The sequence below is a fragment of the Mesorhizobium sp. LSJC280B00 genome, from assembly GCF_000502835.1.
In the GTDB taxonomy this organism is placed as follows: Bacteria; Pseudomonadota; Alphaproteobacteria; order Rhizobiales; family Rhizobiaceae; genus Mesorhizobium.
In genome coordinates, this window is record NZ_AYVL01000002.1 from 334502 (window position 1) to 389104 (window position 54603).

Genomic DNA, 54603 nt, shown 5'->3' on the forward strand with positions numbered 1-54603 from the left:
GCGCAACGGCGTGCTGCGCGGCTCGCGCATCGGCACCACCTTCCAGGGCACGCTCTACGACCAGAACAACAATATGGACATGACCGGCACGTTCATGCCGGCCTACGGCGTAAACCGCATCTTCGGCGAACTGCCGCTGATCGGCGCACTGCTCGGCAACGGCCGCGACCGCGGCCTGATCGGCGTCACCTACAGGCTCAAGGGCAACGCCAACAAGCCGAACCTGGAGGTCAATCCGCTATCGGTGATAGCGCCCGGGATTTTCCGGTCGATCTTCGAGTATCGCTGAGGTCAAAACCCAATTACCTCGAGCGACCGAGTTTTGATCTTAAGCGGCCGCTCGTCCGCCCCGCGAATTCACGCCCATGATCCAAAGGCGACTGACGTCCGCCCGGGCCTAAATGGCCGCTTTGCGCCTAATGTCGGCCGTTAAAGTTAGTTGTGCCACCGCCTTACAGCGGACATCACCGGCGACCGCGCTTGAGGGCGTAGTTGCGCCAGGAGCGGTCATTCGATGTTCTGCCGTTGAACGGCTTCATTCGCCAGTTTAGCGGAAATTGGGCGACAGCATGGTTGCCTCAACAGGGAAGTTCGAAACCCTCTTGGTCCGCGAATCCCGCTGATTGCACGCTGCGGTGCGATATTCTGCAAGATAGCCACCCAACCAACGCCGATAGCCGCATTGCTCTCGACAAGAGCACTCCTGCCGCAGACCACCTAGCTGGCAGACACTTGGCTGATCCCGGCATCGACCCAGGCACGCGTCTGCTCAAGCACTTCATCCGAGAGCGCGGGATCGTCGATCGCCCGGGCGAGGATTACTGCCCCCACCATCGCTGCCCAGCTTCCGATCGCCGCGCGGCGTCTGTCTGCCGGATCCAACTCCGGGAGCGCCTTGCCGATACGGTCGATCTGCGATCGTAGGCCTTCCGTCATGGCCGAGCGTGCAGCCGGGGTCTGATGGCGGATGGCTGCGGCAAGGCCCGCCGTCGGGCAACCGCCGGCGCAGTTGTCGCGATGCCGGGGCGAAAGATAGGAACCTACATAAGCGCGAAGATCGCCCCCTCCGCCTGAGTCCGCGGCGAGGACGTGGGCAAGGGTCTGCGCGATCAGGTCGTCCTTCGAACTGAAATGGCCATAGAAGCCGCCATGGGTGAGCCCGGCGGCCTTCATCACTTCCGCCACGCTGACCGCGTCGAACCCCTTCTCGCGAAACAGCCGGCTGGCCGCATCCAATATCCGGTGACGGTTCTCCGCCATCTGCTCTCGACTGACCTTCATTTCAAAATTCTCCGTCGGCCCCGTTGACATTTACATGATGCCCATCATATTTAGCCGCAATCATGATGATCGTCATGAATATAGGTTCCATCAGAGAAAAGAGCAATGCCATGACCACCATTCCATCAGTCCTCATAACCGGCGCCTCCACGGGCATCGGAGCTTCCTATGCCGAACGGTTCGCCCGCCGCGGACACGACCTCGTGCTGGTTGCCCGTGACGTGGCACGAATGGAGGCACTGGGAGCCCGGCTCCGTCAGGAAACTGGCGTTGCGATCGACATCATCCAGGCTGATCTTACGCAGCCTGCCGAGCTTGCAACGGTAGAGACGAGGCTGCGTGATGACGCCCGCATCGGGATTCTAGTCAACAATGCCGGAACAGCCATCGGCGGAAGCTTCATCGAGCAGAGTACCGATGACGTCGCCCGGCTGGTTGCGCTCAACACGACCGCACTTCTGCGGCTTGCCAGCGCCATGGCCCCGCGTCTTGCGAAAGCTGGCGAAGGGTCGATCGTCAACATCGGCTCCGTGGTCGGGCTGGCGCCGGAGTTCGGCATGACGGTCTACGGCGCAACCAAAGCCTTCGTGCTGTTTCTGTCGCAGGGGCTCAGCCTCGAGCTTGAGCCGAAGGGCGTCTACGTCCAAGCCGTGCTGCCCGCCACGACGCGAACCGAGATCTGGGGCCACGTCGGCGCCGACATCAACACGCTCTCCAACGTGATGGAGGTGGACGATCTGGTTGACGCGGCGCTGGTCGGCTTCGACCGCCGCGAACCGGTGACCATCCCGCCACTCCCCGATGCCGGTCAGTGGGACGCGCTTCAGGCCGCGCGCCAGGCCATGCTTCCGAACTATCGGAACGAACATCCCGCCGAGCGGTACCGCAAGGTCGCCTGAGCACCAACGAATCCATTTGATAACGACCTCGTCGCGGCGGGGACAAACAAGGTGACCTATGACCAACAAAGCACTTTTTGAGCCTTATTCTCTCGGCTCGCTGACGCTCTCCAATCGTATCGTCATGGCGCCCCTCACGCGCAATCGCGCTGGCCCGGGCTTCGTTCCGGGTGATCTTGCCGCCGAGTATTACGGCCAGCGGGCCTCCGCCGGCCTGCTGATCTCCGAGGCCACGCAGATCTCGCGGCAGGGACAAGGTTACCAGGACACGCCCGGCATCTATTCTCAGGCTCAGATCGACGGCTGGCGAAAGGTCACGACCGCGGTGCACGCCAAGGACGCGCGGATTTTCCTGCAGCTCTGGCACGTCGGCCGCGTCTCGCACGTCGATCTGCAGGAGAACGGCGCCGCGCCCGTCGCGCCCTCGGCAATCCGGGCCGCGACCAAGACGTTCGTGAACAACGGCTTTGTCGAGGTTTCGGAGCCCCGCGCGCTGGCGCTCGACGAGCTTGCGGGGATCGTCAACGATTTCCGGCAAGCAGCGGCGAACGCCATTGAGGCCGGCTTCGATGGCGTCGAGATTCATGGCGCCAACGGCTATCTGCTGGACCAGTTCGCCAAGGACGGTGCCAATGTCCGCACGGATGCTTATGGCGGATCGGTCGAGAACCGCGCCCGGCTGATGCTGGAGGTTGCGACTGCGGTGGTCGAGGAGATCGGCGCAGAGCGCACCGGCATTCGGATTTCGCCCGTCTCGCCCGCCAACGGCGTCTCGAGCAGCGCCCCCCAGGCGCAGTTCGACTATATCGTCGATCAACTCGATGCTTTGGGCATCGTCTATATCCATGTCGTCGAGGGCGCCACGGGCGGATCGCGCGATGTCGCGCCGTTCGACTTCGGATCGCTCCGCCGGCGCTTCAACAATACCTATATCGCCAATAACGGCTATGACCTCGAACTCGCGGCGTCGCGGCTCGCCGAGGGCAAGGCGGACCTCTTCGCCTTCGGGCGCCCGTTCATCGCCAATCCCGACCTTGTGGAACGGCTGAAGACGCGCACGCCGCTGACGGAGTTCAACTCGGCGACGCTCTATGGCGGCGGCTCCGCTGGCTATACCGACTATCCCGCGATCGCCGCCTCAAGCCGCCCATGAGCTATCGGAGGGCGGCGCCTGCGAGGCAGCCATCCCACGTGACAGCAGCGCCTCAGGGCATCTCTCTGGCGCTCCGCTCGAACTGGTGTCCAAACCCAGGGATTCAGGAGGGCCATGGAGGGCTATAGCATAGACGTTAGCTCCTCTGGTCCGCCCAGGACCAGCCAGGCGAGATTCGTAGCACGTCGTACGTTCGCTTTACAGGCGCAAGCGGACCCGTTCACCGTGATTTCGACTGTCGTGAATGGGTCAGATCGCGTCGATGCATGGGGGCGCCTGAACGTCCGCTTCTCACATTCCAAGCCGCCAAGCCGCAAGTCCGCTTCCGGCCCCGAACAAGACGTTCATCGAAGCGCCGCAGAACGTCCGCTATTTGCGCTACCTGCTCGTTCCGATCGATGAGACGAATGGCATCTCGGCCATTCTCGGGAGCTAGCTGATTAACCTCGGCGGTGATTCCGAACCGAAGGTCAGCGCCGCAAGATGAAACCGGTTTCGGAAAAGATCTAACAGGAAGTGCCGGGCCCTGGTCAGACCGGCCGCACCAGAACGTGTTTCTTCTTGCCGAGCGACAGTTTCGCGACGTTTTCCGGGCCAAGGTCCTGCAGCGTCACCATCCTGCGATCGTCGGAAACTGGCTGGTCGTTGAGGCGCACGGCGCCGCCCTGGATATGCCGCCGTGCCTCGCCGTTGGACCCAGCCAGCCCGGCGGTGACGAACAGCGACAATAGGCCGACGCCGGCTTCAAGGTCGGCCCTGCCCACCTCGACGGTTGGCAGTGTTTCGGCGAGCGCCCCTTCTTCGAACGTCTTACGCGCCGTTTCGCTGGCCTCCTCTGCCGCCTCGCGGCCATGCAGCATGGCGGTGATTTCGGTGGCGAGGATCTTCTTGGCTTCGTTGATCTCCGAGCCGCCGAGCCGTTCGAGGCGTGCGACCTCGGCGAGTGGCAGGGTCGTGTAGAGCTTCAGGAAACGGCCGACATCGGCATCCTCGGTGTTGCGCCAGTATTGCCAGAAGTCGTACGGGCTCAGCATCTCCGCATCGAGCCAGACCGCGCCCGAGGCCGACTTGCCCATCTTGGCGCCGGAGGAGGTGGTGAGCAGCGGCGTCGTCAGCGCATAAAGCTGCGCGCCTTCCATGCGATGGCCGAGATCGATGCCGTTGACGATGTTGCCCCACTGGTCGGAGCCGCCCATCTGCAGCCGGCAGCCGAGACGCTTGTAGAGCTCGACGAAGTCATAGGCCTGCAGGATCATGTAGTTGAATTCGAGGAACGACAGCGACTGCTCGCGGTCCAGCCGGAGCTTGACTGAATCGAAGGCCAGCATTCGGTTGACCGAAAAATGCCGGCCGACATCGCGCAGGAAATTGACGTAGTTGATGTCCATCAGCCAGTCGGCATTGTTGATCATGACGGCGTCGTTCGGGCCGCTGCCGAATTTGAGGTAGGGCGTGAAGTTGCGGCGGATGCCGGCGAGATTGTCCTCGATGTCCTGCGGCGTCAAAAGCTTGCGCGCCTCGTCCTTGAACGACGGATCGCCGATCATCGAGGTGCCGCCGCCCATCAGCGCGATTGGCCGGTGGCCGGTCTGCTGCAGCCAGTAAAGCATCATGATCTGGATCAGCGACCCGGCATGCAGGCTCCTGGCGGTGGCGTCGAAGCCGATATAGGCGCTCACCGTTTCCGTGGCGAAAAGCTGGTCGAGGCCGGCATCGTCCGAGGTCTGGTGGATGAAACCGCGCTCGCTCATCGTGCGCAGGAAATCGGATTTGAAGGCGGACATTTTCTTTCCCGAAAAGCTTCCGGCCGAACGCGGTTCGGCTATGCATGAAGGCGGGCGTTTAGCACTCAAGCGCGATCAGCAAAAGTGGAATCCGGTTTTGCGACACCCTCTTGCCTTCTCCCCTTGTGGGAGAAGGTGGATTGGCGCGCAGCGCCAAGACGGTTGAGGGGTGTTGGACGGAGTGCCGTCGTTGCCAAGCTGGAACACCCCTCATCCGACCGCGCTTCGCGCGGCCACCTTCTCCCACAAGAAGGGGAGAAGGGAGAACCCCAAGCGTGCGGCCTGCTTGCGTCATCGTTTCGGCTGGCGTAATGAGGCGCCGCCAACGGGTCTCATCCGCTGGACCGCACGGCATCGATCGAATGCCATATCCTATGACAGAGTCGAGATGCCGGAGATATCCATCGTCATTCCTTGCCGGAACGAGGCGGCGAACCTGCCGCTTCTGCTCGACGAGATCGGCGCCGCGATGGCCGGGCGCGACTTCGAGGTCATCGTCGTCGACGATGGCTCGACCGACGACACGCCTTCGGTGCTTGCCGCACAAGCAGCGCTTCGCCGGTTTCCGCTGCGCCATCTCAGGCATCAGAAATCCGCTGGCCAGTCGCTCTCGGTGCGTTCGGGCGCCTGGGCGGCGCGCGGCGATATCGTCGCCACCATCGACGGCGACGGCCAGAACGACCCCGGTTATATCCCAGTGTTGATAGACGCGCTGCGGCAGGCTGGTCCCGATGTCGGGGCCGCGCAGGGACAGCGTCTGAAGCGCCGCGACAGCAAGATCAAGCAGCTGGCGTCGCGTTTCGCCAACGGGCTGAGAAAGGCCATCCTGCACGACGAGACGCGGGATACCGGCTGCGGCCTCAAGGCGATCCATACCGACATTTTGAGGAAATTGCCGTTCTTCGACGGCACCCACCGCTTTGTTCCGGCGCTGGTCATCCAGGAGGGCTACCGCGTCGTCCATTGCGACGTCGTCGATCGCTCCCGCCGTCACGGCAAATCGAATTACGGCATCTTCGATCGCGGCCTGCAGGGCGTGCTTGATCTTGCCGGCGTCTGGTGGCTGCGCCGCAGGCGCCGCAGAATGCCCAAAGTAGAGGAAATCAGGCATGGGTAACGTGCTTCAGGAATTGGCGACCTGGCTTCACGATGTTTTCGTCAAGCAATTCGATGCCTGGGTTCTGCTCGGCTTCGTCGCCCAGTTCTTCTTCACCATGCGCTTTCTGGTGCAGTGGGTGGCGTCGGAAAAGGCCAAGCGCAGCGTCGTGCCGATCGCCTTCTGGTTCTTTTCGCTGTTCGGCGGCGGCCTGCTGCTGATCTACGCCATCCAGCGTCAGGATCCGGTGTTCATCGCCGGCCAGGCCATGGGCCTGTTGATCTATATCCGCAATCTCTGGCTGATCGCCAACGAGCGCAAGGCGGCGATGACGAAGGTCGATTGAGCCCTCGACCGGCCTGAAACCGGTCGAGCAAGCAATCCAGATTACTGGCCGTCCAGCCCGCCGTAGGACCTTACCAGCCGGACCATATCGGCCGAATCGGCAGTCTCGCTCTCGAGCCCCTCGGCGACACCGACGCGGTCGGCGGCCGGGCGGTTCTGGCTGACTTTCCATTTGCCGCTGATTTCGGTGATTTCGATCTCTAGGCCGACGATGCCTTTGATCTGCGACTGGATGAAGGGTGCCGGCGCGTCGGTCACCGCCCACGGCGCCGAGCGGCTGCCCTCCTGCGACATCGTCAGATCGGAAATCTGCTCGGCCAGCCAATCCTGGTCTTCGATCACCGTGACGATGCCGCGCACCTGGACGATGGCGTAGTTCCAGGTCGGTACCACCTTGCCGGTTTCACGCTTGGTCTCGTACCAGGACGGCGTCACATAGGCATCGGCGCCCTGGAAGACGACCAGCACCCGCGCCAGGGGATTGTCGGCCAAAAGCCGCCATTGCGGATTGGCCTTGGCCAAATGGGCGCGGAGCCTGCCGTTCGGTGGCACATCCGCGTCTAGAAGAAAGGGAATCGCGTTGGCGACCGGCCCCTCGACGCCGTTCGACACCAGCAGGCCAAGCGGATGCGCCCGGATCAGCCCGTGCAGGACGTCCTGCCGTGTTTCCTGGAAGTGAGGCGGTTGGTACATCGCCGATTATCTCAGCCGCTTCGGCCGTGGGTCGGACAATTCCCCGGCCAGCCGGCGATCGAGGTAGTCGGCGCATTCCTCGATCAGAAGCTCCGCATGGTTGGCAAAGAAATGGTTGGCGCCGGGCAAGGTCTTCTGGGTGATGGTAATGCCCTTTTGCGTGTGCAGCTTGTCGACCAGCCCCTGCACGTCCTTGGGCGGCGCGACCTTGTCGGCGTCGCCGTGGATGATCAGGCCGGACGACGGGCATGGCGCCAGGAACGAGAAATCATAGGTATTGGGCTGCGGCGCGACCGAGATGAAGCCCTCGATCTCCGGCCGGCGCATCAGAAGCTGCATGCCGATCCACGAGCCGAACGAATAGCCGGCAACCCAGCAGCTCTTGGAATCCGGATGCAGCGACTGCACCCAGTCGAGCGCCGCGGCGGCGTCGGACAATTCGCCGGTGCCGTGGTCGAACTCGCCCTGGCTGCGGCCGATGCCGCGGAAATTGAAGCGCAGCGTGGTGAAATTGCGCTTCTGGAACATGTAGAAGAGGTCGTAGACGATCTTGTTGTTCATCGTCCCGCCGAACTGGGGGTGCGGGTGCAGGACGATGGCAATCGGCGCGCTCTTTTCCTTCGAGGGCTGATAGCGACCCTCCAGACGGCCGGCCGGACCGGTGAAAATGACCTCAGGCATGAAATACTCCACTTGGTATAAATTTGCGCGGCGCCCGGAACAACTCTTCCTCTGGCCCCAGTCTTCCTCTGGCCCCAGTCTTCCCTAGGCCCCAGTCTTCCCTAGGCCTTGACGCAGGGCGAGGGTCTTTCTAGAAGCTAGTTTAGAATTGTTCAAAACTGGGCGGCCAAAAATTGTGTCTCGGCCACCCGCGCCGCAAGCCGCGTAAATAGGACGTCTTGCCTTGCAATTTCAAGGAAATAACGCGCTATCTTCGCGGAACGGCTTTTGAAGGGACCAGTTGGACGGAAATGGCCGGAGCACGCGCCTATCTCGACTACAACGCCAGCGTGCCGCTGCTTGCCTCGGCGCGCGCGGCCGTGGTCGCTGCGCTCGACGTCGCCGCCAACCCATCCTCGGTCCATGCCGAGGGCCGCGCTGCACGGCGGCTGATCGAGGACGCCAGGCGCGACGTGGCTCGACTGGTCAGCGCCAAAGCCGAGCATGTCGTATTCACCTCCGGCGCGACGGAAGCGGCCTCGACGCTGCTGACGCCGGACTGGCAGATGGGGCGCGGTGCTGTCCGTATGAGCCGGCTCTATGTGTCCGAGGCCGATCATCCTTGCCTGCTGAACGGCGGGCGCTTCCCAGCAGCGCAGGTGACACGGATCGGCGTCGACGCCGACGGCGTCGTCAGGCTCGACGTTTTGGCCGAGGCTCTCGTCCAGCATGACAAGGCCGAAGGCTTGCCGCTGGTGGCCATCCACGCTGCCAACAATGAAACCGGCGTGATCCAGCCGGTCGGCCGCATTGCCGAAATCGTCAAGGCGGCGGGTGGCATCCTGGTGGTCGATGCCGTGCAGGCGACCGGCCGCATTCCGCTCGATATGTCAGCGGGTTACGCAGACTATCTGATCCTCTCCTCACACAAGATCGGCGGACCCAAGGGCGTCGGCGCCATTGTCGCGGCGTCGGACCTGATGATGCCAAAACCGCTGGTCAGCGGCGGCGGCCAGGAAAAGGGCCATCGCGGCGGCACCGAAAACCTGGCGGCGATTGCCGGGTTTGGCGTGGCGGCGCGTGAGGCGCTTGCCGGCTTGCAAACGATCGAAGCGGTGCGGCAGCGTCGCGACGAAATCGAGGCGATCGTGAAAACGCTGGTTCCGGACGCGGAAATCTTCGGGACCGGCGCGCTAAGGCTTGCCAATACGACATTCTTCGCTATTGCCGACATCAAGGCCGAGACAGCGCAGATTGCCTTCGACCTGGCCGGTGTGGCGCTGTCGGCTGGATCGGCCTGTTCGTCGGGCAAAGTAGGGCCGAGTCACGTGCTGAAAGCCATGGGTTATGGTGACGGCCTCGGCGCGTTGCGCGTGTCCGTCGGCCACGCGACCAGCGCTGAAGATATCGAGCTGTTCCGTTCGGCGCTGGCGACGATCGTCGCGCGCCAAGCCGGTAAGGAAAAGGCAAGCAGGGAACGAGCCGCCTGAGCGCGGCAGACGAAATTTAGGGCCTTGCGGCCTGGTAGAGCCGTGCGTTCGCATTTGGCCGGGTGAATTTCCGGCATGAACGCACTATATGAAACTTACGCCGCCTCCGGTGCCTGATGGGTGCTCGTTTGCGGTGCCATAGTTTGAAAACTGCCGGGCCTTGACCCCGGCGTGGATGGAGAACGCTGATGCCTGCTGTGCAGGAGACGATCGATCGAGTTCGAAAGATCGATGTCGACCAGTATAAATACGGATTCCAGACCGAAATCGCGATGGACAAGGCCCCCAAGGGCCTGAGCGAAGACATTATCCGCTTCATTTCGGCGAAGAAGGACGAGCCGTCCTGGATGCTGGAATGGCGCCTGGAAGCCTATCGCCGCTGGCTGACGCTGGACGAGCCGAAATGGGCGCGCGTCCACTATCCCAAAATCGATTTCCAGGACCTCCACTATTACGCCGCGCCCAAGAGCACGCCGGGGCCGACTTCGCTCAGCGAGGTCGATCCCGAACTGCTGAAGGTCTATGAGAAGCTCGGCATTCCGCTCAGGGAACAGGAAATCCTCGCCGGCGTGCAGAAGACCGATGCGTCGGAGCTCGAGGAAGCCAGCGACAACGTCTACAAGTCGGGCCGCGTCGCCGTCGATGCGGTGTTCGATTCCGTCTCCGTCGTCACCACTTTCAAGAAGGAACTGGCGCAGGCCGGCGTCATCTTCTGCTCGATCTCGGAAGCCATCCGCGAGCATCCGGAGCTGGTGAAGAAGTATCTCGGCTCGGTCGTGCCGACCTCCGACAATTTCTACGCGACGCTGAATTCGGCGGTGTTCACCGACGGTTCGTTCGTCTTCGTGCCCAAGGGCGTGCGCTGCCCGATGGAATTGTCGACCTATTTCCGCATGAACGAGAAGAACACCGGCCAGTTCGAGCGCACGCTGATCATCGCCGAGGAGGGGGCTTACGTCTCCTATCTCGAAGGCTGCACGGCGCCGCAGCGCGACGAGAACCAGCTTCATGCCGCGGTGGTCGAGCTGATCGCGCTCGATGATGCCGAGATCAAATATTCGACAGTGCAGAACTGGTATCCCGGCGACGCCGAAGGCAAGGGCGGCATCTATAATTTCGTCACCAAGCGCGGCGACTGCCGCGGCCATCGCTCGAAGATTTCGTGGACACAGGTCGAGACCGGCTCGGCCATCACCTGGAAATATCCGAGCTGCATCCTGCGCGGCGACGATTCCAGCGGCGAGTTCTATTCGATTGCCGTGTCGAATGGTTATCAGCAGGTCGACAGCGGCACCAAGATGATCCATCTCGGCAAGAACACGTCGAGCCGCATCATCTCCAAGGGCATTGCCGCCGGCTTCTCGCAGAACACCTATCGCGGCCAGGTCTCGGCGCACCGCAAGGCGACCAACGCCCGCAACTTCACCAATTGCGACTCGCTGCTGATCGGCGACCAGTGCGGCGCACACACCGTGCCCTACATGGAAGCCAAGAATTCGACGGCGCAGTTCGAGCATGAGGCAACCACCTCGAAAATTTCCGAGGACCAGAAGTTCTACGTCATGCAGCGCGGCATCCCCGAGGAAGAGGCGATTGCGCTGATCGTCAACGGCTTCGTCAAGGACGTCATCCAGCAACTGCCGATGGAATTCGCGGTCGAAGCGCAGAAGCTGATCGGGATTAGCCTTGAGGGGAGTGTTGGGTGAGTGACGATGAGGCAGAGGACGGTCCGCCGTTGGTCGCACGCGTTCACCAGTTTGACAGGCATTCTGGTGAGCTAGCCGACAACTATCGGGCCGACCTCGATGAGCAGATTTGCGGAGAATTGGCAACGTCGCTCGGGAACTACCTTCGAAGCTTTGCTGCCGAAAGGAAAGTTGTCGTCAGGATCGAAGTCGAAGCCAACCGAATTAGCGCTGGGCGCGAAGACGGCACGGAGTTGATGATCACCGTCTACGGCCCTGAGATTTTTGAAATCACCAGGTGGCCGAATCCCGCCGACGCCGTCGAGGACGGAAGTATGCGATTTGACTTGGCACCTGAACTTGAAAGCGACGTCGCCGTTGCCCTAGCTCGGCGATATGTAGTTAACGGAACGATAGAGCAAGAGAATGCTTGAAATCAGAAACCTGCATGCCCGCATCGTCGATGACGGCACCGAGATCATTCGCGGCCTGAACCTGACGGTCAGGGCTGGCGAGGTCGCCGCCATCATGGGGCCAAACGGCTCGGGGAAATCGACGCTGTCCTATATCCTCGCCGGCCGCGAGGACTATGAGGTCACCGAGGGCGACATCCTCTACAACGGCCAGTCGATCCTTGAAATGGATCCGGCCGAGCGCGCTACCGCCGGCATCTTTCTCGCCTTCCAGTATCCGATGGAGATACCGGGCGTGGCGACGATGGAATTCCTGAAAGTGGCGATGAACGAGCAGCGCAAGGCGCGTGGCCAGGAGCCGCTGAAAATCCCGGAATTCCTCAAGCGCGTGAAGGAAGCGGCCGCCTCGCTCAACATGGACATGGCGATGCTGAAGCGGCCGCTCAATGTCGGCTTCTCCGGCGGCGAGAAGAAGCGTGCCGAGATCCTGCAGATGAAGCTGCTCGAGCCAAAGCTCTGCGTGCTCGACGAGACCGATTCCGGCCTCGACATCGACGCGCTGAAGATCGTCGCGGACGGCGTCAACACGCTGCGCTCGCCGGACCGGGCCATCGTCGTCATCACCCATTACCAGCGCCTGCTCCAATACATCGTGCCGGATACGGTGCACGTGCTCTACAGGGGTCAGGTGATCAAGTCGGGCGACAAGTCGCTGGCGCTCGACCTCGAGGCCAATGGCTATGCCGGCGTGATCGGGCAAGCCGCGTGAGATGCCGGAAGGCAGGACGAAACTGATGAATATGCACACGACACCCCAGCGAACATTAGCCGAAACGGCGCTGATCGACGCCTTCGGCGAGCGGCTGTCGCTGCTGCCCGGCGACGGCGCGGTGATGCTGAAGCGCGACGACGCCATCGAGGCGATCAAGGGCGGCCTGCCGACGCGGCGCATCGAATCCTGGCACTATACGGACCTGCGCCGGCTGCTGACCTCGGTGCCGGACTTCGATCCGGCAGCGGTCGCGAAAGCCATTGCGCCGATCGTCGAAGGCTCCTCGGTTTTGCCGGTACTGAACGGCGTTTCGAGCGCGAAATGGGCTGCTGTCGAGGGCGTCACGGTACAGCGTCTATCGGAGAAGCTGACCGACGGCAGCATCGCCCCGGGGCTGGATTCCTATGGCAGCGACGATGCCATCGGCGCGCTCAACACCGCCTTTGTCGCCGACGGCTATTTCGTCGACATCGCCGACGGTGCCCAACTGGACAAGCCGCTCGAATTGCAGAATTTGCAGGCCGGTGGACAGACGCATGTACGCCTGGCCGTCCGTGTCGGTGCCGGCGCCAACGCTGTCATCGTCGAACGCCAGGCAGGCGAGGGGGCGGCGCTGGTCAGCTCGGTCAGCCAGCTTTTGCTTGGCGAGGGCGCCGAAGTGACATGGCTGGTCGTGCAGGAGCAGCCGGATACGGCAACGCATCTTGCCCAGTTCAAGGCGCATCTCGGCAAGAATTCGAAGCTGACGCTGTTCATCATGAATGCCGGCGGCAAGCTTGTCCGGCAGGAGGTCGTTGTGAAGACGACCGGCGAGGGCGCCGAATTCACCTTGCGCGGCATCAATCTGCTCGCCGGCGATACCCATACCGATGTCACTATGGTGCTCGACCACGCCGTACCGCACACAGCCTCGACCGAAGTCATCCGAAACGTGGTGACCGGCAAGGCGCGCGGCGTCTTCCAGGGCCGCATCAACGTCCACCAATATGCGCAGAAGACCAACGCCAAGATGGCCTGCAACACGCTGCTTCTGTCGGATGACGGCGAGTTCTCGACCAAGCCGGAGCTCGAAATCTTCGCCGACGACGTCGTCTGCGGCCATGGCGCGACCGTCACCGAGATCGACCACAGCCATCTGTTCTACCTGATGGCGCGCGGCATCGACGAGAAGACCGCGCGCGGCCTGCTGGTCAAGGCCTTCGTCGCCGAGGTGATCGAGGAACTGGACGACGAGGCCATCGTCGAGGCGCTGGAAGCGAGACTCGACAACTGGTTCGTGGCGCACGGGTAAAGGGGAAGGAACGCGGCAGCGCGGCAAGGACTTCGAGATGGACCAGAAAGTCGAAAACATCCCCTACGACGTCGAGGCGATCCGCCGCGACTTCCCGATCCTGTCGCGGCAAGTCTACGGCAAACCGCTGGTCTATCTCGACAATGGCGCCTCGGCGCAGAAGCCACAGGCGGTGCTCGACGCTATCCAGCACGCCTATTCCCAGGAATATGCCAACGTCCATCGTGGCCTGCATTTCCTGTCGAATGCCGCGACCGACGCCTATGAGAAGGCTCGCGAGACGGTGCGCCGTTTCCTCAATGCGCCGAGCACCGACAACATCGTCTTCACCTCGAACACCACGGCGGCGATCAACACGGTCGCCTATGGTTTCGGGATGCCGAATATCGGCGAAGGCGACGAGATCGTGCTGTCGATCATGGAGCACCATTCCAACATCGTGCCGTGGCATTTCATCCGCGAGCGGCAGGGCGCGAAGCTGGTCTGGGTACCGGTCGACGATCTCGGCGTCTTCCACATCGAGGAATTCGAAATGCGGCTGACCGACCGGACAAAACTGGTCGCCATAACCCACATGTCGAATGCGCTGGGCACGGTGACGCCGATCAAGGAGATTGTGCGCATCGCGCATGCCCGCGGCATTCCGGTGCTGGTCGACGGCAGCCAGAGCGCCGTGCACATGCCGATCGACGTGCAGGACCTCGACTGCGATTTCTTCGTCTTCACCGGCCACAAGGTCTATGGCCCGTCGGGCATCGGCGTGCTCTATGGCAAGAAGGATATTCTGGAGCGCATGCGCCCGTTCATGGGCGGCGGCGAGATGATCGAGGAGGTGACGCAGGACATCGTCACCTACAACGACCCGCCGCACCGTTTCGAGGCCGGCACGCCGCCGATCGTGCAGGCAATCGGGCTTGGTGCCGCGCTGGAATACATGGAAAAGATCGGCCGCGAGCGCATCGCCGCGCACGAGGCCGATCTGAAGGATTATGCGCATCAAAAACTGCGCGCCATCAACTCGCTGCGCATCTTCGGCGATGCGCCCGGCAAGGGCGCCATCATCTCGTTCGAGCTGCAGGGCATCCACGCCCATGACGTGTCGATGGTCATCGACCGGCAGGGCGTGGCGGTGCGCGCCGGCACGCATTGCGCCCAGCCGCTGTTGAAACGCTTCGGCGTAACATCCACATGCAGGGCGTCGTTCGGCATGTATAATACCAGGGCCGAAGTCGATGCTTTGGCCGATGCGCTGGAAAAAGCGCGCAAGTTCTTCGGGTGACGATCATGGATGATGCCGGCCATACCGCCGAGACCACTTCCGAAACGGCCACCAATGCGGTGGTCTCCGGATCGGCCATTCCGGCCGAAGAATTGGCGCGGCTGACCGACGACATCGTCTCGGCGCTGAAAACGGTCTACGACCCGGAAATCCCGGCCGACATCTACGAGCTCGGCCTGGTCTACAAGATCGACATCGAGGACGACCGCTCGGTCAAGATCGATATGACGCTGACCGCGCCTGGCTGCCCGGTGGCCGGCGAAATGCCCGGTTGGGTGGAGAATGCCGTCGGCGCCGTCGAAGGCGTCTCCGGCGTCGAGGTCAACATGACCTTCGACCCGCCCTGGTCGCCCGACCGAATGTCGGAAGAGGCGCAGGTGGCGGTTGGGTGGTACTAGCATCCGACCAGCCAGAGGCTGGCGCACTTGCGCCGGGTACAAAACTTCACCATTTTAGGTGAGGAATCATTCGGCAGGCCTTGAACCTGCGCGCAATGGAGAAGGAAAACATGGGACGCTTCGCCGTCATCACGATGACCGAAAAGGCTGCCGACCGGGTGCGCGAGATCGTCGCGACCCGTGAGAACGCGCATGGCATTCGCCTTGGCATCAAGAAGGGCGGCTGCGCCGGCATGGAATATACGGTCGATCTGGTGACCGAGCCGAACACCAAGGACGATCATATCGAGCGCGATGGCGCCCATGTCTATGTCGCGCCGGAGGCGGCACTTTTCCTGTTCGGCACCGAGATGGACTTCGAGCGGACGACGCTGCGCACCGGCTTCACCTTCCGCAACCCGAACCAGAGCTCGGCCTGCGGCTGCGGCGAATCGGTCGAATTGAAGCCGGCCGATCTGAAGGCACTGGCCGAAGCACGCGCTTCGGCCTGAGGCTTTCCTTCTCCCCGTCACTATACGGGGAGAAGGTGGCCCGAAGGGCCGGATGAGGGGNGCGCTTCGGCCTGAGGCTTTCCTTCTCCCCGTCACTATACGGGGAGAAGGTGGCCCGAAGGGCCGGATGAGGGGCAGAGCCGGCTCTCGCAAGTTCGCGCCGCCCCTCATCTGCCTGCCGGCATCTTCTCCCCGTATAGCGACGGGGAGAAGAACGCTAATCCACCCACATCCCCGTCCGCTTGTGCCAGTCGGCGATCGACTCTTCCGGGTAGACGTCGAAGACCTTGTCGCCCTTGCCGATATCGGGCTCGACCCAGTTCGCCTTGTATTTCAGCATCAGATGCACCTTCTCCGGCGGTTTCGGCAGGTCTGTGTCGACAGCCGAGGCGAACGGATGCACCAGCTCCGGCCAGGTCGGATCGTAGAGCCAGAGTGCCGTCCCGCATTTCGTGCAGAAGTTCCGCTCGCCCGTCGAGGTCTCGCGTTGCGGGTGCTCGTCGTCCTCGATCTCGGCGCGGTAGACGCCGAGATGGCGCTTGCCCTGGATTTTCAGCGTCTCGTAATCGGCGCCGAGATTGATGGCAAAACCGCCACCGCCCTGCTGCTTGCGGCAGATCGAGCAGTAGCACAGCATGAACGGCACCGGCGTGTGGCTTTCCACCTCGAAACGCACGGCATTGCACCGGCAGGACCCTTTGAGCAGAAGCGGCATGAAAAACTCCGACGAAATTGATTCTGAACTTGTCAGGATGGTGCCGGTTGCGTCGATGACAAGGGGAAATCCGGGTGACATGATCGCCGCATGGACAACGAGCGCATAGAAGAGCTTTTCGAAGGCCTCGGCCCGGTCAGCATCCGCAAGCTGTTCGGCGGCAAGGGCATCTATTTCGACGGCGTCATCGTCGCCATCGTCATCGGTGGCGAATTGATGCTGAAGGCCGACGCCGAAAGCGCCCCGGATTTCGAAGCGGCCGGCTGCCGGCAATGGACCTATACCGGCTCGCGCCACGGCAAGCTCGTGTCGATGCCCTATTGGAGCGTTCCCGACAGCGCCTTCGACGATCCCGACGAGATGGCGATCTGGGCACGCCGCGCCTACGAGGCAGGACGGCGCGCCGGCAAATAGGCTGCGTCATGCTTCGGCAATTCCGGGCCGTACTTCATGCCAGGTCCCGCGCCTCGGGCACGAGCGCCAGCGCTTCGGCAAAGCCAGCGCTGGTGAAGGCGGCGCGCTCGACGGCGAGCATAGCTGCGGCAATGCCTTCGCGCAGTGCCGCGCGTAGCGTCAGGCCGCGCAGCAGGGCAACGATCGTGGCGCCTGCCAATGCGTCGCCGGCGCCGGCAGTATCGGTCCGCTTTTGTAGCGGCGGTGGCGAGATCGAGAACGCGCTCAATTCGTCAAAACCGAGCACTGGTTCGTCGCCGGCGGTGATCACGCCGCTTTTCAGCCCGGCGCGTCTTAGGCCGTCGACGATGCCTTGATCGTCAGCATCGATGCCGACGCCGGCGAGCACGCCGGCCTCCTGCCGGTTCATGAAGGCCAGCGCCAGACGGTCGAGCACCGGCATCAGCCGCGCCGCCTTATTGGGCGAGACCGCAAGCGCAAACACCGGCTTGTCGGCGGCGAGTGCCGCCAGCCGCCCCAGCGCGGTCGACGGCAGGTTGGCGTCGCACAGCACCGCGTCGGCCGAACCGATCGCTTCCCGCACCTTGGCGCGGCGGATCTGCTTGGGAAGCGCCAGCTCGTAGAGCACCATGTCGGCAAGGCCGGCGATCAGCCCGCCGTCGCTATCGATCAGCATCGTATGGCTTGGCGTTGCTCGGTCGAGGAACACCGCCGACAGGTCGGCAATGCCGGCCTCGGTGACGGCGCGTAAAACCGTGTCGCCAAGGGCATCGCCGCCGCGCACCGAAAGCAGCGAGGCCGAGGCGCCGCGTCGCACCGCACAGCGCAAGGCGTTGAAGACGGCACCGCCGACATGCTCGCGCATCGTGCCGGGGTTGGAAGCGGCCGGCACGAAGGCGCCGGCAACCCGGCCACGCCGCTCGATATAGGCGCCGCCCACGGCCAGGATCGTCGGGGAGTTCATCATGCCGGCAAAAATGCCCTTTGCTGTTGCCCGGGAGGAGACTAGGTGGCCGGGCGGAACCCTGCAATCGCGGGTGCGATTCGGCTGGTGACGGCAACGGCGCCGCATGCGAGGCGAGACACATCGGAAGCAATAATTGCGAAACAAAAATAGAACAAATAGGGATATGCGTTGTTTTTCAAACCCTTGATGCTCATTGACAAATGAGAACAAATGAGGTACATTCTTTTAAGGATTGCGGGATTGTCCGGCCTCCATTGACGACCACGGGGTGATGTATCATGGCTCAGAATTCTTTGCGGCTTGTAGAGGACAAAGCGGTGGACAAATCAAAGGCTCTGGATGCGGCGCTGTCGCAAATTGAGCGTGCCTTCGGCAAGGGCTCGATCATGCGGCTCGGCGCGAACGAGCAGGTCGTCGAGATCGAAACGGTGCCGACCGGCTCGCTTGGGCTGGACATCGCGCTTGGCGTCGGCGGCCTGCCGCGCGGCCGCATCGTCGAGATCTACGGACCGGAAAGCTCGGGCAAGACGACGCTGGCGCTGCACACGGTGGCCGAAGCCCAGAAGAAGGGCGGCATCTGCGCCTTCGTCGATGCCGAGCACGCGCTCGACCCGGTCTATGCCCGCAAGCTCGGCGTCGATCTCGAAAACCTGCTGATCTCGCAGCCCGATACCGGCGAGCAGGCGCTGGAGATCTGCGACACGCTGGTGCGCTCTGGCGCCATCGACGTGCTGGTGGTCGATTCGGTGGCGGCGTTGACGCCGCGAGCGGAAATCGAAGGCGAGATGGGCGATTCGCTGCCCGGCCTGCAGGCCCGCCTGATGAGCCAGGCGCTGCGCAAGCTGACCGCCTCGATCTCGCGCTCCAACACCATGGTCATCTTCATCAACCAGATCCGTATGAAGATCGGCGTCATGTTCGGTTCGCCCGAGACGACGACCGGCGGCAATGCGCTGAAATTCTATGCCTCGGTCCGCCTCGACATCCGCCGCATCGGCTCGGTCAAGGATCGCGACGAGGTCGTCGGCAACCAGACCCGCGTCAAGGTCGTCAAGAACAAGCTGGCGCCGCCCTTCAAGGTGGTCGAGTTCGACATCATGTATGGCGAGGGCGTCTCCAAGACCGGCGAGCTGGTCGATCTCGGCGTCAAGGCGGGCGTGGTCGAAAAGTCGGGCGCCTGGTTCTCCTATAATTCGCAGCGTCTTGGCCAGGGCCGCGAAAACGCAAAGCTGTTCCTGCGCGACAATCCCGACACGGCGCGCGAGATCGAGCTGGCGCTGCGGCAGAATGCCGGGCTGATCGCCGAAAAATTCCTTGAGAACGGCGGCTCCGAAAGCAGCGATGACGGTTTCGAGGACGACGCCGGGGTGATGTAGGGCAAGCGACGCCTCGCGGAGCGTCAACCAGGTTTTGGATTTGATGTTTTGATTTTGAGTTTGCGTAATCGATGCGTTTCGAACCGCCGGCCCCGTGCCGGCGGTTCCCGTTTGATGGCGAGGCAGACGCGTTTCAAAGCGCTGATGAAAGCCGGGATTTTAGCCCATTTGGTGTTTCTGGACAGGCTGCGGTGCGACCGCTAAAAGGCCATGTCTATTTTCCGCCGACAGCCGGCGGTTCTCTCGAAAAGGCAGTATTCATGAGTGGCGTCAACGAGATCCGGTCGGCATTTCTCGACTATTTTCGCAAGGAAGGTCACGAGGTCGTCGCGTCAAGCCCGCTGGTGCCGCGCAACGACCCGACGCTGATGTTCACCAATGCCGGCATGGTGCAGTTCAAGAACGTTTTCACCGGTCTGGAGAAGCGGCCCTATTCGCGCGCCACGACTGCCCAGAAGAGTGTTCGCGCCGGCGGCAAGCACAACGACCTCGACAATGTCGGCTACACCGCGCGCCACCTGACCTTCTTCGAGATGCTCGGCAATTTCTCCTTCGGCGACTATTTCAAGGAGCGGGCCATAGAGCTTGCCTGGAACCTGATCACCAGGGAGTTCGGGCTGAAGAAGGACAAGGTGCTGGTCACCGTCTACCACACCGACGACGAGGCGGCCTCGTACTGGAAGAAGATCGCCGGCCTTTCGGACGATCGCATCATCCGTATCGCGACTTCGGACAATTTCTGGGCAATGGGCGACACTGGGCCTTGCGGGCCCTGTTCGGAGATTTTCATCGACCGCGGTGAGCATATCTGGGGCGGCCCTCCCGGCAGCCCCGAGGAGGATGGCGACCGTTTCCTCGAATTCTGGAACTTGGTGTTCATGCAATACGAACAGGTGACGAAGGACGAGCGCGTCGACCTGCCGCGTCCGTCGATCGACACAGGCATGGGCCTCGAGCGCATGGCATCCATCCTGCAAGGGGTTGAAAGCGTCTTCGAAACCGACCTGTTCCGCCACCTGATCGACGCTGCGTCGTCGGCGCTTGGCAAAGGTCCGGATGCGGGCACCGTCGCATCGTTCCGTGTCATCGCCGACCATTTGCGTTCGTCCTGCTTCCTGGTCGCCGACGGCGTGCTGCCGTCCAACGAAGGACGCGGCTACGTGCTTCGTCGCATCATGCGCCGCGCCATGCGCCACGCGCAGTTGCTCGGTGCCCGCGATCCTCTGATGTGGCGCCTGGTGCCGGCGCTGGTCCGCGAGATGGGCCAAGCCTACCCGGAACTGGTGCGCGGCGAACAGATGATCACCGAAACGCTGAAGCTTGAGGAAACTCGTTTCCGCAAGACGCTGGTGCGCGGCTTGGGCTTGCTTTCGGAGGCGACGGAAAAGCTGGCCTCCGGCGACATGCTGGATGGCGAGACAGCGTTCAAGCTCTACGACACCTATGGCTTTCCGCTCGATCTGACGCAGGATGCGCTGCGCCAGCGCAACATCTCGGTCAACCTTGCCGGCTTCACCGAGGCGATGGAACGGCAGAAGGCGGAGGCGCGCAAAAGCTGGGCCGGCTCCGGCGACGTGGCGACCGAGACGGTATGGTTTCCGGTGCGCGAGAACGCCGGCGCCACCGAGTTCCTCGGCTATGAGACCGAGCAGGCGGAAGGCCTCATCCAGGCGCTGGTCAGGGACGGCAAGACCGTCGACAGCGCCGGCAAGGGCGACGCCGTTGCCGTGGTTGTCAACCAGACGCCGTTCTATGGCGAGTCCGGTGGCCAGATGGGCGATACCGGCGTCATTTCGGGCGACGGGTTCTCGATCGAAATATCCGATACCCAGAAGAAGGCCGATGGGCTTTTCGTCCATCTTGGCAAGGTGGCCACCGGCACGGTCAAGACGGGTGCGACCGTCGAGCTGAAGGTGGACCACGCGCGTCGCTCCAGGCTGCGCGCGAACCATTCCGCCACGCATCTGATCCATGAGGCGCTGCGCGAGGTGCTGGGTACCCATGTCGCGCAGAAGGGCTCGCTGGTCGCGCCCGAGCGTCTGCGCTTCGACATTTCGCACAACAAGCCGATCTCGCCTGACGAGCTCGAAGAGGTCGAGCGCATGGCAAACGAGATCGTCGTTCAGAACGGCCCTGTAACCACGCGGCTGATGTCTGTCGACGACGCCATTGCCGAAGGCGCCATGGCGCTGTTTGGCGAGAAATATGGCGATGAAGTGCGCGTCGTTTCGATGGGCACGGGCTTGCATGGCGCCAAGGCCAACCGGCCCTATTCGGTCGAGCTATGCGGCGGCACGCACGTCAGGGCGACCGGCGATATCGGCCTGGTGCGCATCGTGTCCGACAGTGCGGTCGCTGCCGGCGTGCGCCGCATCGAGGCGTTGACCGGCGAGGCGGCCAGAAAGCATCTCGACGAACAGGACAAGCGGTTGAAGGCGGCCGCCGCCGCGTTGAAGATTTCGCCGGCCGATGTGCCGGCCCGCGTCGAGGCGCTGCTGGACGAACGCAAGAAGCTCGAAAAGGAGCTGATCGAGGCGCGCAAGAAGCTGGCGCTGGGCGATCGCTCGCCAGCCGGTGTGCCTGCGGAAAACGAAACCATTGCCGGTGTCGGTTTTCTCGGCAAGGCGGTATCGGGCGTCTCGCCAAAGGATCTTAAGCCGTTGGCCGATGCCGGCAAGAAGTCGCTCGGCTCCGGCATCGTCGTCTTTGTCGGCGCCGGCGAGGACAACAAGGCGAGCGTCGTCGTCGCCGTCACCGATGATCTGACCGGCCGCTTCAACGCCATCGATCTGGTGCGCGTCGCGTCCGCGGCATTGGGCGGGCAAGGCGGCGGCGGGCGACCCGATATGGCCCAGGCCGGCGGCCCGGACGGCTCGAAGGCCGAAGACGCGATCGCTGCGGTGAAAGCGGCTCTCGAAGCGGCGTGAACCTGCACCGGGGGCGGCACGGCCGAAATGGCGCGCCGCCCAGCGGATATCTTTGAGGGCCGATATGCCGACGCTGACGATGTATCAGGTCGATGCCTTTGCCGAACGGGCCTTCCAGGGTAACCCTGCCGCCGTTCTCCTTTTAGAGGAATGGCTGTCGGAGCAGGTAATGCAGGCCATCGCCAACGAAAACAATCTTGCTGAAACCGCGTTTGTGCGGCCGAATGGCAAAGGTTGGGATTTGCGCTGGTTCACGCCGGTCCACGAAGTCGACTTCTGCGGCCACGCCACTCTTGCGGCCGCCCATGTGCTGGCTACGGAATACAATGGTCAGGGCGAAATGGCCTTCGCCACCCGGGTCGGCGAGCTGCGGGTTTCCCGGTGGGCAGGGGGCTATCAGCTCGATCTGCCTTGTTTTCCGCCGCAGCCCGTCGAGGAGGAGCTGAACTCGGCGCTGCAAGCGATATTGCCTCAGCGGCCGGTTGCGAGCTTCCGCAATTTCGAGAACCTGTTTGTCGAGCTTGCCGACGAGACAACCGTGCGATCTTTCGTTCCCGATCTGCTCAGGATCGGACGTTTTCATCCTCTCGGCCTGGTTATTACCGCGCCTGGGCGAGCCCACGATTTCGTCTCCCGTTACTTTGTGCCCGGGGCGGGCATTCCCGAGGATCCGGTAACCGGCTCCATTCATGCTACGCTGGTGCCTTATTGGTCTGAAAAACTCGGCAAGACGCATCTGTCGGCATTCCAATGCTCGCAGCGCGGCGGGCATTTGCTCTGCAAACTGGCCGGAGATCGCGTGCTGATCACAGGCCGTGCGAAGACCTTCATGAAGGCGGAGATCTACCTTCCCGATTGAGCGGCTTGCGAGGCGGAGAAGGCAAGGATCTGGGAGAATTTGTCGCCAGCCTCGGCGGGACAGTACCCCATAGGCGCTAACTTAGATGTGGACTGGTGGAATCGAGATGTGATTCCTCGGCCAGATGGGAACGAATGATTCGATCGAAACCGACTGGCAGGCTCTGATATCGAGGCTGTCGCAATCGCTTGACCTTGAGGCGACGGCGCGGGCGACGGGAGCGCTGGTGCGTCGTCGCAATGTTGCGGACGCAGCGACATTGCTGCGCCTGGCGTTGGCTTATGGCCCCGGCGCGATGAGCCTGCGCTCGGCTGCCGCCTGGGCCGGGGTGAATGACGTTGCGAGCCTTTCGGATGTTGCTCTTTTGAAGCGCTTGCGCGGAGCGGCCGATTGGCTTGGCGACATTGCCGGCGCCTTGCTCCAAAACGCTTGCGCCAAAAGCGCCGCGCCGACGGGGCGTCGGCTGCGCGTTGTCGACGGCAGTTCGATCTCGCGCCCCGGCAGTGCCGGCACGGACTGGCGGCTGCATGCCACCTACGAACCCGCGCTCGCGCGCTTCACGCATCTGGAGATCAGCGACGTGCGCGGCGGTGAAAGCTTCTTGCGTGTTCCGCTACGCCAAGGCGACATTGTTGTTGGCGATCGCGCCTACGCCCGTGCCCCGTCCCTTGAAAAGGTGGCAGCGGCGGGTGCCGACTTTATTGTGCGCACGGGCTGGACCAGTGTTCGGCTGACCACGCCCGACGGGCAACGGGTCGACTGGAACGCCATCTATGAGCCTATGCAGCCCGGTGAGGTTTGCGAGATGAACGTGCTCGTGGAGCATTCGGGTCGCAAGGGCCGAGGCAAGCCGCCCTTGCCGACAAGGCTCATCGTCAAGCGCAAGGATGAGAAGGCCACGCAAAAGGCCCAGAAGGCGGCAAAGCGGGGCAATCAGCGCCGCTGCAGCAACAGGCTGCAGCCGATGACCCTCATTGCCGCAGGCTTCGTCATGCTGCTGACCTCGGTCCCGGCCGATGAATTGACGGCCGACGAGGTTCTGCAGACCTATCGGCTGCGCTGGCAGGTCGAACTCGCCTTCAAGCGGCTCAAGAGCGGAATGGGCATCCATAAGCTTCCCGCGCGAGATGAGCGGCTCGCCCGAAGCTGGCTGACGGCCCACCTGATCCTGGCCCTGATGATCGACGAGGCCGTCACCGACGTTCTCGACTCTCCCCCCTGTGAAGACCAAACCACGCACGGCGCAATCGCTGTCCCTTTGGAGGCTGCATAGTCTCCTGCGTTCTGAAATCCTCAACGCCATACTGAGGGTGATGCGGCCGGGAAAAATCCTCACCCGCGTCACCGAAATCATTCGTCACGTCTGCGACCCACCAAGACGGCGCAAAAACCAATCCGCCGCAGCAAGGATAGCTGCCATGCCCTAAGTTAGCGCTTATGGGACAGTACCCCCCTCTGTCCTGCCGGACATCTCCCCCTCAAGGGGGGAGATTGGATGTCACGATTGCCTTCGCCACTTGTCAATGATTGAAGAAAAGCGGGGCAATGAACCTGCCAATCTCCCCCCTTGAGGGGGAGATGTCCGGCAGGACAGAGGGGGGTGCTGTCCCTCGGCCTCTCGTATCTTTGTCACCCTGCCTTTTCGGTTTTCGCAAAACTCGCGCGTTGAGTGATGCGCGCATACCAATCCCGAATCTCGGCAAACTCGGCCAGCAGGGCTTGTCCCTCGGCGACCTTGACGAAATAGCCGATGATCGGTGCGGCGTGCAGGTCGGCCAGCGTCAGGTCCGTCCCCAACAGCCAAGGCCCTTCGGCTTTCAGCGAAGAGAGCGCCTGCAATGCCGTTCTCGCCTGCCGCAACCCGTTGGCGATCACGGCTTCGTCGGGCGGCGTTTTTTCCAGCCGCTCGACAGCGACATCCCAGACCATGGTCCTGTAGGCGTAGGCGTCGAGCAGGCCGGTGATCTGGTTCAGGCGTGCTCGAGGCCGGGCTTCGACCGGTTGCAGCGCCGGGCCGTCAAAGGCTTCGTCGACATAACGGGCAATCGCGCCAGTCTCGTAGAGGCGAAAGCCGTCATGCTCGAAGGTCGGGATGCGGCCGAACGGCTGGTGCTCGAAGTACCAGCCGGGAATGCCGTCCGCGGCAAAGACGTCGACGGGCACGAGCTCGTAGCCGACACCCTTTTCCTCCAGCACCAGCCGCACGATGCGCACATAGACGCTGTAATCCGCGCCGTAGACGACGGGCTTGCCCATGCCGGTTGGGCTCAGGCCATCGCTTTCTGCAAATTCTCGTCGATCTTGTCGAGGAAGCCGGTGGTCGAAAGCCATGGCTGGTCGGGGCCGATCAGCAGCGACAGGTCCTTGGTCATGAAGCCGGACTCGACCGTCTGGATGCAGACCCTTTCCAGGGTCTCGGCAAAGCGCTTCAGTTCGGCATTGTCGTCGAGCTTGGCGCGGTGCGCGAGGCCGCGCGTCCAGGCAAAGATCGAGGCGATCGAATTGGTCGAGGTCTCCTCGCCCTTCTGGTGCTGGCGATAGTGGCGGGTGACGGTGCCGTGCGCGGCTTCCGCCTCGACGGTCTTGCCGTCCGGCGTCATCAGCACCGAGGTCATCAGGCCGAGCGAGCCGAAGCCTTGCGCCACCGTGTCGGACTGCACGTCGCCGTCATAATTCTTGCAGGCCCAGACATAGCCACCCGACCATTTCAGGCTCGAGGCCACCATGTCGTCGATCAGCCGGTGCTCGTACCAGAGTTTCTTCGCTTTGAATTCTGCTTCGAACTCCGCCTCGTAGACCTCCTGGAAGATGTCCTTGAAGCGGCCGTCATAGGCTTTGAGGATCGTGTTCTTGGTCGAGAGGTAGACGGGGTAATTACGCAGCAGGCCGTAGTTCAGGGAGGCGCGGGCGAATTCGCGGATCGATTCGTCGAGATTGTACATGGCCATGGCGACGCCGGCACCGGGTGCGTCGAAGACGTCGTGCTCGATCATCTGGCCGTCCTCGCCGACGAATTTGATCGTCAGCTTGCCCTTGCCGGGGAAGCGGAAGTCGGTGGCGCGGTACTGGTCGCCGAAGGCGTGGCGGCCGACGATGATCGGCTTGGTCCAGCCGGGCACCAGCCGCGGCACGTTCTTCATGATGATCGGCTCGCGAAAGATGGTGCCGCCGAGGATGTTGCGGATGGTGCCGTTCGGCGACTTCCACATCTTCTTCAGCTTGAATTCCTCGACGCGCTGCTCGTCGGGCGTGATCGTCGCGCATTTCACGCCGACGCCGTATTTCTTGATGGCGTTGGCGGAATCGATGGTCACCTGGTCGTTGGTGGCGTCGCGGTGCTCGATGCCGAGGTCGTAATATTCGAGCTTGAGGTCGAGATAAGGGTGGATCAGCTTGTCCTTGATGAACTGCCAGATGATGCGGGTCATCTCGTCGCCGTCGAGTTCGACGACCGGGTTCGCCACCTTGATCTTCGCCATGGAAAGAATGCCTCGCTTTTGGGGAACGGAACGGCCTTGCCCGCACGGCTGCCGGCCCTGGGATGCGGCCCGTATATCAAAGGCTTTTTGGCCGCGCAAACGGCGAACCGCGCCGTAGTGTCGGCATTCCTTGCGAAAGCTTCATTTTCGCCGCCAAATGTGGCAGGGGACTGCGAAATGCCGCAAACAGCAGTTCACTGACAACCATGGCCGCTACCCAGGATCCCGCCACCCCTCTTGCCTCCGGAACTCCAGCGTCCGGACCGGCGATCATCCTGGTCGAGCCGCAGCTCGGCGAGAATATCGGCATGGTTGCGCGCGCCATGGCCAATTTCGGCCTTACCGAGCTGCGGCTCGTCAATCCGCGCGACGGCTGGCCGAGCGAGAAGGCGCGTGCCGCCGCAAGCCGCGCCGACCACGTCATCGATGCCGTCACGGTGTTCGATGACCTCGCCTCGGCAGTCGCCGATCTGAACTTCGTCTTCGCCACCACGGCGCGCGCGCGCGACAATTTCAAGCCGGTGCGCGGTCCGGTCGAGGCGGGCAGGGCGCTGCGCGCGCGGCAGCGGGCCGGCCAGCGCACCGGCATCCTGTTCGGCCGCGAGCGCTTCGGCCTCTATAATGACGAGGTCGGCCTTGCCGACGAGATCGTCACCTTCCCCGTCGATCCAGCCTTCTCCTCGCTCAACATCGCCCAGGCGGCCCTGCTGATGTCCTATGAATGGATGAAGTCCGGCCTGGAAGACGAGACCAGGACCAACTTCTCCGGCCCCGAAATGCCACCGGCTGCCAAGGAAGAATTGCACGGCCTGTTTGCGTATCTGGAAGGTGCACTGGAGGCGCGCGGCTATTTCCGCCCGGCAGCGAAGAAACCGAAGATGGTCGACAATTTGCGTGCAGTGCTGACTCGCGCCGGCTTTGCCGAGCCGGAGCTCAAGGTGCTGCGCGGCATAATATCATCGCTGGACAGGTTCTCGCCGGCCATGCCGCGCGGCGACGGATCGCCCGGCGACGATCCAAGGCGGCTCCCGGCGGCCGCGGCACGCGCTGCGAGGGCGAAAGACAAAGACTAGCCTCGGAACTGCCCATACCTCACCAGTAACCGAATGTTATTTGGTGTGATCCATTGTCTGGAAAACGATGGGTCCTTTCGATGTTCAATTCAAATATCGGGCGTCTTCGCTTTTTCTTCTATTCCGCGGCCTTGCTGGTTGCGGAAATCGTGACCTTTGTGCTGTGCGTCGTGGGGACCGTCGGCTTCGAGGGTTTGGCCAATTCGAAACCCGGTCCTTCCAGGGAAGGGCTGGCCGCGGCTGTTCTCGTTACCTCGCTGGTGATCGTTCTGTTCCGCGCGAATTTCGCCTGGCGTCGAAGCCGCGACGCGCAAGGGTCGGGTTGGATCCTTTGGTCGTATATCGTGTTCTCGACGCTGTTCGCGATCCTGCAGGCCGGCACTGTTCTTGTCGTGAAATTCGACGGCGAAGCTTCGCATTCCGGCCTTAACCTGTTGGGATTAGCTCTTGTCGGGCTGTGGGCCGTCATCTTGGCGGGCAAGCCGGCGGGCGGTGGCTCTGCGGATATGGCGTCATCCCTGAGTTTCGACGATTTCGACCCGCCCGGGCCGCTGCGCGGCGCCGCCGCGCTCCATTCAGCGTCAGCCGCCGGCGCGACGGCCCTGGCTCCAGCCTACGCCACGCGGGCCGCGCCGGTGCCGTCGAACCACCCTGCATCTCAACCTGCATCTCCGGCGAACGGCCGGCCGCGGCCCGGCAGCTTCGGCAAGCGCGGCCTTGTGTGACCGTCTCGCCGCATCAAGGCCATGATGGTTCCAGATAGAAGCGGCCGGGATAAACCATCATTGGCCGAAGCAGAAAGCATGGGCCGGGCCTTCCCTCGTGATCTCGTTTGTGATTCCCAGCCCTTAGTGACTCCCAGCCCTTAGTGACTCAATGACAATGACCGATCCATCGAGCGCCCGTCCGATCCTGATGTTCGATTCCGGCATTGGCGGCCTCACCGTGCTGCGTGAGGCGCGCGTGCTGATGCCTGACCGCCGCTTCGTCTATGTCGCCGACGACGCGGGGTTCCCCTTCGGCGGCTGGGAGGAGCCGGCGCTGAGAACACATATCCTGGAGTTGTTCGCCAGGCTGCTCGACCGGTTTTCGCCGGCCATTTCGGTCATCGCCTGCAACACCGCCTCGACACTGGTCATCGATGCCTTGCGCGAGAGGTTTCCCGGCCGCCCTTTCGTCGGCACCGTGCCGGCCATCAAGCCGGCGGCGGAACGCACGCGCTCAGGTCTGGTTTCGGTGCTGGCGACGCCCGGCACCGTCAAGCGCCAGTACACGCGCGATCTGATCAGCAAATGGGCGCAGAAATGCCATGTCCGCCTGGTCGGCAGCGACAGGCTGGCGGGATTGGCCGAAGCCTATATGCGCGATGGTTTTGTCGACGAGGACGCCGTGCGCGCAGAGATCGCGCCGTGCTTCGTCGAGCATGACGGGCTGCGCACCGACATCGTCGTGCTTGCCTGCACCCATTATCCTTTTTTGGCCAACCGCATGCGCAAGACAGCACCTTGGCCGGTCGACTGGCTCGACCCGGCCGAGGCGATCGCACGCCGCGCGCTGTCGCTGCTTGCCGATACCGAGGCCGCTTATCGCAGAGAGGCACTGCCGGAAGGCGCCGACCTCGCGTTCTTCACCTCGAACAGCGCCGATTTTCCGACGCGCCGGCTGATGCAGGGATTTGGCCTGACGATATCCTGACCGCAAGCAATTTTCGCTTTGGGAACATCACACCAGACAATGCGTTTTCCTCTCATCGGAAACGGGAGAAACCATCATGCCAGCCACCTCAAAAGCCCAGCAGAAAGCGGCCGGCGCGGCATTGTCAGCCAAGCGCGGCGAGACCAAGAAGGGCGCGCTCAAAGGCGCGTCGAAGGGAATGTATAAATCCATGAGCGAAAAACAGCTCGAGGAATTCGCCGAGACCAAGCGCAAGGGCCTGCCGGAAAAGAAGTCGAAACACTGATCGACTGGCCATTCTGACGGCGGATGCCGGTCAATAAAAGGCCCGCGGCTGAACCGCGGGCCATGAAGTCTCAGCGGGCGAGGGCGAAAATTACCAGTTCCAGCCCCACCCGCAGCGCCGCACTTTGTAGCGGATCACCTTGCGATGACCGTGGCGCCACACCACCTTCTTCTTGACCACGATGCGGCAGACCTGGTGATGCCTATGCCCGTGCCAATGCCGGGCCTGCGCCGGCTCGGGCGCGACCGCCATCGTGCCGGCCATCACCGCGGCGCCTACCAACGTAAGGAAGAACTTCTTCATGCGAATTCCAGCTCCTCTGAGTTCAGTCCCTTCCTGATGCCGCTGGCGCAACCTCCCGCCACATCCGGCACGTTCTACAACCGTAACACTATCCGGTTCGGCGATTCGCGCCAGCCAGAAGCTTGACAGCGGTTAAATCTCCGTTTAACCAGCCCACCAACACCGGGCCGCAATGCCCGGTGGTTTTCTTTATGTGTGCAAGACGTTTGGGAAGCCGGTTTTACTTTCCCTATGTCTTGTTTGAAATGACGTGTCCCGTGGGTTTTCCGTCGCGTTGCGTGGAAAACCCTGTCAGGTCTCGAAAACGGAGGCCAGAGGAGGGCGCGTTTCCTTCACGCGGACCATGAGGTCCCGGGTGTGTTGTTTTGAAAGGGAATGCGATGAGCAAGCGCGAATCCGCGAAGTACAAGATCGACCGCCGTCTTGGCGAAAACATCTGGGGCCGCCCGAAGTCCCCGGTCAACAAGCGTGAATACGGCCCCGGCCAGCATGGCCAGCGCCGCAAGGGCAAGCTTTCCGATTTCGGCCTGCAGCTGCGCGCCAAGCAGAAGCTGAAGGGCCACTATGGCGACGTTTCGGAAAAGCAGTTCCGCAAGGTCTATGAAGAGGCGGACCGCCGCAAGGGCGACACCTCGGAGAACCTGATCGGCCTGCTCGAATCGCGCCTCGACGCGGTCGTCTACCGCGCCAAATTCGTGCCGACCATCTTTGCGGCGCGCCAGTTCGTCAATCACGGCCACATCAACGTCAACGGCAAGCGCGTCAACATCGGCTCGTACCGCTGCAAGCCGGGCGATGTCATCGAAGTGCGCGAGAAGTCGAAGCAGCTGGTCATCGTGCTGGAATCGGTGGGCCTGGCCGAGCGCGACGTGCCCGATTATATCGAGGCCGATCACAACAAGATGACCGCGGCTTTCACGCGCATCCCCGGCCTGGCGGACGTTCCGTTTGCCGTGCAGATGGAACCGAACCTGGTTGTCGAGTTCTATTCGCGCTGATCGGCGCGTTCGTCACGACACAACCGAAGGCCGCCCGTCCAGGCGGCCTTTTCTTTCTTCGTCCTTTTCCGGGACGTGATTCGGAAATCGATTTCGATTTTCGATCCGATGCGCTACTGCGGGCGGCAACAGGACTTTAGGGCCGACGCGCCGTGAACATGCAGCCAGACGCCAAAACGCTTGACCCGATCGCCGACGCCGAAGGCGGCTTTCATCCTCTGTTTGCCGATGTGCCGTCCTCCGTCGAGTTCAACAAGCTGCGCAAGCGGCTGTTGCGGCTTGCCCGCCAGGCGATCGACGATTTCGCCATGGTGAGACCCGGCGACCGTTGGCTGATCGCTCTGTCGGGCGGCAAGGATTCCTACGGCCTGCTCGCCGTGCTGCTTGATCTCAAATGGCGCGGGCTGCTGCCGGTCGAGCTGTTGGCCTGCAATCTCGACCAGGGCCAGCCGAACTTTCCCAAGCACATATTGCCCGATTATCTCGACAGCTATGCCATTCCGCATCGCATCGAATATCAGGACACTTATTCGGTGGTCACCGACAAGCTGGCCGAGGGCAGCACCTATTGCTCGCTGTGCTCGCGGCTGCGGCGCGGCCATCTCTATCGCATTGCCCGCGAGGAGGGCTGCTCGGCGCTGGTGCTCGGCCACCACCGCGAGGACATACTGGAAACCTTCTTCATGAACCTGTTCCATGGCGGGCGCTTGGCCGCCATGCCGCCGAAGCTGCTCAATGACGAAGGCGATGTCATGGTGCTGCGGCCGCTCGCCTATTGTGCGGAAGCCGATCTCGAGAAATTCGCTGGCGCCATGAAATTCCCGATCATTCCGTGTGATCTGTGCGGTAGCCAGGAAGGCCTGCAGCGCAACGCCATGAAGGCGATGCTCGACGACATCGAGAAGCGCATGCCCGGCCGCAAGGACACGATGATCCGCGCCATGACCAATGTGCGGCGTTCGCATCTGCTCGACAGGAAACTGTTCGATTTCGCCGCCCTCAATGAAACCCTCACCACCAGGCGTCCCGATGACATTTGACGACAGCGCGATCGACTGGCTTGCCGACCTTCTGTCGGAAGCCGCCGTCGCCGAGATCATGCCGCGCTTTCGCCGGTTGAGCGAGGGCGACGTCCGTCGCAAGACCTCGGCCGCCGATCTCGTCACCGAGGCCGACGTCAATGCCGAACGGCTCATCACCGCCAGGCTGCGCCAGCGTTATCCCCACGCAATGATCGTCGGCGAGTGCTCAGACGACCCGACGCTGCTCGACGGTCTCGGCGACGCCGAACTCGCCTTCGTCATCGACCCGGTCGACGGCACCTTCAACTTCGCCTCCGGCGTGCCGCTGTTCGGCGTCATGCTTGGCGTCGTGATCAAGGGCGAGACGGTCGCCGGCATCATTCACGATCCCGTCGGCAAGGATTGGCTGATCGGCGTTAGTGGCGCCGGCAGCCATATCCGCCATGCCCATGGCAATCTGGAAAAGGTCCATGTCGCCAAACCGGCGCCGATGTCGGAAATGACCGGTGCGGTCTCATGGCACTATGTGCCCGAGCCGGACCGCTCACGTTTGGCGCGCAACCAGACCAAGTCGCTATCGCAGTTCAACTATCGCTGCGCCGCCCACGAATACCGCCTGCTGGCCAGCGGCCACGGCCATTTCGTCGTCTACAACAAGCTGATGCCTTGGGACCACCTGGCCGGCGTGCTGATCCATGCGGAGGCGGGCGGCCATGCCGCGCGCTTCGACGGCAGCGCCTATCTGCCGTCGCATGTCGGAGGTGGCCTGCTGGTCGCGCCGGACCGGGAGAGCTGGCGGGAGCTGCGCCGCGAGCTCTGGGCGGAATAACTCTTCGCTGCCAAAGTTGTCCAATCTTGTGCGAAACCGGAGATCTCGAATGAAACCTCGGTCCGCAATTGTTGCAACGGCCTTTGCCCTTGCCTTGGTTGCCGGTGTCAATGAAGCAAGAGCTGGGGAACGCGCATGTCGCAGTCCCGACTCCGTCGACACCATAGACGAGATGTTCTCCGCGATCTTCGCCTGTTGGAAGCCGCCGCGCGGAAGCGCGGGCATGACCCTGACGCTGCAGTTCTCAATTCGCCGAAACGGCACGCTTATTGGCAAGCCGCGCGCCACTTTCTCCCATCTAGGGGACGATGGTCCGCTCAACCGGGCCTTCGTGGCTTCCGTCCTCGAGGCGCTCGACAAGGCTCTTCCACTGCCCGTTTCGGACAGCATGGGTGGAGCAATCGCAGGACGTACGCTGTTCCCTCGCTTCACCGCGGTCAGTGAGGGTGCATCCTAGGCGCACGCGCAATGGGCATTAGACCGGCGGGTTATGCGGCTGGAACAGTCTGCCGCGCTCGGCCAGCAGGATCATCAGCAGCGCCGCCACCGACACGCTGCAGAACCCGGCGGCCAGCGGCGTCACCGTGCCGTTGAAGGCTTGGCCGATCAGCGTGCCGAGAATGCCGCCAAGAAATGTCTGCATGAACCCAAGGATCGACGACGCAGTGCCGGCCAGGTGCCCCAGCGGCTCCATAGCGAGCGCGTTGAAGTTCGCGCCGAGCGCGCCGAACGGGACCATGGCGCAGGCAAAGAAGGTAATGAAGAGCCAGAGCGGCATCTTCATTTCGATGGAAACGACCAGCCAGGCAAGGCTGATTGCCAGAAACAGCAGCAGCGCGCTTTGCGACAGGCGGCGCATGCCGATACGGCCGACGAGGCACGAGTTGAGGTAGTTCGAAAAAGCAAGCACGCCGGCAACCCCCGCGAAGATGACGGGGAACATCTCGCCGACATTGAACACGCTGACATAGATCTGCTGGGCTGAGGCGATGAAGCCGAACATGGCGCCGAAGATGAAGGTGCTGGCGAAGGCGTAGCAGAGCGCGATGCGGTTGGTGAGAACGATGCGGAAGCCGCCGATGATGGAGGACAGCGTCAGCGGCCGGCGATATTCGGGGTGTAGTGTCTCGGGCAGGCGCAGCAGCGACCAGGCGGACACGATCAGCGCGCCGGCTGCCATGGTGACGAAGATCACATGCCAGGTCGCAAACAGCATGATGAACTGGCCGATACCGGGCGCCACCACCGGAATGGCCATGAACACCATGAAGATCAAGGACATGACTTCGGCCATGCGCCTTCCGTCGAACGTATCGCGCACGATCGAGACGGCAATGACGCGCGTCGCCGCCGCACCGATGCCTTGCACGGCCCGGCATAGCAGAAGCGTGGTGAATGACGGGGCGATTGCCGCAGCGCCGGCCGCCAGGACGTAGATCACCAGCCCTGCGACAAGCGGCGCGCGGCGCCCGAAGCGGTCCGAGATCGGCCCGAAGAACAGCTGTCCGCCGCCAAAGCCAAGGATATAGGCGGTGACAACATATTGCCGGTGGTTTTCATTTTCGATGCCAAGCGAAGCGCCGATCTGCTGCAGCGCCGGCAAAATAATGTCGATGGCCAGCGAATTGAGCGCCATCAGCGCCGCGCACAGCGCAATGAATTCCCAGCGCGGAATAGGCAAGGTGCTTGCCTTTTGCTGCGCTTGTGCTTGCTGATCCACGGCCAGTCCGATCCTCAAACGAAAATGCGCCGGCTGGCCGACGCATCCATTCGTTGATTGCCCGATAATGGGCAGAACTTTTTGCCAAGGTGGGGGCTGCCCCGGCGCTTAGCGCATGACCCCCGAAAATCGCAGGCGGAAGGTCATACGCAGAAACAGAAGTCAGGCGGCGCCTTTGACGCTGACGCCCTTTTCGACGAGGAAGGTCTGCAATTCGCCCGCCTGGAACATCTCGCGGATGATGTCGCAGCCGCCGACGAACTCGCCCTTGACGTAGAGCTGCGGGATGGTCGGCCAGTTTGAATAGTCCTTGATGCCTTGCCGCAGTTCGGCCGACGTCAGCACGTCGACGCCCTTATAGTCGGCGCCGATATAGTCGAGGATCTGCACGACCTGGCCGGAAAATCCGCATTGCGGGAAGCCGGGCGTGCCCTTCATGAAGAGAACGACGTCGTTGCCCTTCACTTCATTGTCGATGTAGTCGTTGATGCCGCTCATGGAATACCCTTTCATGCCTGTGGGAGTCAGGCTCGAACATTACCCTTCAAATAAACCCATGGGTTGCGCGAAACAAGATGTTTGCCGCCTTGCCATGCAAATGGCGCAAAGGAACGTCTGATCTTGTGCCAAGCCGTTGGCCACCATCTTTCCCGAGGCGCGATGAAAAGACGATATCTCGCCGGGTTCCTCCTCGCCGTTCTGCTCGCCGCACTGGCCTTGATCTGGTGGGCCAGGTCGCCGAGACAACTACCCCTCGTCGTCGGCGGTGAATTGCCAGCGCCGTGCCGCGACGCGAGCTTCGAGGCGGTCGCGTATGTCGTCTGCGAGATCGATCTGCGCCACTATGACATCGGTGTGTTCCACGCAGGCCTTGACGGCAAGGCTTTCGGTTCACTGGACAAATTCGACAAGGCGATGGCGGATCAGGGCCGGCCGGTGCTGCTCGCGATGAATGCCGGCATGTATCACCAAGACCTGACCCCAGTCGGCCTTCTCGTCGAAGACGGCCGGGAGAAGGCGCCGATCAACGTCGCCGACAGCGAAGGCAATTTCTTCCTGAAACCGAACGGCGTCTTCCTGGTCCGCAAGGACGGCAAGGCGGCGGTCATGGAGACAAGCGCCTATGCTGCGACCAGACTGGACGTGATGTTTGCCACGCAATCCGGCCCGATGCTGGTGATCGACGGCCGGCTTCATCCCCGCTTCGAGCAGAACGGCACATCGCGCTATATCCGCAACGGCGTCGGCGTGCGTGACGAAAACACTGTCGTGCTGGCGATCTCGCGCTCTGAGGTCAGCCTCGGCAGCTTCGCGCGGCTATTCCGGGATGCGCTCGATTGTCCCAACGCGCTTTTCTTCGACGGGGTCGTTTCGGCGCTGTCGAACGGCGAGCGGATGATTGTGGGTGGAAAGTATCCGGCGGGGCCGATCATTGCCGTGACCGGTAAGAAGCTTGCGAGCCGGTAACTGCAAGAGAGCTCAGTCCGGCACGCTGGTCTGCAGGGCAAGCGCGTGCAGTACGCCGCCCATGTTGCCCTTCAGCGCGTCATAGACCATCTGGTGCTGCTGGACGCGGCTTTTGCCGCGAAAGCTTTCGGCCACAACCTCAGCCGCATAATGGTCGCCGTCGCCGGCCAGGTCGCGAATCGTCACCTTGGCGTCCGGAATGCCTTCCTTGATCAGCCGTTCGATGTCGTGGGCGTCCATTGCCATGTGAGGATTCCTTGTTCAGGTCGTGATCTCATAGATATGGTCGAAATGGCGGATGAACCACAGGGAAAGGGGCCCACTCGATCACATCACGGGTCCACGACCTCATTTGCCATGAAGCGAGGGAACCAGGATTCGTGGGCGGCGGTCAATTCGCTGACCGGTATCGCACGCGCCTCGCCCAGCTTCAGTTCGCTGCCGCCGGTCGAGCCGATCCACGGCGCAAAAACGCCGAGCTTGTTTTGCTGTTCGCGAATGGCGTCCCATTGCTCGCTCTGCGGGTCGATCGACAGCGTCAGCAGATAACGGCCCTGGTCCTCGCCGAACCAGACCGGGATCGGATCTGCACCGATCAGGCCGGGAATGGTCGCGCCGATGCCGGAGGCCATCGCCATCTCGGCCAGCGCCACCGCGATGCCGCCATCGGAAACGTCATGCGCCGCGGTAACAACACCGGAGGCGATCAGTGCCCGCACATGGTCGCCGACCCGCTTCTCGTGGCCGAGATCGACCGGCGGCGGCGGGCCGTCGGCGCGGCCAAAGATGTCGCGCATATAGACCGACTGGCCAAGATGCGAGCCCCATATCGTCGGGGCGCCGACCAGCACGATCATCTGGTCTTCGGCGGCAAAGCCGATGCGCACCATTTTCGACCAGTCGGCAATCAGACCGACGCCGCCGATGGTTGGTGTCGGCAGGATGCCCTGTCCGTTGGTCTCATTATAGAGGGAGACGTTGCCGGAGACGATCGGAAAGCCAAGCGCCCGGCAGGCATCGCCGATGCCTTTCACAGCACCAACCAGCTGGCCCATGATCTCGGGCCGTTCCGGATTGCCGAAATTGAGATTGTCGGTGGCCGCGAGCGGCAGAGCGCCGGTGGCGGTAAGATTGCGCCAGCATTCGGCAACCGCCTGCTTGCCGCCCTCGTAAGGGTCGGCCTCGCAATAGCGCGGCGTCACGTCGGAGGAGAAGGCGAGCGCCTTGGTCGGATGACCGTCGACGCGCACGACACCGGCGTCGCCGCCGGGAAGCTGCAGGGAATTGCCCTGGATCAGCGTGTCGTACTGCTCCCACACCCAGCGGCGCGAGGAAAGGTCCGGTCCGCCCAGCAGCTTGAGCAGTGCGTCGGCCACATCGGTTCGCGGTGCATCGCCGGCCAGCGGCGCCGGCTTCTTCGGCTCGACCCAGGGACGGTCATATTCCGGCGCCTGGTCGCCGAGATCCTTGATCGGCAGATTGGCAACCTCGTCGCCCTGATGCAGCACGCGAAAGCGCAGATCGTCGGTGGTCTTGCCGACGATGGCAAAGTCGAGGCCCCATTTGTGGAAGATCGCCTCGGCCTGTTTTTCCTTTTCGGGGCGCAGCACCATCAGCATGCGCTCCTGGCTCTCCGACAGCATCATCTCATAGGCGCTCATGCGCTCTTCGCGCACCGGCACCTTGTCGAGGTCGAGCTCGATGCCGAGGTCGCCCTTGGCGCCCATCTCGACCGCCGAGCAGGTGAGGCCAGCGGCACCCATGTCCTGGATGGCGATAACGGCGCCGGACGCCATCAGTTCGAGGCAGGCTTCGAGCAGGCATTTTTCGGTGAAGGGATCGCCAACCTGGACCGTGGGCCGCTTCTCGTCGATCTTGTCGTCGAACTCTGCCGAGGCCATGGTGGCGCCGCCGACGCCGTCGCGCCCGGTCTTGGCGCCGAGATAGACGACCGGCAGGCCGACGCCCTTGGCCTCGGACAGAAAGATTGCGTCCGTCTTCGCGAGGCCCGCGGCAAACGCATTGACCAGGATATTGCCGTTGTAGCGGGCGTCGAAATTGACCTCGCCGCCGACCGTCGGCACGCCGAAGGAATTGCCGTAGCCGCCGACGCCGGAAACGACGCCGGCAACCAGATGCCTGGTTTTGGGGTGGTCCGGCGCGCCGAAGCGCAGCGCGTTCATCGCCGCGATCGGTCGCGCGCCCATGGTGAAGACATCGCGCAGGATGCCGCCGACGCCGGTCGCGGCACCTTGATAGGGCTCGATGTAGGAGGGGTGGTTGTGGCTCTCCATCTTGAAGACGACGCAGTCGCCGTCGCCGATATCGACCACGCCGGCATTCTCGCCCGGGCCCTGGATGACTTGCGGCCCGGTGGTCGGCAGCGTGCGCAGCCACTTCTTCGAGGATTTGTAGGAACAATGCTCGTTCCACATCGCCGAAAAAATACCAAGTTCGGTAAAGCTCGGTTCGCGCCCGACCAGGTCGAGGATGCGCTGGTACTCGTCGGGCTTCAGCCCGTGCGCGGCAATGAGTTCAGGAGTGATCGGCACGGAATTGGAAATGGTCATGATCGGCAATTGTGTCCTTGGGATCGAGTCCCGTCTTATCGCAAGCGTTGCAGCCGATACACCCCGTTGGATGACTAAAACGATGGAAAGCAACAGCTGACCGCAAGTAGCGAAAGATCGCCACTCGACCCGCCGGTTTCAAGCCGGTTCAAGAAAAGCTGTCGTAGCCGGCGCGGCCTTCGTCCAGAAGCCGCCGGATTACCGCGACCCCGTGCGCGATATCGTCCCGCTGTCGCGGTTGCGAGATGCCAAACCGCACGCCGTGAAAGGCCTGTTCGGAACGCCCTGCCTTGAACTCGTCCTCGTCGTCGATGAGCACGCCATGTTCGAGGCAGGCCTGCTTGAAAGTGCCGGAAAGCCATGGGTCCGGCAAAGTGAGCCAGACGAACGGCACGTTATCCAGCGCCTTGAAATCGAAGCCGTCGAGTGTCTCGCGCACGATCGCGATGCGCGCACCGATCTCGGCAATGCTGCGCTTGCGCACCTCAGCGGCCTGACCGGACAGCACCAGCCGGCTGCCCACCTCCGCCAGCAGAAAGGGCAGGCCGCCCGTCATCATCTTGTGGGCAACCCGGATGCGGTGACGATAGGCCGGCGGGCAAGCGAGCCAGCCGCCGCGAACACCCGCCGCAACCGATTTCGACAGGCCGCCGGCAACGATGGTCCGTTCGGGAGCATATTCGGCCATTAAAGGCGTTGGGTCATCGGTCAGTCCGCCATAGAGATCGTCCTCGATCAGGACGACGTTATATTGACGGGCGACATGCGCGATTGCCTCGCGGCGCGATGCCGACAGCGTTGTCAGCGTCGGGTTCTTGGCCGTCGGCATCAAAAACATCATCTTCGGGTGCTTTTGTGCGCAGACGCGCTCGAAATCCTGGGGATCGATGCCCTCGTCGTCAGTCGCCACCAGTGCGGTCCGGCGACCGATCAGGCCGGCACTGCGCGAGATCTGCGAATAGGTGAGGTGCTCGAAGACGACATAGTCGCCGGGGGCGGTGAGCCCCGCAATGGTTGCCATCACTGCGGCGTGGGTGCCGAGCGTGGGAACGATTGCATCCGCCGCCGGGCGATAGGAATTTCGCGACAGCCAGCGCCTGCCCGCTTCGAACCAGCGGTCCGGGAAATCACGAGTATAGCTTGAAATCTCATGCGGATGGTCTTGCGCCGTGCGTGTCAACACGTCGGCGACGATGGCACCCTGGCCGACGTCCGGTGCGGCCGTGCTATCGAAGCGCAGCTTGTTGCCGGGCGCATCCATATAGCGCGTGCCTTGTTCGACCGGCACCAGGAAATCCGGCTTTGCGCTCTCCGACTGTTGAGCGATGACATAGGTTCCGCGGCCGACCTCGCCGCTGACCAATCCCCGCTCGCGCAGCAATTGATAGGCCCTGCCGATCGTGCCGACGGTCGTGCCGATGTCGTATGCCAGATCGCGCTGCGGCGGCAGCTTTGCCCCTGCACCGATCAGGCCGCGGTCGATGTCCGTCTCGATGGAATCAGCAAGCCGCTGATAGAGCGGGCCGGTGCCGGCGGTAAGGTCTGGAAGCCAAGTTGTCATGGTGACAATTTTTTACATTGCACCGAAATGAGAGTCAATACATGTGAAGCGGGCCGTACGAAAAGGCACAATTGCAATCTTGGCAGAAAGAAAATGGGTACAATAGAGACAATCCGCTACGCCGCAGTTGAATTGCAGGTGCAGGTGGCGCGCCCGCCGGGCAGGCCAACCTATGTCAGTCGGCTGGTGCGTACGCTCAGATCCTTCGCGAGGTGGATCGACGGGTTAATGGATCGCCGGCGCAGCCGGCTGGTCCTGCTCGAGATGACTGACGACCAGCTCAAGGACATCGGTATCTCGCGTTGCGATGCCCATCGTGAGGGGCTGAGGGCGTTTTGGGACTGAGAAGCAGCCGGATGCTCCGTCTCGAACGTCGCGTGGCATATCGGCGGTTAGACGAGAGCGTCAATATCGACATCGGAACCAACGCGATCTTCTTCATCACTGAGATACCATCCTCCTTCGTGCCCTCACAGCATTCGCTCGCGACGTCTCCAGTGAATAGGGGTATTGCTGAAAATAGCTAATTCCCTTATTTTCGGGATAACGAAGGAGATGACCGTGGCAAGTTTCACCCTCACAGATCTCGGCAACAAATCCGGCGAGGTTGTTGAGGCCGCGTTCCGCGGCCCTGTTGACATCACCAAGCGCGGCAAGCGCAAGTTCGTTCTCCTGACGGCAGAGCAGTTCGACCGCATCACCAGTCGCAGCGCGCAACGGGCACACCGCGTCGAGGATCTGTCGGCCGAGGAACGCGACAGGCTTCTAACCGGCCTCGACGCAGTCGCGCGAGATGATGTTCGGGATGACTGAACCCGGCCACGGACAGATCATTCTCTATTCCTATTTGTGGGCAAGGGAATATGACCGGGGCGAGGAAAGCGGACGCAAGGCGCGGCCGACTTGCGTTATGCTGATCGTTGCCGGCAAGAATGGCCGCAAGCAGGCCCTGCTCTTTCCAATCACGAGCCAGCCGCCACGACCTGGCGCGCACTATGTTGAGATTCCTGAGACCGAGGCCCGCCGCGCCACCCTCTTTACCCCAGCCTGGGTTATCGTCGACGAATTCAACACCGATGATCTCGCGACGAGCTGGGCGCTCGAAGATGCCAAGCCGCTCGGCCAATTCACGCGCAAGTTCATGTCACGGATCGCTGGCGAAGCTGCTGCGGCGATCCGTGCAGGCGCCGCGCGAACCGTGCCAAGACGCTAAAGGCTGCCGCGGCGGGAGAGCATCATCGCGGATGAACGCCCGCCGCCCTGATCCGCGTGACACCGTGGTCCACAAGCACCGCCACGATGCACAGCATCAGAAAGAGCCCGGTGATGGCCAGAGCCGAGACGGCGACGCTGGTCGCGCCGTTCTTGGCGAGATCGAGGAACGGGTAGGGCACTTCACCGGCAATCGGCGCCCGCAGCAGCGCGTAGGCCAGATAGGCGATCGGATAGATCATCCACCAGGAGATGTCGCGCCACCGCGTCGAGCCGTCGGCGCCTGCCACAAGCCACCACAGCACGAACAACACCGGCGTCACATAGTGCAGGAGCACATCGCAGAGCAGGAACAGCCCTTGCGGCTGCCAAAGCTGCGCCAGGACCGTTGCATAAACGATGAGGACCAGCGTTATGGCGACGGCTACGCCCGCCCGCATCCGTGGCGCGGAAAAGGCCGGAAACCAGGCATAACCCGTCGACGACAGCAACGAGGCATGGACGAGCACCGCGCCGATGTTGGTCAGGATGGTGAAGAAGCTGAAATAGAAGACCAGCGAGCCGACAAAGCCGCGGCCGGCTTCCATTGACGCCGGAACGGTGATGCAGAGCTGCAGGACGAGCCCGGCCAGGCCGACGACCAGACCGATGATCTGCAGCAGGCGACCCATTGGGCTAGGCAGCAGCGCCGCAGGCCGGATTGCCCGCCTGCCAGCGGGCAATGTCCGAGCCAATGCGCGCGCCGAGCGGTTCCGCCATCAATGGGCCGAACACGTCGACGCGGCTCGAATTGCCTTGCGCCTGCACGACCAGCAGCGGCTTTCCGCCATAATGCTTGGCCGGCACCAGCAGGAAGCGGGGCGTGCCGCTAAACGAATTCAGTTCGTTGGCCATCTGGTAAGATTTGAAGGCAGGGTCCTTGCTGGCGATCCAGCATTTGTGGGCACCGATTGCCACCTGTTCCATGGCAAGCAGTGACGCGCTCTTGCCCGCCGGCGCCGGCGTGCTCTTCGGGCCTGACTGGCATGAGGCGAGTACAAGCCCGGCGGCAGTAGCGACGGCGAGGCGCGTGGTCGTCGGTCTCATGTTCAAGCGGCGCCCATCTCGAGTTCGGACAGAAAGATCTTCAGACCGTCTGTCATCTCACCCCAGACGCGCGACAGCGCCGGATGCTGCAAGGCGATTTGCTCGTAGGCATCGAATTTCGGATAGGCGTCAAGCAAATCGGGGCGGCCCATCGTTGTCCTGAAATTGTTGAAGACGAAGCGGGTCGGCGTCAACCACGCATCGGCAAAGGAGATGTCGTCGCCGAGCGCGAACGGGCCATGCGCCATGCGGGCCTCGATTGCCGCAAGCCCGTGATGCAATCGGGCGAACTGTGCCTTGATCTCCGCCTCGTTGCGCTGCGGCACGAAATAGAGTTCGAACAGCTTCATGGTCGGGGCGAGCACGTCAAGGTCGGTGATGCGGGCGAACATGCGCACCAACGCCCGGTCTTTCGTATCCTTGGGCAGCAGCGCCGGCTCGGGGAAACGCTCCTCCAGATATTCGGCAATGACTACCGATTCGACGATCGTTTCGCCGGAACCGGTGATCAGCACCGGAATCCTGTTGAGCGGCGAGATGGCACGAAATGCCTCGGGGATGGGAAACCCCGGCGGCGGTGCCATGAGCTTGAGCGGCACGTTCTTGATGTAGGCCAACGCCCGCACGATCGACGAATAGGGCGACAACGGCCGCGAATAGAGTTTCATGACCGTGGCTCCAGGAGGAAAATTGAAGGCATCAAGCAGCGATGCCCAGCGCGCTTTCGAACAGCGCCCGGCCGTCGCTGCCGCCATGCGCCGCTTCGATCAGGTTCTCGGGATGCGGCATCAGGCCGAGCACGTTGCCGCGGCCGTTGACGATGCCGGCAATGTCGTTGATCGAGCCGTTGGGATTGGTGCCTTCGGCATAGCGGAACACCACCTGGCCTTCGCCTTCGAGGCGGGCCAGCGTTTCGGCATCGGCAAAATAATTGCCGTCATGGTGCGCCACCGGCGCCCGGATGATCTGGCCCGGCTGGTAGCGGCGGGTGAACATCGTGTTGGCATTGGCGATCTGCAGCTTCACCTGACGGCAGACGAATTTCAGCGAGGTATTGCGCATCAATGCGCCCGGCAGCAAGCCGGCCTCGACCAGGATTTGGAAGCCGTTGCAGACGCCGATGACCGTGACGCCCTTGGCTGCCTTTTCGGCCACAGCCCGCATTACTGGCATGCGCGCGGCAATGGCGCCGCAGCGCAGATAATCGCCGAACGAAAAGCCGCCGGGAATGGCGATCAGGTCGACATCGGGAATTTCGGTGTCGGTCTGCCAGACGGTGACCGGCGGCGTGCCGGAAATCTTGGTCAGCGCCGCGATCATGTCGCGGTCGCGATTGAGGCCTGGGAGCAGGACGACGGCTGATTTCACCTCAGGCGATCTCCACCGCGTAATTCTCAATCACTGTATTCGCCAGAAGCTTGTCGCACATGGCTTTCAGATCGGCCTCGGCCTTGGCGCTGTCGCTCTCGGCCAATTCGACGTCGAAAACCTTGCCTTGCCGCACCTGGCCGACGCCGCCGAAACCCATTCCGGACAGCGCGTGCTCGATTGCCTTGCCTTGTGGGTCTAGCACGCCGTTCTTGAGGGTTACGGTAATGCGGGCCTTGATCACGCTGGACATGCTCCTGTTCACCTGTTGAGCGGGCAAGCCGTCAGTGCGGCTTACCTTTGACACCGTCGGTCGATGCGACGAGCACCGGCCCGGCCGGACGCGGTGGCTCGTTCTCGTTCATGATGCCGAGACGGCGGGCAACTTCCTGATAAGCCTCGACCAGCCCGCCCATGTCGCGGCGGAAGCGGTCCTTGTCGAGCTTGTCCTGCGTCGCCACGTCCCACAGCCGGCAGGAATCCGGCGAGATCTCATCGGCAACGACGATGCGCATCATATCGCCTTCGAACAGGCGGCCGCATTCGATTTTGAAATCGACCAGCTGGATGCCGACGCCCATGAACAGGCCGGAAAGGAAGTCGTTGACGCGAATGGCCAGCGCCATGACATCGTCGATCTCCTGTGGGCTCGCCCAGCCGAAGGCGGTAATGTGCTCTTCCGATACCATCGGATCGTCGAGCGCATCGGCCTTGTAATAGAATTCGATGATCGAGCGCGGCAGCACGGTGCCTTCCTCGATGCCCAGGCGCTTGGCCAGCGAGCCGGCGGCGACGTTGCGCACCACCACTTCGAGCGGGATGATCTCGACTTCCTTGATCAACTGCTCGCGCATGTTGAGCCGGCGGATGAAGTGGGTCGGAATGCCCATCCGGTTGAGATGATTGAAGATGTGCTCGGAAATGCGGTTGTTGAGCACGCCTTTGCCATCGACGATTTCATGCTTCTTCTTGTTGAAAGCGGTAGCGTCGTCCTTGAAGAACTGGATCAGCGTGCCAGGCTCCGGTCCCTCATAAAGGATCTTGGCCTTGCCTTCATAAATGCGGCGGCGATTTTTCATCTGATTTTTCTCTGGATTTGCGGGCAGGCGGCAAGCGACCAGTTCCTGTCCGTCTGCCTAAAATAAGATGGCGACGGTGGGGTTCAATGCCGGTGTCTATCCCAATCGCACTGTTTGCTCAATCGGCAAATCCTTTCAATCAACCGCTTTCGGGCACCGAAATGCCGCAGCGCAGCAAGCAATGTAGCATATTGACCGGCCGGCGCCCTTTTGGTTTGTGCTCCGGCAACACATATTGGCACAACGAATCGGATTTCACGGAGGGATGCCATGAGCAGCATGAAAGACCGCGAAGAGGGCTTTGAGCGCAAATTCGCATTCGACGAGGAACTTCGGTTCAAGGCTGCGGCACGCCGCAACAGAGCGCTCGGCCTGTGGGCTGCCGAAAAGCTCGGCAAGTCCGGCGCCGATGCCGACGCTTATGCCAGGGAAGTGGTCGTCAGCGACATCGAGGAAGCCGGCGATCACGACGTTTTCCGCAAGATACGCAAGGATTTCGATGCGGCCGGCATCGACCAGTCGGACCATCAGATCCGCCGCACCATGGATGAATTGATGGCGCAGGCGATCGAGCAGATCAAGAACACCTGATCCCCATCGATACTCTTCGAATGCTGGACCAATCGACCGCCCGGCCCCACCGGGCGGTTTTTCTTTGCCTTTGCGGTCATTTCCGGCTGAATTGCTGCAAGCAAAGAGGAAATCGCCAATGTCCCTGAAGTCACGCCTTGCGGCCGACGAGACGCTGTTCACCGCATGGTCCGGCGTGCCGGATGCGTTGACGGTCGAGATACTGGCCAGGCAAGGGTTCGACGCGGTTACGCTCGATATGCAGCATGGTGGCCATCACGAGGATAGCGTACTTCGCGGGCTTGTGCCGGTGCTGGCCACCAACAAGCCGGCTTTGGTACGCATCCCGGTCGGCCGCTTCGACATGGCCAGCCGTGCGCTTGACTTCGGCGCCGAGGCGGTGATCGCCCCGATGGTGAATTCGGTGGCGGACGCAAAGCTGTTTGCTGCCGCAATGAAATACCCGCCACTCGGCGAGCGCTCCTGGGGCCCGACCTATGCTTTTCCGCGCCATGGCAAGGGCGACTATGCCGACTGGCTGCGCGACAGCAACCAGCGCACCATGGCGTTCGCCATGGTCGAAACGCGGGCCGCGCTTGATGCACTCGACGGCATCCTCGACACGCCGGGCATCGACGGTATCTTCCTTGGCCCGTCGGATTTCTCGATCGCCTGGTCGAAGGGCACCACCGTCAGTTCGACGCTGGAGAGCATGATGGGGACCGTCGCCTCGATCGCCGAGCGCACCCGCAAAGCCGGCAAGCATGCGGCGATCTATGTGATGGAACCGGCCATCGCCGGTCGCGTGGTGTCGATGGGTTACCGGCTGCTGGCGATGGGTTCCGAGCATTCGCTGATTTCGCTTGGGGCAAAGACCCTGCTGAACAGCGTCAGGGATTCGATCGGTTCCTAGAGCAATTCCAGGAAAAGTGTGAAACGGTTTTCCGTCCGGAATTGCGTCAAAACAAAGAGATAGAGCGGTTCGCCGTTTCCGTGAAACGGTGAACCGCTCTAGAGATCCGTCAGGAATTTCGCGAACGTCATCGAGCCTTCAGGCCAGGGGCCGAAGCCGGAATCCGCGTTGAGATGACCGGCATCCCCGGCGTCGATGAACAGCGAGCCCCACGCCCCGGCAATGTCCTCGGCGACGCCGAAGGCGCAGAACGGGTCGTTGCGGCTGGCGATCACCACCGACGGAAACGGCAGCGGGTCGCGCGGATAGGGGCCGAAGGTCATCAGGTGCCTCGGCTTTATCTCTGGATTGGCGACATCGGGCGGCGCCACGAAGAAAGCGCCGGCGACCGGCCTCTCGAACCGAGGCAACGCTTGAATGACCGCCGCGACGCCAAGCGAATGGGCGACGATGACGACCGGCCGCTCGGCCTCGTTAACCGCCTTGGCGACACCGGCCGTCCAATCCTCGCGCACCGGCTTCGACCATTCCGCCTGTTCGACGCGGCGCGCTGTCGATAGTTTCGACTGCCAGCGGCTCTGCCAATGATCGGGGCCGGAATTGGTGTAGCCCGGCACGATGAGAATATCTGCTTCCCTGACTTTCATGGCGCGCATGTAGCGAGAGGCGCTGTCGGGTGCAACCGGGTATGAACTCAACAGCGACACGCAAACGGCCGCTCACGAGCCCGGTTCTGCTCGCTATTGTGAACACCCTGTTCGCTTCTTGCGCTCTTGTGTGAACGATCGCGATCAACGATCTGTCGCCAGGAAAGAATGGCTGTTCCGAGATTTTGGCACGGACATGGCGTAGAATGATTGATGGCGCCGGATTGTTCTGTTGGAAGCTTGTCGAGCGCCGCCTGAACGGAGCACTTTGATGAGCGAACTGCCTTTTGCCGCGACGACCCCGGTCAGCGTTGCCCGCGTCGGCTTGCGGGCGCGCGATGCAGACAATCTCGCTGCCTACTATCGCAAAGTCGTCGGTTTGCAGGAACTGAGCCGCGCCGGCGGCACCATTACGCTCGGCGCAGTCAATCGCCCTTTGCTCGACATCGAAGCGGATCCGGCCGCGAAACCCGATGACCCGCGCAGCGCCGGTCTTTTCCACACCGCCTTCCTGCTACCCAGCCGGGCCGATCTCGGCCGCTGGATCAACCATGCCATCGCCAACAAGATCGGCATCGAGGGCGCATCCGACCACCTGGTCAGCGAGGCGCTCTATTTGACCGATCCCGAAGGCAACGGCATCGAGATCTATGCCGACCGCCGTCCGCAGGACTGGAAATGGAACGGTGACAAGATAGCGATGGCGACGGAGCGGCTGAACATTCCGTCGGTCGTTGCCGAGGTGCCGGCCGGCGACACCGGCTGGCAGGGCGCGCCGGAAAACAGCATTATCGGCCACGTCCATTTGCGGGTCGGCAGGCCGGAAGAAGCCGAAGCATGGTGGCATCAGGAGTTCGGTTTCGACACAGTGGCAAAGTACGGTGGCGCGGCGGTGTTCCTGTCGTCCGGCGGCTATCATCACCACATTGGCGCAAATGCGTGGCAGAGCGCGGGCGCCGGTCGCCGCGATCCCGCCCGCTCCGGCTTGGCCTGGGTCGAGATGCGCTCGGACAATGCCGCAAGCGAGACCACCCGCGAGGATCCGTGGGGCACGGTGATAAGGACGGTTCCCGGTAAGGCGTAGGTTAGAGGTTTGCTTTTTCGAACAAGCGGCCAAGCATGAGCAGGCCCGCTGGCCATACGCCGAGGCCGGCCTCGTTCCCCATATGGCCAAGATCGCCGGCATCGGCGATATCCGCGCCCCAGGCGGCGGCAAAAGCGGTCGCCTTGTCGAAGGTGACGCGTGGGTCGCTGCGGCTCGCCACCACCAATGTCGGGAAGGGCAGGCGCTTCAGCGGCATCGGCGCGAACGGGCGCACCGCGTCGAATGAGGGATCGGCATCCTCGACATTGGTCGCGGCAACCAGGAATGCCGCCGCGACCTTGTCGAGTTGGCCTTGACTGGCGCCGGCAGCCCACTTCACCGCCGTCGCCACCGCCAGCGAATGCGCAAGCAGCACGACGCGCCGCGGTGCGGCGGCCACCGCGGCATCCAACTGGCCGATCCAGTCTTCAGGCTTAGGCCGGTCCCACTCGGCCTGCAGCACGCGGGTCGAATTGGGGAACACCCGGCACCAATGCGACATCCAATGATCCGGCCCGGAATTGCCGCGCCCGGGCAGGGCAAGGAAATCGAAATCTCCGGCCGACGAAATCATCAGGCTTCTCCGAACACTCGGCTAAAGATCGTATCGACGTGCTTGGTATGATAGCCCAAGTCGAATTTCTCGCGGATCTCGGCCTCGGGCAAGGCTGCGACAACGTCCTTGTCGGCCAGAAGTTCCTCAAGAAAATCAGCGCCTTGCTCCCACACCTTCATGGCGTTGCGCTGCACCAGCCGGTAGGCGTCCTCGCGCGAAACGCCGGCTTGCGTCAGCGCCAGCAGCACGCGCTGCGAATGCACGAGGCCGCGGAATTTGTTCATGTTCTTCAGCATGTTGTCGGGGTAGACGAGCAGTTTGTCGACGACGCTGGTCAGGCGTGAGAGCGCGAAATCGAGCGTCACCGTCGCGTCGGGCCCGATCATGCGCTCGACCGAGGAATGCGAGATGTCGCGCTCGTGCCAGAGCGCCACATTCTCCATTGCCGGCAATGCGAAGGAGCGCACCATGCGGGCAAGGCCGGTGAGGTTCTCGGTCAGCACCGGGTTGCGCTTGTGCGGCATCGCCGACGAACCCTTCTGGCCAGGTGAAAAGTACTCTTCTGCTTCGAGTACCTCGGTGCGCTGCAGATGGCGCACCTCGATCGCCAGCCGCTCGATCGACGAGGCGATCACACCGAGCGTGGCGAAGAACATCGCGTGGCGGTCGCGCGGGATCACCTGCGTCGACACCGGCTCCGGCTTCAGTCCGAGTTTCTTGGCCACGTATTCTTCGACATAAGGGTCGATATTGGCGAAGGTGCCGACCGCACCGGAGATGGCGCAGGTGGCGATGTCCTCGCGTGCATGCACCAGCCTCTCGCGGCAACGCGAGAATTCGGCATAGGCCTGCGCCAGCTTGACGCCGAAGGTGGTCGGCTCGGCATGGATGCCGTGGCTGCGGCCGATGGTGATGGTGTCCTTGTGCTCGAAGGCGCGGCGCTTGAGCGCCGCAAGCAGCCCGTCAATGTCGGCCAGCAAGATGTCGCTGGCGCGGGTGAGCTGCACGGCAAAACAGGTGTCGAGAACGTCGGAGGATGTCATGCCCTGGTGGATGAAGCGGGCATCCGGCCCGACGAATTCGGCGAGATGGGTGAGAAAGGCGATGACGTCATGCTTGGTGACCCGCTCGATCTCGTCGATGGCTTCGACATCGAATTTTGCCGCCCCGCCTTTCTCCCAGATGGTCTTGGCGGCCTCCTTTGGGATGACGCCGAGCTCGGCCAATGCGTTGCAGGCGTAGGCCTCGATCTCGAACCAGATGCGGAACCGCGTTTCGGGCGACCAGATGGCCACCATTTCCGGCCGGGAGTAGCGAGGGATCATCAGTCGGTCCTGACTTGCGAGAGCATTTGCCCGCGTCCTAACAGAGGCAGGCGAAATGCTCAACGTTGCTGGCGCGCAAACCAGACGCTGGCGACAGCGAGCGCAACGAAACCGAGCGGAAAATACAGCCGGATGCCGAGGACGACGAACTGATAGAGTGCCGTCAACATCGTGAACACGAACTGGAAAACCCAGGTGATGGTGAGCGCGGGTGCATGCCATTGGACGTAGTAGGAGCGGTATTGCAGCCCAAAGAGGCCGCCGGTGAAGGTAATTGTCGCGGCGAGAAGGCAGACGAAGGCGGCGGCGACGGCGATTTCCCAGTGGCGTCCGAGCGAGACGAGCCGCGCCATAAACAGCCCAACCGGGAAGGCCAGCGCGCCGCCGGCAGCATAAAGCAGCGAGACGAAGCGGATCTTTACCGGGGTCTCCCAATCGTACTGCAGCAGATTGAGCAGCGCGCTGGCGCCCATCGCTGTGGCCCACAGCAAGGCACCGGCAAATGCGGTGCGCAGCGACGGCAGAGCACGGCGGAGACGATGCAGGGCGCGATAGCGCATGGCGGGGAACGTCACAGGCGACCGGTTACCGCGATCCAGCGATAGTCCGGCCCTTCGAAGCCGTATTGGCGCACCGCGATCAGCACGGCATAGGTGCTGACGCTATCCAGCGAAAATGTCTGAACCGCGCCGATCTGGTACCCATTCGGACAGCCTCTGCTTTGCGGGATCGATTTGTCCTCGTGAATGATCCTCGTCTGGCCGCCATCCTTCGCCTCGATGCGCAGCAGGCGAAAGCCATTGATCTCGCCCTGGCTCTGGCAGCGTTCGGTGTCATTCATGCCGATCTGGTCGAGCCGGAACTCGAGCGGATCGTCGACCGGCGAGAAGATCGGGCGCGGATTGACCACCATGCGGAAGGGATCGGCAGAAAGCTCGGTCACCGGGTTGAAGCCGGCGGTAATGCCGCGATTTACCGTGAGTTCCGCCTGACTGACGATCGCTTCGCCCCTTTGCCGGGCCTGCAGCCGCGCTGCGGCCACCGTGGCATTCTCGTCGTCGAGCCGGACACGTATCGGCGAGCCCTTCAGGAAACTGTCGTCGGCCGTGTCGATATAATAGCGGGTCGCATAGGGAAATCCCGATCCGTCCTGGACGCCGTATTCCTCGAAGGCAAAGACCCCGCCATCGCTGCTGAAGCCGAGGATCTCAAGCTCGGCGACATCGCCTGCGTAGGCGGCGGCCAAAGTTGCAAGCGGGGCAAGCAGGCAGACTGCAAACAGGGCAAGATTTCGCATGGGGCTTTCCATTCCGGCGGTCGACGCCGTTAAATTCCTATCACGATGCCGTCAAAAGATCGTGCTGACTGAAACACAAAGTCGATGCATCCAATCCGGCCGTCGTTTGTTATTGTCGGCAACTTCACCGCATCGTGCCTTCCGAAAATCAGGATCGATTTTCGGAAGGCACGGTGCATTGATTCAAAATGTTTAGAGCGTCGTTTGCGCGTTCAAAAGGACGCGCGGCGCTCTAAGGGAGACCCCCATGACAGATGCAGCCAAGATTCGCGAACGTATGGAAGTGATCGGCGCCGACGGCGTCCATGTCGGTACCGTCGACAAGGTTGACGGAGATCGCATAAAGCTGACCAAGCGCGACAGCGGCGAGGGCGCTCACAGGGGCCATCACCACTTCATTCCTCTCAGCCTTGTCGCCGAGGTCGAGGGCCAGAAGGTGCGGCTGTCGGCAAACTCGGATGTTGCGGTCACGTTCGAGGAAGAAAAATCCGAACCCACCTGATCATAATCCAGTCTGATTACGGCTCACCCGAATGAGCGTTGCGCGTTCAGCGCGACGACCAGACCGGGAACAGATCGCCCTCGGCCGGCGTCGCGGCAAAGACGCCGCGGCTGATGGCGCGCGCCATCGTGGCGCCGGCCGCGGCGTAGAGATCGATTGCATCGTCGGGCTCAAGCTCGATGCCGCTCTTGCCCGTTGCCAGCGCGAAGACCAGATCGCCGTCGGCGGGCGTGTGCGTCGGCCAAATGGCACGCACAAAGCCGTCATGCGCCGATATCGCCAGGCGTTTGGCGGCGGCCTTGGTGAGTACCGCATCGGTGGCGATCACGGCGATGGTCGTGTTGGCGCCGGTTTCCGCCTGCTCTGCGGCATACCTGTCACGGAACTTCAGCAGGACCTTTCTGGCATCGTCAGGCATCGGGTGGGGATAGCCTAACCCGCCGAACTCGTCGCCGATCTCGAACGGTGCCGCCCAGAAATGGCGGGTCCCGGCGACCGTCACCGAGCCGGTCGGGTTGACGGCGGCAAGCGCGCCGATGGTGACGCCGCTGTCCAGCACCGTCGAGGCCGAGCCGAGCCCGCCCTTCAGGCCGGAGCTCAGCGCGCCGGCACCCGCGCCGGCGGTGCCGAGCGCAAAGTCGATCGCGGCGGCTTGCGCGGCTTCGTAGCCGAGGTCGCGGTAAGGCGGATACCGGCCCCAATCCTTGTCGCCGCCATTGCGCAGATCGAACAGGATCGCCGCCGGCACGATCGGCACGCGAAAGCCGCCGACCTCGACGCCGATGCCCCTTTCACGCAATGCCGCCTGCACCCCCGACGCGGCGTCGAGGCCAAAAGCCGACCCGCCCGAAAGCACCACGGCATGGATGGCGTGGATCGAATTGTGCGGCTCGAGCAGGTCGGTTTCGCGGGTGCCCGGCGCACCGCCCAGGATTTGCACGCCGGCCACGGCCGGTTCGTCGCAGATGACGGTGGTCACACCGGATTTCAGCTTGGCATTCGCCGCATTGCCGACACGCAGGCCGGCGACGTCCGTGATGAGATTGCGCGGACCGGTACGGAACATCCCCGTGCTGGACATCATTGGCTCTCCGCCGACAAGAAACGGCCGCCGTCGAAACGGAAGGCGCGATAAGGATTTTGCGTCAGGTCGCCTTTTTCGTCAAAGCGGATCGGTCCGATCGCCGTCGTGAAGTCATGTGCGGTCAGTGCATTGGCCAGCTTCTCGCCGGAGCTTTGCGGCAATGCTGAAGCCGCCTTGGCGATCTCGACCGCGGCATAGGCGGGAAGCGTGTAACCTTCCGGCACGATGTTTTGTCCGGCAAAGCTCTGCAGCACCTTGGGGTCGGCGACATCGGCCCATTCGGGCGGCGCGATCATCAGTGTGCCGACGGCATAAGGCACGTCGCCGAGCGGCGCGCGCAACGCTTCGCCGCCGGCAAACACCATGCCGGTATTTAGCTGGCCGGCATCCCGGCCCATAATGGCGACATCATCGCCGTCGCCGCCGGCAAAGACATGCGTTGCGCCGGCTTTCTTCAGCCGGCCGATCAGGCCGATCTGGTTGTCGAGCTGCGGCCGGAACGTGTCGACGAACACCGGCTTCAGAGCCGCTTGCTCGGCGGCTGCCCGAAACGTCTCGGCCATTTCGCGGCCATAGATCGTGCCGTCGTCGACTATGGCGAACAGCTCGGTCTGCCATAGGCGGGTGAGGATGGCGGCAACGGCATTGCGCTCGTCGTCGCCGCGCGGCCCGAGACGATAGATCGGCCATCCGGTCTTGGCGCGCCGGTCGGTCAGGCTTTCCGTGCGAACGCCGACGGTGATCACCGGTATGCCGGCATCCTTGAGGATCGGCAGAGCCGCCTCGATTGCGTCGGTGCACAAAAACCCGATGACGACGTTGACCTTGGCCGCGGTGAACTCCCGCGCGGCGGCGGCGCCACCGTCGGCCGTGCAGGCGTCATCGATCGTCTTGATTTCGGCATCGTTCGCTTCAGCCGCCATTGTCGCGCCGGCCTCGATCTGTTTGCCGAGGATCGCCGACGGCCCCGACAAAGGTGCCGCGACGCCGACCAGCAGCGTCTCGGCATTTGCACTGCAGGCGACCGAGAGCCAGGCCAGCACCGCTATCGTGGTTGTCCAAGGTCGCATGCGAGCGAAGAATTCCTCCACGCCGGTCGCGTGGTTGCCGGCGCCAATGCCGTCAAGACCTAAAGGCTGGCCAGCTTTGGCGCAACACGCGAATTCGGGATATAGGTCAAGCACTTCGCTTGTGGCCTGCAATATCCCCCCATATATAACGGTTGGTTCTGACTAGTGGAAAATCATCGGTGCTGAAGAAGAATGACATCGGGCCGCAGGCCTACCGCGACGCGATGGCCCATTTTGCTGGCCATGTGCATGTAGTCACCACCGATGGCCCTGCCGGCAGGCGCGGCGCGACGGTGATCGCGGCCTGCTCGGTGTCGGACACGCCGCCAACCATCCTGGTTTGCCTCAATCGTGAAAATCCCAAGAACGAGCCGTTCGTGGAAAACGGCAAATTTGCCCTGAACACGCTGGCTTCGGATCAGGAGCCGCTGTCGATCGCCTTTTCCGGCATTACCGGCCTGCCGGTCGAGGAGCGTTTCGCGTTGGCCGAATGGGATGTGATCTCGACCGGTGCGCCGACGCTGAAGGGCGCGCTCGCCGTCTTCGACTGCGAACTGATCGACTCCAAGGATCTGGCCACCCACCGTGTGCTTTTTGGCAAGGTTACAGGTTTGCGCATCGGCGATAATTTGCGGCCGCTGATCTATCACAACCGCGGCTACCACGCTCTGTAGAGGCTTTCAGATGGCCGCGTCCGCGAAGACAGGATGACCGAGTTGAAAACCGCGTCCGGCGCCGCGGACCGTCGACGAGACGCTCGATCTGTTGACCCGTGCGGATTATGTGGCGGACCGGTCGCTGGCGACCGTGCTGTTTTTATGCGTTCGGTCGACCCGCGCC

Annotated in this window: 62 protein-coding genes and 1 pseudogene (1 of these 63 running past the window's edge); 36 read left to right on the forward strand and 27 right to left on the reverse strand. The window is 62.6% G+C overall.

Annotated elements, in window-relative coordinates:
* On the forward strand, positions 1-289 hold the 3' portion of the coding sequence (locus X773_RS43925; RefSeq protein ID WP_023674675.1) for a DUF3971 domain-containing protein. It extends 3086 nt beyond the left edge of the window; only the last 289 of its 3375 coding nucleotides appear in the window; its start codon lies beyond the left edge, outside the window; the stop codon is at positions 287-289.
* A 428-nt stretch (positions 290-717) separates the two neighbouring features.
* On the opposite strand, the gene X773_RS43930 is transcribed toward X773_RS43925, so the two are convergent.
* Positions 718-1281 carry a TetR/AcrR family transcriptional regulator gene (locus X773_RS43930; RefSeq protein WP_023674676.1) on the reverse strand — a complete coding sequence of 188 codons (564 nt, stop codon included), beginning with the start codon at positions 1279-1281 and terminating at the stop codon, positions 718-720.
* A 110-nt stretch (positions 1282-1391) separates the two neighbouring features.
* Here X773_RS43930 and X773_RS43935 point away from each other — a divergent pair, with 110 nt between their 5' ends.
* The gene (locus tag X773_RS43935) at positions 1392-2180 is read left to right on the forward strand and encodes an SDR family oxidoreductase (RefSeq protein ID WP_023674677.1); all 789 of its coding nucleotides are present in this window, start codon (positions 1392-1394) and stop codon (positions 2178-2180) included.
* Positions 2181-2238: 58 nt separating this feature from the next.
* Positions 2239-3333, forward strand: a complete 1095-nt coding sequence (locus tag X773_RS43940; RefSeq protein ID WP_023674678.1) for an alkene reductase — start codon at positions 2239-2241, stop codon at positions 3331-3333.
* Between the two features lie 530 nt (positions 3334-3863).
* On the opposite strand, the gene tyrS is transcribed toward X773_RS43940, so the two are convergent.
* A complete protein-coding gene (gene tyrS, locus X773_RS43945; protein ID WP_023674679.1) occupies positions 3864-5117 on the reverse strand; it encodes a tyrosine--tRNA ligase in 1254 nt (417 codons plus the stop codon).
* A 388-nt stretch (positions 5118-5505) separates the two neighbouring features.
* Here tyrS and X773_RS43950 point away from each other — a divergent pair, with 388 nt between their 5' ends.
* Entirely contained in the window at positions 5506-6234 is a 729-nt protein-coding gene (locus X773_RS43950; RefSeq protein WP_031211231.1) for a glycosyltransferase family 2 protein, read from the forward strand.
* Complete coding sequence (locus X773_RS43955) at positions 6227-6559, forward strand: lipid-A-disaccharide synthase N-terminal domain-containing protein (RefSeq protein ID WP_023674681.1); 333 nt, start codon at positions 6227-6229, stop codon at positions 6557-6559. Before X773_RS43950 ends, X773_RS43955 begins: the two co-directional genes overlap by 8 nt.
* A gap of 41 nt (positions 6560-6600) precedes the next feature.
* Here X773_RS43955 and X773_RS43960 read toward each other — a convergent pair whose 3' ends face one another.
* Complete coding sequence (locus X773_RS43960; RefSeq protein WP_023674682.1) at positions 6601-7251, reverse strand: FMN-binding negative transcriptional regulator; 651 nt, start codon at positions 7249-7251, stop codon at positions 6601-6603.
* A 6-nt stretch (positions 7252-7257) separates the two neighbouring features.
* Positions 7258-7932 (reverse strand): alpha/beta hydrolase, encoded by a 675-nt coding sequence (locus tag X773_RS43965; protein ID WP_023674683.1) that lies wholly within the window; start codon positions 7930-7932, stop codon positions 7258-7260.
* Positions 7933-8222: 290 nt separating this feature from the next.
* Here X773_RS43965 and X773_RS43970 point away from each other — a divergent pair, with 290 nt between their 5' ends.
* The 8 genes from X773_RS43970 to sufA all read left to right on the forward strand — a co-directional run bounded on the left by X773_RS43970 (position 8223) and on the right by sufA (position 15730).
* Positions 8223-9401 carry a cysteine desulfurase family protein gene (locus X773_RS43970; RefSeq protein ID WP_023674684.1) on the forward strand — a complete coding sequence of 393 codons (1179 nt, stop codon included), beginning with the start codon at positions 8223-8225 and terminating at the stop codon, positions 9399-9401.
* Between the two features lie 188 nt (positions 9402-9589).
* Positions 9590-11107, forward strand: coding sequence for a Fe-S cluster assembly protein SufB (gene sufB, locus X773_RS43975; protein ID WP_023674685.1), 1518 nt, complete (start codon positions 9590-9592; stop codon positions 11105-11107).
* A complete protein-coding gene (locus X773_RS43980) occupies positions 11104-11520 on the forward strand; it encodes a hypothetical protein (protein ID WP_023674686.1) in 417 nt (138 codons plus the stop codon). Before sufB ends, X773_RS43980 begins: the two co-directional genes overlap by 4 nt.
* A complete protein-coding gene (sufC, locus tag X773_RS43985; RefSeq protein ID WP_023674687.1) occupies positions 11513-12268 on the forward strand; it encodes a Fe-S cluster assembly ATPase SufC in 756 nt (251 codons plus the stop codon). Before X773_RS43980 ends, sufC begins: the two co-directional genes overlap by 8 nt.
* 25 nt (positions 12269-12293) lie before the next feature.
* Complete coding sequence (gene sufD / locus X773_RS43990) at positions 12294-13562, forward strand: Fe-S cluster assembly protein SufD (RefSeq protein WP_023674688.1); 1269 nt, start codon at positions 12294-12296, stop codon at positions 13560-13562.
* A gap of 37 nt (positions 13563-13599) precedes the next feature.
* Positions 13600-14841: a cysteine desulfurase gene (locus X773_RS43995; protein WP_023674689.1), complete on the forward strand. Its 1242-nt coding sequence runs from the start codon at positions 13600-13602 to the stop codon at positions 14839-14841.
* A 5-nt stretch (positions 14842-14846) separates the two neighbouring features.
* Positions 14847-15239: an SUF system Fe-S cluster assembly protein gene (locus X773_RS44000; RefSeq protein WP_023674690.1), complete on the forward strand. Its 393-nt coding sequence runs from the start codon at positions 14847-14849 to the stop codon at positions 15237-15239.
* 110 nt (positions 15240-15349) lie between these two features.
* Entirely contained in the window at positions 15350-15730 is a 381-nt protein-coding gene (sufA, locus tag X773_RS44005; RefSeq protein WP_023674691.1) for a Fe-S cluster assembly scaffold SufA, read from the forward strand.
* Between the two features lie 217 nt (positions 15731-15947).
* Here sufA and X773_RS44010 read toward each other — a convergent pair whose 3' ends face one another.
* On the reverse strand, positions 15948-16445 hold the full coding sequence (locus X773_RS44010) for a GFA family protein (protein ID WP_023674692.1): 498 nt from the start codon (positions 16443-16445) through the stop codon (positions 15948-15950).
* A 90-nt stretch (positions 16446-16535) separates the two neighbouring features.
* On the opposite strand from X773_RS44010, the gene X773_RS44015 reads away from it, so the two are divergent.
* Positions 16536-16859, forward strand: coding sequence for a TfoX/Sxy family protein (locus tag X773_RS44015; protein WP_023674693.1), 324 nt, complete (start codon positions 16536-16538; stop codon positions 16857-16859).
* Positions 16860-16893: 34 nt separating this feature from the next.
* On the opposite strand, the gene X773_RS44020 is transcribed toward X773_RS44015, so the two are convergent.
* Entirely contained in the window at positions 16894-17826 is a 933-nt protein-coding gene (locus X773_RS44020; protein WP_023674694.1) for a PfkB family carbohydrate kinase, read from the reverse strand.
* A 278-nt stretch (positions 17827-18104) separates the two neighbouring features.
* On the opposite strand from X773_RS44020, the gene recA reads away from it, so the two are divergent.
* The 4 genes from recA to X773_RS44040 all read left to right on the forward strand — a co-directional run bounded on the left by recA (position 18105) and on the right by X773_RS44040 (position 24261).
* Positions 18105-19202, forward strand: a complete 1098-nt coding sequence (recA, locus tag X773_RS44025; protein ID WP_023674696.1) for a recombinase RecA — start codon at positions 18105-18107, stop codon at positions 19200-19202.
* Between the two features lie 260 nt (positions 19203-19462).
* A complete protein-coding gene (gene alaS / locus X773_RS44030; protein WP_023674697.1) occupies positions 19463-22129 on the forward strand; it encodes an alanine--tRNA ligase in 2667 nt (888 codons plus the stop codon).
* Between the two features lie 64 nt (positions 22130-22193).
* On the forward strand, positions 22194-22988 hold the full coding sequence (locus X773_RS44035) for a PhzF family phenazine biosynthesis protein (RefSeq protein ID WP_023674698.1): 795 nt from the start codon (positions 22194-22196) through the stop codon (positions 22986-22988).
* Positions 22989-23112: 124 nt separating this feature from the next.
* A complete protein-coding gene (locus X773_RS44040; protein WP_023674699.1) occupies positions 23113-24261 on the forward strand; it encodes an IS4 family transposase in 1149 nt (382 codons plus the stop codon).
* A gap of 356 nt (positions 24262-24617) precedes the next feature.
* Here the strand turns inward: X773_RS44040 and X773_RS44045 are convergent, their stop codons facing one another.
* Complete coding sequence (locus X773_RS44045) at positions 24618-25244, reverse strand: glutathione S-transferase family protein (RefSeq protein WP_023674700.1); 627 nt, start codon at positions 25242-25244, stop codon at positions 24618-24620.
* Between the two features lie 11 nt (positions 25245-25255).
* Complete coding sequence (locus X773_RS44050; protein ID WP_023674701.1) at positions 25256-26467, reverse strand: NADP-dependent isocitrate dehydrogenase; 1212 nt, start codon at positions 26465-26467, stop codon at positions 25256-25258.
* A 206-nt stretch (positions 26468-26673) separates the two neighbouring features.
* Here X773_RS44050 and X773_RS44055 point away from each other — a divergent pair, with 206 nt between their 5' ends.
* The 4 genes from X773_RS44055 (at position 26674) to X773_RS44070 (ending at position 29500) form a co-directional block, all read left to right on the forward strand.
* Complete coding sequence (locus tag X773_RS44055; protein WP_023674702.1) at positions 26674-27540, forward strand: RNA methyltransferase; 867 nt, start codon at positions 26674-26676, stop codon at positions 27538-27540.
* Positions 27541-27620: 80 nt separating this feature from the next.
* Positions 27621-28265: a hypothetical protein gene (locus tag X773_RS44060; protein ID WP_023674703.1), complete on the forward strand. Its 645-nt coding sequence runs from the start codon at positions 27621-27623 to the stop codon at positions 28263-28265.
* 157 nt (positions 28266-28422) lie between these two features.
* Positions 28423-29235 carry a glutamate racemase gene (murI, locus tag X773_RS44065; protein ID WP_023674704.1) on the forward strand — a complete coding sequence of 271 codons (813 nt, stop codon included), beginning with the start codon at positions 28423-28425 and terminating at the stop codon, positions 29233-29235.
* A gap of 76 nt (positions 29236-29311) precedes the next feature.
* A complete protein-coding gene (locus tag X773_RS44070; protein ID WP_023674705.1) occupies positions 29312-29500 on the forward strand; it encodes a DUF3008 family protein in 189 nt (62 codons plus the stop codon).
* 90 nt (positions 29501-29590) lie between these two features.
* Here X773_RS44070 and X773_RS44075 read toward each other — a convergent pair whose 3' ends face one another.
* On the reverse strand, positions 29591-29803 hold the full coding sequence (locus X773_RS44075; RefSeq protein WP_023674706.1) for a hypothetical protein: 213 nt from the start codon (positions 29801-29803) through the stop codon (positions 29591-29593).
* A 380-nt stretch (positions 29804-30183) separates the two neighbouring features.
* Between X773_RS44075 and rpsD the strand changes: the two genes are divergently transcribed.
* The 4 genes from rpsD to X773_RS44095 all read left to right on the forward strand — a co-directional run bounded on the left by rpsD (position 30184) and on the right by X773_RS44095 (position 33109).
* Positions 30184-30801: a 30S ribosomal protein S4 gene (rpsD, locus tag X773_RS44080; RefSeq protein WP_023674707.1), complete on the forward strand. Its 618-nt coding sequence runs from the start codon at positions 30184-30186 to the stop codon at positions 30799-30801.
* A gap of 152 nt (positions 30802-30953) precedes the next feature.
* The gene (gene ttcA, locus X773_RS44085; protein ID WP_023674708.1) at positions 30954-31841 is read left to right on the forward strand and encodes a tRNA 2-thiocytidine(32) synthetase TtcA; all 888 of its coding nucleotides are present in this window, start codon (positions 30954-30956) and stop codon (positions 31839-31841) included.
* On the forward strand, positions 31831-32652 hold the full coding sequence (locus tag X773_RS44090; protein ID WP_023674709.1) for an inositol monophosphatase: 822 nt from the start codon (positions 31831-31833) through the stop codon (positions 32650-32652). The genes ttcA and X773_RS44090 overlap by 11 nt, the downstream gene beginning before the upstream one ends.
* Positions 32653-32701: 49 nt before the next feature.
* On the forward strand, positions 32702-33109 hold the full coding sequence (locus tag X773_RS44095; RefSeq protein WP_023674710.1) for a hypothetical protein: 408 nt from the start codon (positions 32702-32704) through the stop codon (positions 33107-33109).
* An 18-nt stretch (positions 33110-33127) separates the two neighbouring features.
* Here X773_RS44095 and X773_RS44100 read toward each other — a convergent pair whose 3' ends face one another.
* Positions 33128-34372, reverse strand: a complete 1245-nt coding sequence (locus X773_RS44100) for a multidrug effflux MFS transporter (RefSeq protein ID WP_023674711.1) — start codon at positions 34370-34372, stop codon at positions 33128-33130.
* Between the two features lie 162 nt (positions 34373-34534).
* The gene (gene grxD, locus X773_RS44105; protein WP_023674712.1) at positions 34535-34870 is read right to left on the reverse strand and encodes a Grx4 family monothiol glutaredoxin; all 336 of its coding nucleotides are present in this window, start codon (positions 34868-34870) and stop codon (positions 34535-34537) included.
* A gap of 162 nt (positions 34871-35032) precedes the next feature.
* On the opposite strand from grxD, the gene X773_RS44110 reads away from it, so the two are divergent.
* Positions 35033-35839, forward strand: a complete 807-nt coding sequence (locus tag X773_RS44110; protein WP_023674713.1) for a phosphodiester glycosidase family protein — start codon at positions 35033-35035, stop codon at positions 35837-35839.
* Positions 35840-35851: 12 nt separating this feature from the next.
* Here X773_RS44110 and X773_RS44115 read toward each other — a convergent pair whose 3' ends face one another.
* The 3 genes from X773_RS44115 to X773_RS44125 form a co-directional block, all read right to left on the reverse strand.
* Entirely contained in the window at positions 35852-36085 is a 234-nt protein-coding gene (locus tag X773_RS44115; RefSeq protein ID WP_023674714.1) for a BolA family transcriptional regulator, read from the reverse strand.
* 86 nt (positions 36086-36171) lie between these two features.
* The gene (gene purL / locus X773_RS44120) at positions 36172-38409 is read right to left on the reverse strand and encodes a phosphoribosylformylglycinamidine synthase subunit PurL (protein WP_023674715.1); all 2238 of its coding nucleotides are present in this window, start codon (positions 38407-38409) and stop codon (positions 36172-36174) included.
* Positions 38410-38557: 148 nt separating this feature from the next.
* On the reverse strand, positions 38558-39970 hold the full coding sequence (locus tag X773_RS44125) for a PLP-dependent aminotransferase family protein (RefSeq protein WP_023674716.1): 1413 nt from the start codon (positions 39968-39970) through the stop codon (positions 38558-38560).
* Positions 39971-40063: 93 nt separating this feature from the next.
* On the opposite strand from X773_RS44125, the gene X773_RS44130 reads away from it, so the two are divergent.
* The 3 genes from X773_RS44130 (at position 40064) to X773_RS44140 (ending at position 41183) form a co-directional block, all read left to right on the forward strand.
* The gene (locus X773_RS44130) at positions 40064-40315 is read left to right on the forward strand and encodes a DUF1127 domain-containing protein (RefSeq protein ID WP_023674717.1); all 252 of its coding nucleotides are present in this window, start codon (positions 40064-40066) and stop codon (positions 40313-40315) included.
* A gap of 210 nt (positions 40316-40525) precedes the next feature.
* Complete coding sequence (locus X773_RS44135) at positions 40526-40783, forward strand: type II toxin-antitoxin system prevent-host-death family antitoxin (RefSeq protein WP_245274625.1); 258 nt, start codon at positions 40526-40528, stop codon at positions 40781-40783.
* Positions 40784-40880: 97 nt separating this feature from the next.
* A complete protein-coding gene (locus X773_RS44140; protein WP_245274623.1) occupies positions 40881-41183 on the forward strand; it encodes a hypothetical protein in 303 nt (100 codons plus the stop codon).
* Positions 41184-41205: 22 nt separating this feature from the next.
* Here the strand turns inward: X773_RS44140 and X773_RS44145 are convergent, their stop codons facing one another.
* Genes X773_RS44145 through purC form a run of 6 tightly spaced genes read right to left on the reverse strand, consistent with a single transcriptional unit; the run spans position 41206 to position 44715 of the window.
* Entirely contained in the window at positions 41206-41853 is a 648-nt protein-coding gene (locus X773_RS44145) for a Pr6Pr family membrane protein (protein ID WP_023674720.1), read from the reverse strand.
* Positions 41854-41857: 4 nt separating this feature from the next.
* Positions 41858-42268, reverse strand: a complete 411-nt coding sequence (locus X773_RS44150; RefSeq protein ID WP_023674721.1) for a hypothetical protein — start codon at positions 42266-42268, stop codon at positions 41858-41860.
* A gap of 2 nt (positions 42269-42270) precedes the next feature.
* The gene (locus X773_RS44155; protein WP_023674722.1) at positions 42271-42936 is read right to left on the reverse strand and encodes a glutathione S-transferase family protein; all 666 of its coding nucleotides are present in this window, start codon (positions 42934-42936) and stop codon (positions 42271-42273) included.
* 31 nt (positions 42937-42967) lie between these two features.
* The gene (gene purQ, locus X773_RS44160) at positions 42968-43636 is read right to left on the reverse strand and encodes a phosphoribosylformylglycinamidine synthase subunit PurQ (RefSeq protein ID WP_023674723.1); all 669 of its coding nucleotides are present in this window, start codon (positions 43634-43636) and stop codon (positions 42968-42970) included.
* A 1-nt stretch (position 43637) separates the two neighbouring features.
* Positions 43638-43880, reverse strand: coding sequence for a phosphoribosylformylglycinamidine synthase subunit PurS (purS, locus tag X773_RS44165; protein ID WP_023674724.1), 243 nt, complete (start codon positions 43878-43880; stop codon positions 43638-43640).
* A 40-nt stretch (positions 43881-43920) separates the two neighbouring features.
* On the reverse strand, positions 43921-44715 hold the full coding sequence (purC, locus tag X773_RS44170) for a phosphoribosylaminoimidazolesuccinocarboxamide synthase (RefSeq protein ID WP_023674725.1): 795 nt from the start codon (positions 44713-44715) through the stop codon (positions 43921-43923).
* A 270-nt stretch (positions 44716-44985) separates the two neighbouring features.
* Between purC and X773_RS44175 the strand changes: the two genes are divergently transcribed.
* Both X773_RS44175 and X773_RS44180 read left to right on the forward strand, forming a co-directional pair.
* Positions 44986-45306, forward strand: coding sequence for a DUF1476 domain-containing protein (locus X773_RS44175; protein ID WP_023674726.1), 321 nt, complete (start codon positions 44986-44988; stop codon positions 45304-45306).
* A 118-nt stretch (positions 45307-45424) separates the two neighbouring features.
* Complete coding sequence (locus X773_RS44180) at positions 45425-46198, forward strand: HpcH/HpaI aldolase/citrate lyase family protein (RefSeq protein WP_023674727.1); 774 nt, start codon at positions 45425-45427, stop codon at positions 46196-46198.
* A 98-nt stretch (positions 46199-46296) separates the two neighbouring features.
* Here X773_RS44180 and X773_RS44185 read toward each other — a convergent pair whose 3' ends face one another.
* Entirely contained in the window at positions 46297-46845 is a 549-nt protein-coding gene (locus X773_RS44185) for an alpha/beta hydrolase (RefSeq protein ID WP_023674728.1), read from the reverse strand.
* A 271-nt stretch (positions 46846-47116) separates the two neighbouring features.
* On the opposite strand from X773_RS44185, the gene X773_RS44190 reads away from it, so the two are divergent.
* Entirely contained in the window at positions 47117-47929 is an 813-nt protein-coding gene (locus X773_RS44190; protein ID WP_023674729.1) for a VOC family protein, read from the forward strand.
* A gap of 1 nt (position 47930) precedes the next feature.
* Here the strand turns inward: X773_RS44190 and X773_RS44195 are convergent, their stop codons facing one another.
* Genes X773_RS44195 through X773_RS44210 form a run of 4 tightly spaced genes read right to left on the reverse strand, consistent with a single transcriptional unit; the run spans position 47931 to position 51107 of the window.
* Positions 47931-48503 carry an alpha/beta hydrolase gene (locus X773_RS44195; protein WP_023674730.1) on the reverse strand — a complete coding sequence of 191 codons (573 nt, stop codon included), beginning with the start codon at positions 48501-48503 and terminating at the stop codon, positions 47931-47933.
* Positions 48503-49810, reverse strand: a complete 1308-nt coding sequence (gene purB / locus X773_RS44200; protein WP_023674731.1) for an adenylosuccinate lyase — start codon at positions 49808-49810, stop codon at positions 48503-48505. Before purB ends, X773_RS44195 begins: the two co-directional genes overlap by 1 nt.
* A 59-nt stretch (positions 49811-49869) precedes the next feature.
* A complete protein-coding gene (locus tag X773_RS44205) occupies positions 49870-50370 on the reverse strand; it encodes a hypothetical protein (protein WP_031211237.1) in 501 nt (166 codons plus the stop codon).
* A gap of 11 nt (positions 50371-50381) precedes the next feature.
* Positions 50382-51107: a DUF2259 domain-containing protein gene (locus tag X773_RS44210; protein ID WP_023674733.1), complete on the reverse strand. Its 726-nt coding sequence runs from the start codon at positions 51105-51107 to the stop codon at positions 50382-50384.
* Between the two features lie 247 nt (positions 51108-51354).
* On the opposite strand from X773_RS44210, the gene X773_RS44215 reads away from it, so the two are divergent.
* Complete coding sequence (locus tag X773_RS44215; protein WP_023674734.1) at positions 51355-51609, forward strand: DUF2171 domain-containing protein; 255 nt, start codon at positions 51355-51357, stop codon at positions 51607-51609.
* A gap of 46 nt (positions 51610-51655) precedes the next feature.
* Here the strand turns inward: X773_RS44215 and X773_RS44220 are convergent, their stop codons facing one another.
* Both X773_RS44220 and X773_RS44225 read right to left on the reverse strand, forming a co-directional pair.
* Positions 51656-52675 carry a P1 family peptidase gene (locus X773_RS44220; protein ID WP_023674735.1) on the reverse strand — a complete coding sequence of 340 codons (1020 nt, stop codon included), beginning with the start codon at positions 52673-52675 and terminating at the stop codon, positions 51656-51658.
* Between the two features lie 14 nt (positions 52676-52689).
* A complete protein-coding gene (locus tag X773_RS44225; protein ID WP_023674736.1) occupies positions 52690-53763 on the reverse strand; it encodes a branched-chain amino acid ABC transporter substrate-binding protein in 1074 nt (357 codons plus the stop codon).
* Between the two features lie 179 nt (positions 53764-53942).
* On the opposite strand from X773_RS44225, the gene X773_RS44230 reads away from it, so the two are divergent.
* Positions 53943-54437 (forward strand): flavin reductase, encoded by a 495-nt coding sequence (locus X773_RS44230; RefSeq protein WP_023674737.1) that lies wholly within the window; start codon positions 53943-53945, stop codon positions 54435-54437.
* 46 nt (positions 54438-54483) lie between these two features.
* Positions 54484-54591 (forward strand): annotated as a pseudogene (locus X773_RS77950) (MoxR family ATPase); the annotation flags it as partial.
* Positions 54592-54603: the final 12 nt, after the last annotated feature.

Coding starts and splice junctions, on each gene's coding strand:
- X773_RS43930 (WP_023674676.1), bottom strand. CDS start 1,281: ATGAAGGTCAGTCGAGAGCAGATGGCGGAGAACCGTCACCGGATATTG.
- X773_RS43935 (WP_023674677.1), top strand. CDS start 1,392: ATGACCACCATTCCATCAGTCCTCATAACCGGCGCCTCCACGGGCATC.
- X773_RS43940 (WP_023674678.1), top strand. CDS start 2,239: ATGACCAACAAAGCACTTTTTGAGCCTTATTCTCTCGGCTCGCTGACG.
- tyrS (WP_023674679.1), bottom strand. CDS start 5,117: ATGTCCGCCTTCAAATCCGATTTCCTGCGCACGATGAGCGAGCGCGGT.
- X773_RS43950 (WP_031211231.1), top strand. CDS start 5,506: ATGCCGGAGATATCCATCGTCATTCCTTGCCGGAACGAGGCGGCGAAC.
- X773_RS43955 (WP_023674681.1), top strand. CDS start 6,227: ATGGGTAACGTGCTTCAGGAATTGGCGACCTGGCTTCACGATGTTTTC.
- X773_RS43960 (WP_023674682.1), bottom strand. CDS start 7,251: ATGTACCAACCGCCTCACTTCCAGGAAACACGGCAGGACGTCCTGCAC.
- X773_RS43965 (WP_023674683.1), bottom strand. CDS start 7,932: ATGCCTGAGGTCATTTTCACCGGTCCGGCCGGCCGTCTGGAGGGTCGC.
- X773_RS43970 (WP_023674684.1), top strand. CDS start 8,223: ATGGCCGGAGCACGCGCCTATCTCGACTACAACGCCAGCGTGCCGCTG.
- sufB (WP_023674685.1), top strand. CDS start 9,590: ATGCCTGCTGTGCAGGAGACGATCGATCGAGTTCGAAAGATCGATGTC.
- sufC (WP_023674687.1), top strand. CDS start 11,513: ATGCTTGAAATCAGAAACCTGCATGCCCGCATCGTCGATGACGGCACC.
- sufD (WP_023674688.1), top strand. CDS start 12,294: ATGAATATGCACACGACACCCCAGCGAACATTAGCCGAAACGGCGCTG.
- X773_RS43995 (WP_023674689.1), top strand. CDS start 13,600: ATGGACCAGAAAGTCGAAAACATCCCCTACGACGTCGAGGCGATCCGC.
- X773_RS44000 (WP_023674690.1), top strand. CDS start 14,847: ATGGATGATGCCGGCCATACCGCCGAGACCACTTCCGAAACGGCCACC.
- sufA (WP_023674691.1), top strand. CDS start 15,350: ATGGGACGCTTCGCCGTCATCACGATGACCGAAAAGGCTGCCGACCGG.
- X773_RS44010 (WP_023674692.1), bottom strand. CDS start 16,445: ATGCCGCTTCTGCTCAAAGGGTCCTGCCGGTGCAATGCCGTGCGTTTC.
- X773_RS44015 (WP_023674693.1), top strand. CDS start 16,536: ATGGACAACGAGCGCATAGAAGAGCTTTTCGAAGGCCTCGGCCCGGTC.
- X773_RS44020 (WP_023674694.1), bottom strand. CDS start 17,826: ATGATGAACTCCCCGACGATCCTGGCCGTGGGCGGCGCCTATATCGAG.
- recA (WP_023674696.1), top strand. CDS start 18,105: ATGGCTCAGAATTCTTTGCGGCTTGTAGAGGACAAAGCGGTGGACAAA.
- alaS (WP_023674697.1), top strand. CDS start 19,463: ATGAGTGGCGTCAACGAGATCCGGTCGGCATTTCTCGACTATTTTCGC.
- X773_RS44035 (WP_023674698.1), top strand. CDS start 22,194: ATGCCGACGCTGACGATGTATCAGGTCGATGCCTTTGCCGAACGGGCC.
- X773_RS44040 (WP_023674699.1), top strand. CDS start 23,113: ATGGGAACGAATGATTCGATCGAAACCGACTGGCAGGCTCTGATATCG.
- X773_RS44045 (WP_023674700.1), bottom strand. CDS start 25,244: ATGGGCAAGCCCGTCGTCTACGGCGCGGATTACAGCGTCTATGTGCGC.
- X773_RS44050 (WP_023674701.1), bottom strand. CDS start 26,467: ATGGCGAAGATCAAGGTGGCGAACCCGGTCGTCGAACTCGACGGCGAC.
- X773_RS44055 (WP_023674702.1), top strand. CDS start 26,674: ATGGCCGCTACCCAGGATCCCGCCACCCCTCTTGCCTCCGGAACTCCA.
- X773_RS44060 (WP_023674703.1), top strand. CDS start 27,621: ATGTTCAATTCAAATATCGGGCGTCTTCGCTTTTTCTTCTATTCCGCG.
- murI (WP_023674704.1), top strand. CDS start 28,423: ATGACCGATCCATCGAGCGCCCGTCCGATCCTGATGTTCGATTCCGGC.
- X773_RS44070 (WP_023674705.1), top strand. CDS start 29,312: ATGCCAGCCACCTCAAAAGCCCAGCAGAAAGCGGCCGGCGCGGCATTG.
- X773_RS44075 (WP_023674706.1), bottom strand. CDS start 29,803: ATGAAGAAGTTCTTCCTTACGTTGGTAGGCGCCGCGGTGATGGCCGGC.
- rpsD (WP_023674707.1), top strand. CDS start 30,184: ATGAGCAAGCGCGAATCCGCGAAGTACAAGATCGACCGCCGTCTTGGC.
- X773_RS44090 (WP_023674709.1), top strand. CDS start 31,831: ATGACATTTGACGACAGCGCGATCGACTGGCTTGCCGACCTTCTGTCG.
- X773_RS44095 (WP_023674710.1), top strand. CDS start 32,702: ATGAAACCTCGGTCCGCAATTGTTGCAACGGCCTTTGCCCTTGCCTTG.
- grxD (WP_023674712.1), bottom strand. CDS start 34,870: ATGAGCGGCATCAACGACTACATCGACAATGAAGTGAAGGGCAACGAC.
- X773_RS44110 (WP_023674713.1), top strand. CDS start 35,033: ATGAAAAGACGATATCTCGCCGGGTTCCTCCTCGCCGTTCTGCTCGCC.
- X773_RS44115 (WP_023674714.1), bottom strand. CDS start 36,085: ATGGCAATGGACGCCCACGACATCGAACGGCTGATCAAGGAAGGCATT.
- purL (WP_023674715.1), bottom strand. CDS start 38,409: ATGACCATTTCCAATTCCGTGCCGATCACTCCTGAACTCATTGCCGCG.
- X773_RS44125 (WP_023674716.1), bottom strand. CDS start 39,970: ATGACAACTTGGCTTCCAGACCTTACCGCCGGCACCGGCCCGCTCTAT.
- X773_RS44130 (WP_023674717.1), top strand. CDS start 40,064: ATGGGTACAATAGAGACAATCCGCTACGCCGCAGTTGAATTGCAGGTG.
- X773_RS44135 (WP_245274625.1), top strand. CDS start 40,526: ATGACCGTGGCAAGTTTCACCCTCACAGATCTCGGCAACAAATCCGGC.
- X773_RS44140 (WP_245274623.1), top strand. CDS start 40,881: ATGCTGATCGTTGCCGGCAAGAATGGCCGCAAGCAGGCCCTGCTCTTT.
- X773_RS44145 (WP_023674720.1), bottom strand. CDS start 41,853: ATGGGTCGCCTGCTGCAGATCATCGGTCTGGTCGTCGGCCTGGCCGGG.
- X773_RS44150 (WP_023674721.1), bottom strand. CDS start 42,268: ATGAGACCGACGACCACGCGCCTCGCCGTCGCTACTGCCGCCGGGCTT.
- X773_RS44155 (WP_023674722.1), bottom strand. CDS start 42,936: ATGAAACTCTATTCGCGGCCGTTGTCGCCCTATTCGTCGATCGTGCGG.
- purC (WP_023674725.1), bottom strand. CDS start 44,715: ATGAAAAATCGCCGCCGCATTTATGAAGGCAAGGCCAAGATCCTTTAT.
- X773_RS44175 (WP_023674726.1), top strand. CDS start 44,986: ATGAGCAGCATGAAAGACCGCGAAGAGGGCTTTGAGCGCAAATTCGCA.
- X773_RS44180 (WP_023674727.1), top strand. CDS start 45,425: ATGTCCCTGAAGTCACGCCTTGCGGCCGACGAGACGCTGTTCACCGCA.
- X773_RS44185 (WP_023674728.1), bottom strand. CDS start 46,845: ATGAAAGTCAGGGAAGCAGATATTCTCATCGTGCCGGGCTACACCAAT.
- X773_RS44190 (WP_023674729.1), top strand. CDS start 47,117: ATGAGCGAACTGCCTTTTGCCGCGACGACCCCGGTCAGCGTTGCCCGC.
- X773_RS44195 (WP_023674730.1), bottom strand. CDS start 48,503: ATGATTTCGTCGGCCGGAGATTTCGATTTCCTTGCCCTGCCCGGGCGC.
- purB (WP_023674731.1), bottom strand. CDS start 49,810: ATGATCCCTCGCTACTCCCGGCCGGAAATGGTGGCCATCTGGTCGCCC.
- X773_RS44205 (WP_031211237.1), bottom strand. CDS start 50,370: ATGCGCTATCGCGCCCTGCATCGTCTCCGCCGTGCTCTGCCGTCGCTG.
- X773_RS44210 (WP_023674733.1), bottom strand. CDS start 51,107: ATGCGAAATCTTGCCCTGTTTGCAGTCTGCCTGCTTGCCCCGCTTGCA.
- X773_RS44215 (WP_023674734.1), top strand. CDS start 51,355: ATGACAGATGCAGCCAAGATTCGCGAACGTATGGAAGTGATCGGCGCC.
- X773_RS44220 (WP_023674735.1), bottom strand. CDS start 52,675: ATGTTCCGTACCGGTCCGCGCAATCTCATCACGGACGTCGCCGGCCTG.
- X773_RS44225 (WP_023674736.1), bottom strand. CDS start 53,763: ATGCGACCTTGGACAACCACGATAGCGGTGCTGGCCTGGCTCTCGGTC.